49 protein-coding genes and 3 pseudogenes (2 of these 52 running past the window's edge) are annotated in these 57,454 nt (G+C 61.6%); 40 read left to right on the top strand and 12 right to left on the bottom strand.

All coding sequences use genetic code 11. The features are described 5' to 3' along the window. Both ACWNZ1_RS13935 and ACWNZ1_RS13930 read left to right on the top strand, forming a co-directional pair. On the top strand, nt 1-878 hold the 3' portion of the coding sequence (locus ACWNZ1_RS13935) for a CitMHS family transporter (RefSeq protein WP_135845962.1). It extends 427 nt beyond the left edge of the window; 878 of the gene's 1,305 nt are visible here — the last part of the coding sequence; its start codon lies beyond the left edge, outside the window; the stop codon is at nt 876-878. Between the two features lie 68 nt (nt 879-946). After that, entirely contained in the window at nt 947-2,200 is a 1,254-nt protein-coding gene (locus tag ACWNZ1_RS13930; protein WP_256453332.1) for an OprD family porin, read from the top strand. A gap of 87 nt (nt 2,201-2,287) precedes the next feature. On the opposite strand, the pseudogene ACWNZ1_RS13925 reads toward ACWNZ1_RS13930, so the two are convergent. Both ACWNZ1_RS13925 and ACWNZ1_RS13920 read right to left on the bottom strand, forming a co-directional pair. Then, nucleotides 2,288-2,863 (bottom strand): annotated as a pseudogene (locus ACWNZ1_RS13925) (methyl-accepting chemotaxis protein); the annotation flags it as partial. Nucleotides 2,864-3,145: 282 nt separating this feature from the next. Then, nucleotides 3,146-4,339, bottom strand: a pseudogene (locus tag ACWNZ1_RS13920) (PDC sensor domain-containing protein); the annotation flags it as partial. A 372-nt stretch (nt 4,340-4,711) separates the two neighbouring features. Between ACWNZ1_RS13920 and ACWNZ1_RS13915 the strand changes: the two are divergent. From ACWNZ1_RS13915 to ACWNZ1_RS13900, 4 genes are all read left to right on the top strand, one after another. Beyond that, nucleotides 4,712-6,160 (top strand): APC family permease, encoded by a 1,449-nt coding sequence (locus tag ACWNZ1_RS13915; RefSeq protein ID WP_135845959.1) that lies wholly within the window; start codon nt 4,712-4,714, stop codon nt 6,158-6,160. A gap of 87 nt (nt 6,161-6,247) precedes the next feature. Next, on the top strand, nt 6,248-7,669 hold the full coding sequence (locus ACWNZ1_RS13910; protein ID WP_135845958.1) for an aldehyde dehydrogenase family protein: 1,422 nt from the start codon (nt 6,248-6,250) through the stop codon (nt 7,667-7,669). Nucleotides 7,670-7,680: 11 nt separating this feature from the next. Further along, entirely contained in the window at nt 7,681-9,030 is a 1,350-nt protein-coding gene (locus ACWNZ1_RS13905) for an aminotransferase class III-fold pyridoxal phosphate-dependent enzyme (protein ID WP_135845957.1), read from the top strand. Between the two features lie 89 nt (nt 9,031-9,119). Then, nucleotides 9,120-10,445, top strand: a complete 1,326-nt coding sequence (locus tag ACWNZ1_RS13900; RefSeq protein WP_265072159.1) for an alginate export family protein — start codon at nt 9,120-9,122, stop codon at nt 10,443-10,445. Between the two features lie 164 nt (nt 10,446-10,609). Here the strand turns inward: ACWNZ1_RS13900 and ACWNZ1_RS13895 are convergent, their stop codons facing one another. Continuing rightward, nucleotides 10,610-11,344 carry an IclR family transcriptional regulator gene (locus ACWNZ1_RS13895; protein WP_256453328.1) on the bottom strand — a complete coding sequence of 245 codons (735 nt, stop codon included), beginning with the start codon at nt 11,342-11,344 and terminating at the stop codon, nt 10,610-10,612. A 273-nt stretch (nt 11,345-11,617) separates the two neighbouring features. Between ACWNZ1_RS13895 and ACWNZ1_RS13890 the strand changes: the two genes are divergently transcribed. The 16 genes from ACWNZ1_RS13890 (at nt 11,618) to ACWNZ1_RS13815 (ending at nt 30,075) form a co-directional block, all read left to right on the top strand. Beyond that, the gene (locus tag ACWNZ1_RS13890; RefSeq protein WP_135845954.1) at nt 11,618-13,159 is read left to right on the top strand and encodes an acetolactate synthase large subunit; all 1,542 of its coding nucleotides are present in this window, start codon (nt 11,618-11,620) and stop codon (nt 13,157-13,159) included. 10 nt (nt 13,160-13,169) lie between these two features. Further along, nucleotides 13,170-14,660, top strand: coding sequence for an aldehyde dehydrogenase family protein (locus ACWNZ1_RS13885; RefSeq protein WP_256453327.1), 1,491 nt, complete (start codon nt 13,170-13,172; stop codon nt 14,658-14,660). 26 nt (nt 14,661-14,686) lie between these two features. After that, nucleotides 14,687-15,481, top strand: coding sequence for an SDR family NAD(P)-dependent oxidoreductase (locus ACWNZ1_RS13880; protein ID WP_092445563.1), 795 nt, complete (start codon nt 14,687-14,689; stop codon nt 15,479-15,481). A gap of 12 nt (nt 15,482-15,493) precedes the next feature. Then, a complete protein-coding gene (locus ACWNZ1_RS13875) occupies nt 15,494-16,534 on the top strand; it encodes a WD40/YVTN/BNR-like repeat-containing protein (protein ID WP_256453326.1) in 1,041 nt (346 codons plus the stop codon). Between the two features lie 11 nt (nt 16,535-16,545). Then, nucleotides 16,546-16,995 (top strand): VOC family protein, encoded by a 450-nt coding sequence (locus ACWNZ1_RS13870; RefSeq protein WP_135845951.1) that lies wholly within the window; start codon nt 16,546-16,548, stop codon nt 16,993-16,995. Nucleotides 16,996-17,008: 13 nt separating this feature from the next. Next, nucleotides 17,009-17,611 carry an amino acid synthesis family protein gene (locus ACWNZ1_RS13865; protein ID WP_256453325.1) on the top strand — a complete coding sequence of 201 codons (603 nt, stop codon included), beginning with the start codon at nt 17,009-17,011 and terminating at the stop codon, nt 17,609-17,611. Nucleotides 17,612-17,638: 27 nt separating this feature from the next. Then, entirely contained in the window at nt 17,639-18,502 is an 864-nt protein-coding gene (locus ACWNZ1_RS13860; RefSeq protein WP_265072158.1) for an alpha/beta fold hydrolase, read from the top strand. Nucleotides 18,503-18,504: 2 nt separating this feature from the next. Further along, nucleotides 18,505-20,112 (top strand): bifunctional 3-(3-hydroxy-phenyl)propionate/3-hydroxycinnamic acid hydroxylase, encoded by a 1,608-nt coding sequence (locus ACWNZ1_RS13855; protein ID WP_265072157.1) that lies wholly within the window; start codon nt 18,505-18,507, stop codon nt 20,110-20,112. After that, entirely contained in the window at nt 20,109-20,873 is a 765-nt protein-coding gene (locus ACWNZ1_RS13850) for a 2-keto-4-pentenoate hydratase (protein ID WP_456027700.1), read from the top strand. The genes ACWNZ1_RS13855 and ACWNZ1_RS13850 overlap by 4 nt, the downstream gene beginning before the upstream one ends. Before the next feature lie 76 nt (nt 20,874-20,949). Next, entirely contained in the window at nt 20,950-21,894 is a 945-nt protein-coding gene (locus ACWNZ1_RS13845) for a helix-turn-helix domain-containing protein (RefSeq protein ID WP_256453321.1), read from the top strand. 214 nt (nt 21,895-22,108) lie between these two features. Next, nucleotides 22,109-22,777: a GntR family transcriptional regulator gene (locus ACWNZ1_RS13840; RefSeq protein ID WP_135845945.1), complete on the top strand. Its 669-nt coding sequence runs from the start codon at nt 22,109-22,111 to the stop codon at nt 22,775-22,777. A 76-nt stretch (nt 22,778-22,853) separates the two neighbouring features. After that, nucleotides 22,854-23,660: an ABC transporter substrate-binding protein gene (locus tag ACWNZ1_RS13835; protein ID WP_135845944.1), complete on the top strand. Its 807-nt coding sequence runs from the start codon at nt 22,854-22,856 to the stop codon at nt 23,658-23,660. A gap of 12 nt (nt 23,661-23,672) precedes the next feature. Next, nucleotides 23,673-24,449, top strand: coding sequence for an amino acid ABC transporter permease (locus ACWNZ1_RS13830; RefSeq protein WP_135845943.1), 777 nt, complete (start codon nt 23,673-23,675; stop codon nt 24,447-24,449). A gap of 2 nt (nt 24,450-24,451) precedes the next feature. Next, entirely contained in the window at nt 24,452-25,231 is a 780-nt protein-coding gene (locus ACWNZ1_RS13825; protein WP_135845942.1) for an amino acid ABC transporter ATP-binding protein, read from the top strand. Nucleotides 25,232-25,292: 61 nt separating this feature from the next. Beyond that, nucleotides 25,293-26,903, top strand: a complete 1,611-nt coding sequence (locus tag ACWNZ1_RS13820; RefSeq protein WP_256453320.1) for a gamma-glutamyltransferase family protein — start codon at nt 25,293-25,295, stop codon at nt 26,901-26,903. Nucleotides 26,904-27,138: 235 nt separating this feature from the next. Continuing rightward, nucleotides 27,139-30,075, top strand: a complete 2,937-nt coding sequence (locus ACWNZ1_RS13815; protein WP_456027699.1) for a sensor domain-containing phosphodiesterase — start codon at nt 27,139-27,141, stop codon at nt 30,073-30,075. An 8-nt stretch (nt 30,076-30,083) separates the two neighbouring features. Here the strand turns inward: ACWNZ1_RS13815 and ACWNZ1_RS13810 are convergent, their stop codons facing one another. From ACWNZ1_RS13810 to ACWNZ1_RS13795, 4 genes are all read right to left on the bottom strand, one after another. After that, nucleotides 30,084-31,196, bottom strand: coding sequence for an alkene reductase (locus ACWNZ1_RS13810; RefSeq protein WP_256453318.1), 1,113 nt, complete (start codon nt 31,194-31,196; stop codon nt 30,084-30,086). Nucleotides 31,197-31,333: 137 nt separating this feature from the next. Beyond that, entirely contained in the window at nt 31,334-33,571 is a 2,238-nt protein-coding gene (locus ACWNZ1_RS13805; protein ID WP_456027698.1) for a molybdopterin cofactor-binding domain-containing protein, read from the bottom strand. After that, on the bottom strand, nt 33,568-34,041 hold the full coding sequence (locus ACWNZ1_RS13800; protein ID WP_135845937.1) for a (2Fe-2S)-binding protein: 474 nt from the start codon (nt 34,039-34,041) through the stop codon (nt 33,568-33,570). Before ACWNZ1_RS13800 ends, ACWNZ1_RS13805 begins: the two co-directional genes overlap by 4 nt. Next, on the bottom strand, nt 34,038-35,303 hold the full coding sequence (locus ACWNZ1_RS13795; RefSeq protein ID WP_256453316.1) for a c-type cytochrome: 1,266 nt from the start codon (nt 35,301-35,303) through the stop codon (nt 34,038-34,040). The genes ACWNZ1_RS13800 and ACWNZ1_RS13795 overlap by 4 nt, the downstream gene beginning before the upstream one ends. Before the next feature lie 221 nt (nt 35,304-35,524). On the opposite strand from ACWNZ1_RS13795, the gene ACWNZ1_RS13790 reads away from it, so the two are divergent. Continuing rightward, nucleotides 35,525-36,739, top strand: coding sequence for an MFS transporter (locus ACWNZ1_RS13790; RefSeq protein WP_135845935.1), 1,215 nt, complete (start codon nt 35,525-35,527; stop codon nt 36,737-36,739). A gap of 75 nt (nt 36,740-36,814) precedes the next feature. Continuing rightward, complete coding sequence (locus ACWNZ1_RS13785; RefSeq protein WP_135845934.1) at nt 36,815-37,714, top strand: LysR family transcriptional regulator; 900 nt, start codon at nt 36,815-36,817, stop codon at nt 37,712-37,714. A 77-nt stretch (nt 37,715-37,791) separates the two neighbouring features. Here ACWNZ1_RS13785 and ACWNZ1_RS13780 read toward each other — a convergent pair whose 3' ends face one another. Further along, a complete protein-coding gene (locus tag ACWNZ1_RS13780) occupies nt 37,792-38,418 on the bottom strand; it encodes a LysE family translocator (protein ID WP_238346647.1) in 627 nt (208 codons plus the stop codon). Nucleotides 38,419-38,448: 30 nt separating this feature from the next. Continuing rightward, nucleotides 38,449-39,162 (bottom strand): autoinducer binding domain-containing protein, encoded by a 714-nt coding sequence (locus ACWNZ1_RS13775; protein WP_158296367.1) that lies wholly within the window; start codon nt 39,160-39,162, stop codon nt 38,449-38,451. A gap of 266 nt (nt 39,163-39,428) precedes the next feature. Between ACWNZ1_RS13775 and trpC the strand changes: the two genes are divergently transcribed. The 15 genes and pseudogenes from trpC (at nt 39,429) to ACWNZ1_RS13700 (ending at nt 53,725) form a co-directional block, all read left to right on the top strand. Continuing rightward, nucleotides 39,429-40,217: an indole-3-glycerol phosphate synthase TrpC gene (gene trpC / locus ACWNZ1_RS13770; protein WP_280944098.1), complete on the top strand. Its 789-nt coding sequence runs from the start codon at nt 39,429-39,431 to the stop codon at nt 40,215-40,217. Further along, nucleotides 40,214-41,269: a Gfo/Idh/MocA family oxidoreductase gene (locus ACWNZ1_RS13765; RefSeq protein WP_135845931.1), complete on the top strand. Its 1,056-nt coding sequence runs from the start codon at nt 40,214-40,216 to the stop codon at nt 41,267-41,269. Before trpC ends, ACWNZ1_RS13765 begins: the two co-directional genes overlap by 4 nt. Continuing rightward, complete coding sequence (locus ACWNZ1_RS13760; protein ID WP_158296366.1) at nt 41,266-42,399, top strand: DegT/DnrJ/EryC1/StrS family aminotransferase; 1,134 nt, start codon at nt 41,266-41,268, stop codon at nt 42,397-42,399. The genes ACWNZ1_RS13765 and ACWNZ1_RS13760 overlap by 4 nt, the downstream gene beginning before the upstream one ends. Further along, entirely contained in the window at nt 42,396-43,511 is a 1,116-nt protein-coding gene (locus ACWNZ1_RS13755; protein WP_135845929.1) for a DegT/DnrJ/EryC1/StrS family aminotransferase, read from the top strand. Before ACWNZ1_RS13760 ends, ACWNZ1_RS13755 begins: the two co-directional genes overlap by 4 nt. After that, complete coding sequence (locus ACWNZ1_RS13750; RefSeq protein ID WP_135845928.1) at nt 43,495-44,364, top strand: sugar phosphate isomerase/epimerase family protein; 870 nt, start codon at nt 43,495-43,497, stop codon at nt 44,362-44,364. Before ACWNZ1_RS13755 ends, ACWNZ1_RS13750 begins: the two co-directional genes overlap by 17 nt. Then, nucleotides 44,348-45,622, top strand: a complete 1,275-nt coding sequence (locus ACWNZ1_RS13745) for a M20/M25/M40 family metallo-hydrolase (protein ID WP_256453314.1) — start codon at nt 44,348-44,350, stop codon at nt 45,620-45,622. The genes ACWNZ1_RS13750 and ACWNZ1_RS13745 overlap by 17 nt, the downstream gene beginning before the upstream one ends. A 6-nt stretch (nt 45,623-45,628) precedes the next feature. Then, entirely contained in the window at nt 45,629-46,714 is a 1,086-nt protein-coding gene (locus tag ACWNZ1_RS13740) for an Ldh family oxidoreductase (protein WP_135845926.1), read from the top strand. Continuing rightward, nucleotides 46,711-47,628, top strand: coding sequence for a Gfo/Idh/MocA family protein (locus ACWNZ1_RS13735; protein ID WP_135845925.1), 918 nt, complete (start codon nt 46,711-46,713; stop codon nt 47,626-47,628). The genes ACWNZ1_RS13740 and ACWNZ1_RS13735 overlap by 4 nt, the downstream gene beginning before the upstream one ends. Further along, nucleotides 47,618-48,034, top strand: a complete 417-nt coding sequence (locus ACWNZ1_RS13730) for a DUF6917 domain-containing protein (protein WP_135845924.1) — start codon at nt 47,618-47,620, stop codon at nt 48,032-48,034. Before ACWNZ1_RS13735 ends, ACWNZ1_RS13730 begins: the two co-directional genes overlap by 11 nt. Beyond that, nucleotides 47,920-48,603 (top strand): annotated as a pseudogene (locus tag ACWNZ1_RS13725) (phenylalanine--tRNA ligase beta subunit-related protein); the annotation flags it as partial. The gene ACWNZ1_RS13730 and the pseudogene ACWNZ1_RS13725, both read left to right, overlap by 115 nt. Nucleotides 48,604-48,687: 84 nt before the next feature. Then, a complete protein-coding gene (gene trpB / locus ACWNZ1_RS13720; RefSeq protein ID WP_238346762.1) occupies nt 48,688-49,899 on the top strand; it encodes a tryptophan synthase subunit beta in 1,212 nt (403 codons plus the stop codon). Further along, nucleotides 49,896-50,684: a tryptophan synthase subunit alpha gene (gene trpA, locus ACWNZ1_RS13715; RefSeq protein WP_135845922.1), complete on the top strand. Its 789-nt coding sequence runs from the start codon at nt 49,896-49,898 to the stop codon at nt 50,682-50,684. Before trpB ends, trpA begins: the two co-directional genes overlap by 4 nt. Further along, complete coding sequence (locus ACWNZ1_RS13710) at nt 50,681-51,307, top strand: phosphoribosylanthranilate isomerase (protein WP_456027697.1); 627 nt, start codon at nt 50,681-50,683, stop codon at nt 51,305-51,307. Before trpA ends, ACWNZ1_RS13710 begins: the two co-directional genes overlap by 4 nt. Before the next feature lie 64 nt (nt 51,308-51,371). Further along, complete coding sequence (gene trpD / locus ACWNZ1_RS13705) at nt 51,372-52,403, top strand: anthranilate phosphoribosyltransferase (protein ID WP_135845920.1); 1,032 nt, start codon at nt 51,372-51,374, stop codon at nt 52,401-52,403. After that, complete coding sequence (locus ACWNZ1_RS13700; RefSeq protein WP_238346645.1) at nt 52,400-53,725, top strand: nucleotide sugar dehydrogenase; 1,326 nt, start codon at nt 52,400-52,402, stop codon at nt 53,723-53,725. Before trpD ends, ACWNZ1_RS13700 begins: the two co-directional genes overlap by 4 nt. Here the strand turns inward: ACWNZ1_RS13700 and ACWNZ1_RS13695 are convergent. From ACWNZ1_RS13695 to ACWNZ1_RS13685, 3 genes are all read right to left on the bottom strand, one after another. Beyond that, nucleotides 53,707-54,510 carry a helix-turn-helix transcriptional regulator gene (locus tag ACWNZ1_RS13695; RefSeq protein WP_135845919.1) on the bottom strand — a complete coding sequence of 268 codons (804 nt, stop codon included), beginning with the start codon at nt 54,508-54,510 and terminating at the stop codon, nt 53,707-53,709. The genes ACWNZ1_RS13700 and ACWNZ1_RS13695 overlap by 19 nt on opposite strands. A 78-nt stretch (nt 54,511-54,588) precedes the next feature. Beyond that, entirely contained in the window at nt 54,589-55,173 is a 585-nt protein-coding gene (locus ACWNZ1_RS13690; RefSeq protein WP_135845918.1) for an anthranilate synthase component II, read from the bottom strand. After that, nucleotides 55,170-56,651 carry an anthranilate synthase component I family protein gene (locus tag ACWNZ1_RS13685; protein WP_178084316.1) on the bottom strand — a complete coding sequence of 494 codons (1,482 nt, stop codon included), beginning with the start codon at nt 56,649-56,651 and terminating at the stop codon, nt 55,170-55,172. The genes ACWNZ1_RS13690 and ACWNZ1_RS13685 overlap by 4 nt, the downstream gene beginning before the upstream one ends. Before the next feature lie 647 nt (nt 56,652-57,298). On the opposite strand from ACWNZ1_RS13685, the gene ACWNZ1_RS13680 reads away from it, so the two are divergent. Beyond that, on the top strand, nt 57,299-57,454 hold the beginning of the coding sequence (locus ACWNZ1_RS13680; protein ID WP_135845916.1) for a phenylacetate--CoA ligase family protein. It continues 1,197 nt past the right edge of the window; the window shows 156 of its 1,353 coding nt (coding positions 1-156); the start codon lies at nt 57,299-57,301; the stop codon falls past the right edge of the window.

Genomic DNA, 57,454 nt, shown 5'->3' with positions numbered 1-57,454 from the left:
CGATGTTGTCGCTGAGCATCATGAGTGGCATGAGCCCCTGGGGAGGCCCGGCCACACGTGCTATCGCAGCCCTTGGCCTGGACGCCACCGAGTATTTCATCCCGATGCTGCCGACGGTCATCGGTGGCGCGGCGTGGGTGGTGTTCACTGCGTTTCTGCTGGGGCGCAGAGAGCGTAAGCGCATTGGCAATATCACGCTCGAGTCCGGGGGCGGCAACTGCTATATCAAGGCGATCCTGGAAGACACCCCGCACAAGCGGCCGCGCCTGGCCTACGTCAACCTGGTGCTGGTGATCGCGGTGATGACCGCGCTGGTACTGGGGGTGATGCACGCCGCGATCCTGTTCATGATCGGCTTTGTGGTCGCCCTGATGATCAACTATCCGCAACTTGATGTGCAGAAGGAACGGATCCTGGCCCATTCCGGTAACGCCATGACCGTCGTCCTGCTGGTGTTCGCCGCCGGTATTTTCGCCGGTATCTTCTCGGGCACCAAGATGGTCGATGCCCTGGCGCAGACTCTGGTCGACTGGATCCCGCAATCCTGGGGGAATTGGTTCCCGCTGGTCGTGGCCGTGACCAGCATGCCGTTGACGTTCGTACTGTCCAACGATGCCTACTACTTTGGCGTGGTGCCTATCCTGGCCAACGCCGCCGCGGCCTACGGCATCTCCCCGGTGGAGATCGCCCGTGCTTCGGTTCTCGGTCAACCGGTGCATCTGATGAGCCCGTTGGTTGCCTCCACGCTGCTGCTGGTAGGCATGGTCGACCGGGACATCGGTGATTTCCAGAGAGCCACCGTCAAATGGGCAGTGCTGACCTCCCTGGTCATCACCGGCCTTGCCCTGGCCACCGGCGCCATCTCCCTCTTCGTCTGAACCCGGCCTGCGGGCGCCACATTGGCGCCTGCCGCCAGCGATCTCAACAACAAAAAGAGTATTCGACTATGTCCCGAGTCATTCTCCGCGGCGCTGCCTGCGCCACGCTGTGTGCCTGCGTCCCTGTGGCCGGCGCTGCCGGTTTTATCGATGACAGCAAGCTCAAGCTGCAACTGCGCAACGTCTACTTCAACGAAAACTTCCGCGACGAACAGGGCCTGAGTGCACGCGCCGCCGCTACCGCGAAAAGTGAGCGGGTGGAATGGGCCCAGGGCTTTCTGCTCGACTACCAGTCCGGCTTCACTCAAGGCACCCTGGGGCTTGGCCTGGATGCGTTGGGCCTGGTCGGCATGCGCCTCGACTCGGGACGGGGGCGTAGCGGGACGGGGTTGCTCCCGGTGCATGACGACGGCCGCGCCGCAGACGAGTTCGCCAGCGCCGGCGCTACGGCCAAGGCCAGGCTGGGTAGCACCGTCGTCAAGTACGGCACCTTGCTGCCCAAGACACCGGTCCTGGTCTACAACGATGCGCGCCTGCTGCCGCAGACCTACCAGGGCACCCAGATGGTCAGCAACGACATCGACGGCCTGACCCTGACCGCTGCCCAACTGGATCGTTTCAAGCTGCGTGATTCCTCCGACAGCACCGGCCTCTACATGGACGGCTACAGCGGCAGCAAATCGGGCGACTTCAGCTATGCCGGCGCCGACTACAAGGTGAGCAAGACCCTGCGCCTGAGCTATTTTCACGGTGAACTCGACGGTTTCTACCGCCAGGACTTCGCCGGTATCCAGCACGACTTGCCCCTGGCGGGCGGGGTGCTGACCAGCGACCTGCGTTACTTCAACAGTCGCGACGGCGGTGCGGCTTATGGTGGGCGTATCGACAACGACATGCTCAGCGGGCAATTGGCGTACGCCCACAGTGGCCACACCTTCGGCGCCGGCTATCAGGTGCTGGATGGGGAGGGCGGGTTGCCCTATATCAGCGGCGCCACTGTGTACTCGTTCAGCAACGTGGGCATCGGCAAGTTCATCGAGGAAGAGGAAAAGACTTGGATGGCCAGCTACGCCTATGACTTTTCTGTTTCGGGTCTACCGGGATTGACCTTCATGACGCGTTACCTGAGCGGCGACAATGGCCGCTCCGGCAGCGACGGCCTGAGCGAGTGGGAACGGGACATCGAATTGGCCTATGTGCTGCAGTCCGGGCCGCTCAAGGGATTGGGGGCGAAGCTGCGCAATTATGTCTACCGTGCGGACTTTGCCCGGGGACGCGACAGTAACCGTCTCTATCTGACGTACGATATCGCGCTGTGGTAGCCGGATATCCCTGCTGGGCTGCGCAGCAGCCCCAGACCAGGCACTGCGGTCGTCCAGGTGAAAGCGCGTCAGCCAGCGTTACGCCCTTTAAATCTTGAAATGACCCACCAGGCGCTGCTGATGGTTGGCCATGGCATGCAGCGAGTGGCTGGCCTGCGACGCATCCTGCATCTGGCCGGTCAGTGTTTCGCTGATGCTTCGGATGTCACTGACGCGACGGCTGATGTCTTCCACGACTGAACTTTGCTCCAGGGCCGCGCTGGCGATCTGCTGGTTCATTTGTTCGATCAACTCCACGGCCTCGGTGATGTGCTGCAGCGCCCCTTGGGTTTGTTCGACTTGAACGACGCTGCCCCGGGCCAGTTCGCGGCTCAATTGGGTGCTGTGCACCACGTCCTGGCTCAGCTGTTGCAACGCTTCGATCACCGTGCGTATCTGTTCGACCGAGTTCTGGGTGTTGCTGGCCAAGTGTCTGACTTCGTCCGCCACCACCGCGAAGCCACGGCCTTGTTCACCCGCCCTGGCCGCTTCGATGGCGGCATTCAAGGCCAGCAGGTTGGTCTGCTGGGCGATGGCGCAAATGACGTCCAGTACCTGGTCGATTTGTTGACTGTTGTCAGCCAACGCCTTTACCTGGCCGAGTGTCGTTTCCAGGCGTCGGTCGAGGGTATCGATGCTATTGACGGCGTTGGCGAACAATTCCCGCCCTGATCGGCTGGCACTTTCGGCGACGGTGGCAGCGTCTGCCGCTTGGTGAGAGTGGCGGGCGACTTCCTGGGCGCTGGTGCTCATTTCATGCAATGCGGTGGCGGCCAGTTCGACTTCCTGATACTGCTTGTGCATGCCCGCACTGACCTCCCGGGCAACCCGCGCAGAGGTATCGGCGGTGTCCCGGGTATCCTGGGAAGCCTGCTGGATGTCCCGGATGATGGGCTGCAATTTGTCGAGAAAGCGATTGAACCCACTGGCCAGTTGACCGAGTTCATCGCGGCGATCGGTGGGTAGGCGCCGGGTGAGGTCACCGTCACCCTCGACAATGGCATCGAGCATATGGGCCACGCTGAGCAGCGGTCGGGTCACCCCGTAAGCGGTCAGCCAGATCAGCAATAATCCCAGGCTGCTGGCCAGCAACCCCAGACTGAGGTTGAACCAGTTGGCTTGGCGACTCTTGTCATCCAACTGTGCCTGCATGGCCAGCGCCGGTGCCTGGACCAACGCTTCGGGCACGCGTATCTGCAACTGCCAAGGGGCGCTTTGCGTGACGGTTTGCACCGCTTGCCGCACGTCGATGGAGACACCCGTCACGCTGCCGCTGTGGCCGGCAGTTTGGCCGGACGGGGACAGAATGGTGATTTCGCTGTGGCCGGGATACAGGTCCGCGGCAAGACTGCCGGCGAGTTTCTGCAGGGTATCGAGGCTGATGTCCATGCCCACGACGCCGATGGCTTTGCCCTTGTCCATCAGCGGCACCGAAATGCTGCTCATCAGGGTTTTCTGGCCTTCGACCTCAACCGCATAAGGCTCTGTCACGCAGGTGCGCTCCTGAGTCTGTGGGCAGACGTACCAGGCGTTTGCCGGTTCGCTGCCCTCTGGCGCGTCATTGGCGAAGATCTGTGCTTCGCTGAGCACTTGCTGAACCAGGTTTCCAGGCTGGCTTTGCGACCAATACAGGGAAAAGCGACCTTGTTCGTTACTGGCCAGGCCACTTTGTCCTGCGAACGTCGAATCCTTACCTGCCAGCGCGTCGGGCAGCAGCACGACGTACAGACCGAGGATCTTCTCGCGACTGAGCAGTGTTTGGCGGGTCACGCTGATCAGGTCTTGACGCAGTTGCTCGGCGGTCAACCGACCGCTCTGGGCCTGGGCGCGCAGTTGCAGGACCTGTTGGGCAAACCCCTCCCCATATAGGGCGGTTTCGCTGAAAAAACGTTCCACCCGCTGACCGTGAGCGAAGGCCTGGGCTTGTAGGCCTTCCAGGGCCGATTGCCCAAGCAATTGGCTGCTCTGCAATTTCAACAGCTTGGCACCCTGTTGATTCTGGTAGAGGGTCGCGCCAGTCAATGCGCCGACGACGGCCAGCAGGGACAGCCCACTCAAGAGAGTGATGCGCCATTGGATAGTGAGGCGAGTGAAGAGCATGTTGAGGTTCCTGCGCCTGGGGCTTCAGGCCGCGCAGGCCAAGACCTGTTCAGGCGTTGGAAAGGCGCGAGCCACTTGATTTTTATTGTTCTGCGACCGGCATCGGGGTGGAAGGGCGGGCAAGGCTATCTTGCGGGATGAAGGGCCGGCCGGTTAGCCCGAATCGGCAACGACGGCCGTATGGCCTGGCATGGCGGTGGTCCACTTTGGGGCGGCGTCGGGGACGCTGCCGATTTGGGATAGCGAAGGGTTTTGGCCAGGGCATAGGATCGAATCCAGCGTGCAACCCAAAACAATAAGTGTCTGGAAAGCGGTGAAGCTAGCCGCGGCCCGATTCTACAGCGACTGCCTCATACAATAAGGTCAAGAGAAATGAGTGTGTCTTTCCCGATCAGCAGCTCGACGGAGTTGAAGCGAGGCGCCCTGGGCGTTGGCTTCATTATTTTCTTTGTGATTTCGGCAGCGAGCCCGCTGAGCGTCATCGCCGGGGGCTTTCCCATTGGCATCATGCTGGGCAATGGCGCTGGCACACCGGCCTTGCTGATCCTGGCGCTACTGGTGCTGCTGGCGTTCTCGGTGGGCTATACCGCCATGTCTCGGCACCTGACCAACGCCGGCGGTTTCTATGCGTTCACTTCCCGTGGCCTCGGCGGCCTGGCCGGTGGTGCGGCGGGGGTGTTGGCGATGTTTGCCTACAACATTCTCCAGGTTGGCCTGTACGGCATGTTCGGCGGTGTCGTTAGCGGCACCATGGCCAGCGTCTTCGGCGTGGAACTGCCATGGTGGTGCTATTCGCTCCTGGCGATGGCGAGCGTGGCGATTCTCGGTTATCGCAAGATCGACCTGTCTGCCCGGGTGCTGTCGGTGATGGTGATTGCCGAGTACCTGGCCATCCTGGTACTGGATTTCGCCATTCTCAGAACCGGTGGCGACAGTGGCATCAATCTCGATTCCTTCGACCGCAGCCATGTGTTCAGTGGGACGCCTTCTATCGGCTTGCTGTTCTGTTTCGCCGCCTTTATCGGCTTTGAGGCCACCACCATTTATGGTGAGGAAGCCAAGAATCCGCACCGTACCATTCCGATTGCAACCTACAGCTCGGTATTGTTGATCGGCGGTTTCTACGCCTTGTCGGTCTGGTCGATGGTGGTGGGCGTGGGGGCGGACAAGATCGTTCCAATGCTGCAAGCCCTGCAGGATCCCACCACGTTCATTTATGGCATGTCCGATCATTTTGTCGGCCCGCAACTGACCCAGATCATCCGGGTGCTGTTCATGGTCAGTATCTACGCCGGGCTGTTGGCGTTTCACAATGCCGCCGCACGTTACTTCTATGCCATCGGGCGTGACGGTCTGTTGCCGCGCCAATTGGGTACTACCCATCGTGTCCACCAGAGCCCGCACATGGGCTCGGCGCTGCAAAGCCTGATCGCTGCCGTGGTGGTATTGATTTTCGCTGCGTTGGATGCCGATCCGATCCTGCAACTGTTCGCCTGGTTCTCCAACCTGGCCACGCTGTGCGTGATTCTGCTCATGGCAATGACCTCGGCAGCGGTGTTTGTCTACTTTCGGCGTCACCCGGAACTCAAGGTGGGCGTCCTGCGCGGCCAGGTCTTGCCGGGCTTCTCCTGCCTGGCGTTGGTAGTGGTCCTGCTGCTTGCGGTGATGCATTTCGATGTGCTGACCGGCGCCAGCAAACTCTTGTCGTATGCCCTCTGCGCCGTCATTCCCGCAGCACTGATCGGCGGCGTATTCCTCGCAGCCCGGCTGCGCGAGGTCTCGCCCGAGCGGTTCATGGCTCTGGGCAGCCACAAGCTCTAGGGCATCACGCGGCACTGTTCAACTCTCACGAAAATACCGATCCACGTTGTTCGGGACGGCCCGTCAGCGCGCGAAAGGGAGGCTCTTATGCACGATTATCACATGCTCATCAATGGGGTTCAGGTCAGGGGTGAAAACGGCCACTTTGATGTACTCAACCCGGCGACCGGTAGCGTATTCGCCCAATGCCCCGCCGGTTCCCTGGCTCAGTTGGACCTCGCGGTCGCAGCGGCGCAGGCAGCCTTCGGCGAGTGGCGCCACAGCACTCACGAGGATCGTCGCGAGCGCCTGCTGAGCATCGCCGCGGATATCGAGCAGCAAGCCCAGGCATTGGCCCGGCTCATCGTCCTGGAACAAGGCAAACCATTGGCGCTCGCCGTCTCCGAGGTCATGGGCGCGGCGGCTTGGACGCGCTATGCCGCCGAGCAGCAGATTCCAGTGGAACTGGTGGAAGATACCCCGACCCAGCGCATCGAGTTGCACCGCAAGCCACTGGGGGTCGTGGCCTCTATAACCCCCTGGAATTGGCCGTTCATGATCGCTGTCTGGCACATCATGCCGGCGCTGCGTGCCGGTAACTGTGTGATCAGCAAACCGTCAAGCCTGACCCCCTTGAGCACGCTGCGCCTGGTGGAGATCATCGCCCGCCATGTTCCACGGGGCGTGATCAATGTCGTGACCGGTGAGCAAGGTTTCGGCAGTGCGATCACCGCGCACGCCGGTATCCAGAAGATTGTCTTCACTGGCTCGACCGCCACGGGCCAAAGCGTGATGCGCGGCGCCGCTGGCAATCTCAAGCGCTTGACGCTGGAGCTGGGCGGCAATGATGCCGCCATCGTGCTGCCTGGCACGCCGGTCGAGGCGGTGGTCGAAGACATTTTCCAAGCGGCCTTCCTGAACATGGGGCAGACCTGCGCCGCCCTCAAGCGGTTGTACATTCACCAATCCCAATATGAAGCCTTTGCCCAAGCCCTGATGCGCATTGCCGCGCGTCAGGTCGTGGGCGACGGTTTGGAGCCCGAGGTCACTTTCGGTCCGGTGCAGAACCTGGAGCAGTTGGAGCTGGTGGAGGCGCTGGTGGCTGACGCGCGCGCCCAGGGGGCTCGCGTTTTGTGCGGGGGTGCACGTCTGGACCGACCGGGATTTTTCTATCCGCCGACCCTGGTCGCCGATGTGACGGACGGGCAGCGCCTGGTGGATGAGGAGCAGTTCGGCCCGGTGTTGCCGCTGATTGCTTATCAGAATGTCGAGGATGTCCTGCGCCGCGCCAATGCCGGCGACATGGGGTTGGGTGGGTCGGTCTGGGGCGCTGATGTCGAGCAGGCACAGGCCTTGGCCGGTCGCCTTGAAAGCGGCGTGGCCTGGGTCAACTGTCACGCACAAATCCAGCCGAATACACCCTTTGGCGGCAGCAAGATGTCCGGGTTCGGTGTCGAGTTCGGCCTTGAAGGGTTGCTGGAATTTACTGGCCAGCAACTGCTGTTTGTACGCAAGCGTGAAACTGAGTGAGGACTTGAACCATGTATGAGCAATACAAGACAGCGCAGAAAAAGTTCTGGCACCCGATGAGTTCTTCGGCGCCAGCGCAGCGCGCCAAGACGTTGGTCATCGCTCGGGGTGACGGTAACTACATCACCGATATCGAGGGCCATCGCATGCTCGATGGCGTTGGCGGTTTGTGGAACGTCAACGTGGGCCACAACCGCGCTTCGGTGAAGGCGGCCATCGCCGCGCAGCTGGATGAACTGGCCTATTACCAGACATTCGACGGCATCGCCCATCCCCGGGTGTTCGACCTGGCTGAGCGCCTGACCTCAATGTTTGCCCAAGAGAACATGACGCGGGTGCTGTTCAGTTCCGGCGGTTCCGATGCGGTGGAGACCGCGCTGAAAATGGCGCGCCAGTACTGGGTTGCCAGTGGTGAGCCGGGGCGAATCCGCTTTTTGTCGCTACGCAACGGTTACCACGGCGTACACATGGGCGGTACCTCCGTGGGGGGCAACGGTGTCTACCACTACAACCACGGGCCGCTGTTGGCGGGCTGTCATTTGCTTGATACGCCCTGGTTGTACCGCAATCCCTGGGATTGCCGGGATCCGGAAGAGCTGACCGCCCACTGCATTCGCCAGTTGGAAGAGCAGATCGCACTGCTGGGTGCCCAGACCATCGCTGCGCTGATCGCCGAGCCGGTGCAGGGCGCCGGTGGGGTGATTGTGCCGCCGAAGTATTACTGGAAGAAGCTACGCGAAGTCTGTGATCGCCATGGCATTTTGTTGATCGCTGATGAAGTCGTGACGGGTTTCGGTCGCACGGGTTGCATGCTGGGCAGTCGTGGTTGGGGTGTCGCGCCGGACGTGCTGTGCCTGGCCAAGGGCATTACCGCCGGTTACATCCCCATGGGTGCCACCGTCTTCAACCAGCGCATCGTCGATGCGATCGAGAATGGCCCGGGCTTCAGCAGTGTGATCATGCACGGCTACACCTACAGCGGGCATCCGACCGCTTGTGCGGCGGCCCTGGCGGTGCTGGACATTGTCGAGGCCGAGGATCTGCCGGGTAACGCGGGGACAGTCGGAGCCCAGTTGCTGGAGCAACTGCAACCGCTGACCGAACGTTATGCGGTGGTGGGCGAGGTGCGCGGCAAGGGCTTGATGATCGCCGTGGACCTGGTGGCGGACAAGGTCACGCGCGAGCCGCTTGACCCGGCCAACGGCCTGGCCTCGCGCATCGCCGAGCAAGCGCGTCGGGCCGGTGTACTGGTGCGCCCGATAGGTAACAAAATCGTGATGTCGCCACCGCTGACCCTCACCAGCGACGAGGCTGCCCTGATGGTCGGCGCGTTGGACAGCGCGCTCGCCGATTGCCGCTAGCCTGTTAACCTGTTTGCCGGCGCAGTGTCCTGCGCCGGCTCCTGAATATAAAGACGGCCTTCAAAGGTGCGCCACAAGGAGCTCCAGCCATGCGGTCTCTATCGCGTATGGATTTTTTCGGCAGAGGTCTTGCCTGTACGCTGGCGCTTTGTGCCACGAGTCAGGTTCAGGCCTATGAGTTGTATGCCGACGAAGACACTCACCTCAACGCCGACATGCTGGCGGTGTTCGGCCATTTCAACAGCCGCAAGAACTACGACGGCACGCCCGGCGGTTCAACCTGGCGCGAAGGTTTCATCAAGTATGGCGTCAGCGGCGACCAGGGCCTGGTCGGCCGTGGCACTGCCTATGGTGCGTTCAACCTGATCAGTTCCGCCACTTGGGGCGATGGCGATCCGGCCGGTAATTCCCTTGGGTCCGAGCGCACCACCAAGATCGAAGACGCTTACCTGGGTTGGCGCTCCGCCGATCTGTTCCCTGTGCTGGGGCAGGACGGTGTCGACATCTCCGGTGGCCGCCAGGTGGTCAAGCTGGGCCGGGGATTCTTGATCAACGATGACGGGCCGAACCTGGGCAAAGGGCCGGCCGATGGTCGCTTGAATCGTGGGGGCGCCTATTACCTGGCGGCCCGGCACGCCTTCGATCAAACCGCCGTGTTGCGCCTGGGTGGGCAGGATGGGCTGCATGGCAGTGCGGTGTGGCTCAAGTCCGACAACCGCGCCCAGGCCGAAACCGAACTCGCCGCCGGGACGCTGGATTACACCGCCAAGGCCGGTACGTTGGGGCTGACGTGGGTGCATGGCATCGACGTGAATGACCGGTGGGCCAGCGATTTCCAGAAACAGCGCAAGGGCATGGACGTCTACAGCATTCGCGGGGAAGGCGATGCGGGGATCGAGAATGCCAGCCTGGCATTTGAGTACGCCTGGCAAGACAAGGACGCCGGTCCCGAGAAAGCCTGGTACGCCGAGGCCGGATACACCTTTGCAAACGTCGCCTGGGCGCCGAAGCTGACCTATCGCTATACCCGCTATTCGCAGAAGTGGGATTCGCTGTTTACCGGTCAAAGTACCGGCTATGGCACCTGGTTTCAGGGCGAGGTCGCGGGTAACTACGCTGGGCCATTCAACACCAACACGGGTATCCACCATGTCGGCCTGAAGGCCACGCCGTTGGAAAACCTGACCCTCGGCGTGTTGTACTTTGATTTCAATACCGTGCGCAAAAGCAACGCCCTCAATCTGGACGCGCGGGAGCTGGATCTATATGCCGAGTGGGCCGTCAATCAGCATTTGATCGTCACGCCGTTGATAGGTCTCTACAAGCCGGATCGGGACGCCACGACGGGGGGCAATCAAGTGGCGGGCAATGGTACCAACGTGTACAGCCAGGTGACGGTGGCCGTGCCGTTCTGAGGCGGGGAGCTGATTGGCTAAACCCGTAGCGCTGGGGCGCACTGTAGGAGCTGCCGAAGTCTGCGATCTTTTGATCTTTCGCTTGAGATTCAAGTGTCCGGGAGAAAGATCGCAGCCTCGCTTCGCTCGACAGCTCCTACAGCGCCAGCCCGGCCCACACGGGTTCAGTGCATTCGTTCGGCGATGCGGCGGGTGGTGTCCATCACCATTTCAATCACGGTCTCCTGGCGCAGCAGCTTGAAGTTGTGGGTGCTGCCGACGGCCGAAAGGCTGCCCACCACTTCGTCGAGCTTTGGGTTGACGATCGGCGCCGCAATACCAGTGAGCCCCAGGTTGAGTTCGTCGTGCGTCAGGCAATAACCATCCTTGCGGATCTTTTTCGCTGCCTTGGAAAAGCTTGCCCAGTCATAGGCATTGTCCGGGTCATTGGCCATGTGCTCTTCGAACAAGCGTTGCAGGCGCCGTCCCTTTTGAAAGGCGATCAGTACCTTGGATTGTGCACCGCGAAAAAACGGCAGCGGCTGGCCGCGCCCGAATGCGAACTGGTAGGTGTCATTCGGTTCGGCGATGTAGGTGTTGATGATGTGTCCGTCATAGAAAACGCTGGCGAACACTGCCAGGCCAGTGGCTTCGGACAGCTCGTGCATCAACTCGCGGCCCGCCACGAGGATCGGGTCGTACTGGCGCATCATCCAGTCGAGTTCGATGATGCGCGGCCCCAGGCCATAGCTGCCGGCATCCACCCGCACCAGCAGGCCGGCATCACACAAGTCCTTGACATAGCGGTACACGGTCGCCCGTGACAGGCCCATGCGCTCGGCGATGGTCTCGGGGTCGATCTTCAGCGTTGCCGGGCCGAAGAGGTCCAGCACACTCAGCATTTTGCTCAGACTGCTCATTTCGCTCCTAGAGGGGGAATGGCGCGTAGGTGGTCGTTGGGTGAGCACTATAGGTAGCCGCGGCGGTGAAGAAAAGCCCGCAGGCTCGCTCAGGAGCGCGTTGTCACGGTAACCCAATGCCTGAGAAATACAAGCTGAATTGCAGCGAATTGCTCGCTTAAAAAATGCATTAATCTCAAGATATGATTTTAATGCAAGAAAATAGCTTGTTTTGTCGATTCTTCTGTGTGATAAATCTCAGCCACTGCAAACGCTCGATCAAGAGGGCTGGAAATGAATGGTGCGCAACTGATAGTGAAGGCGGCGGTGGCAAGCGGTATCGAATACTGCTTCGCCAATCCCGGAACGACTGAAATTCCCCTGGTGGCAGCCATGGCCAGTGCGCCAGCTCTCAAGCCAGTGTTGTCCTTGTTCGAGGGGGTATGCACCGGTGCTGCGGACGGCTATGGCCGGATTGCCGGTAAGCCGGCGATGACCCTGACTCACTTGGGGCCAGGCTTTGCCAATGGCATTGCCAACCTGCACAACGCGCGGCGCGCCAACACCCCGATTGTCAACGTCATCGGCGATCACGCGTCATGGCACGTCAATTACGATCCGCCGCTGGCCAGTGATATCCAGGCGCTGGCCGGGAGTGTTTCCGGCTGGGTGCGCACATCGCGTACCGCCTCAGGCGTAGGGGAAGATTTCCAGGAAGCGGTGCGCGCGGCCTGGCAAGCCAAGGGGCAGATTTCCAGCCTGATCCTGCCAATGGACCTGCAAGCCCATGAAGTACAGAGTGAGCGCGCCTTCACCGCGTTGCAGGCTCCGGTTCGGCGTTTTGCCGGTGACCGGATCGAAGCGGTCGCACAGGCACTGCGTGATGGCCGGCGCCTGGTTTTTATCGTTGGCGACCAAGGCTTGTCCGTGGCCGGGCTCGAAGCGGCAGGGCGCCTGGCCCAGTTGCCGGGTGTGCGCCTGTTCGCCGAAACCTTTCCGCGCTTGAGCTATCGCGGGGGTGGCCTGCCTGACCTGGATCGCCTGCCTTACTTCCCCGAAGTGGCCATTGAGATCCTTGATCAATACGACGCGGTGGTTTGTGCCGGCGTGCCGGATCCGATCAGTTATTTCGGCTATGAAGGCATCGCTTCTCGCCTGGCGGAACGTGAACGCCTGCTCTGCCTGGCGGAAGTGGGGGACGACGTTGCCGGAGCGCTCACTGCGCTTGCCGATGCGCTTGAGGCGCCGGCTTATGTGCCAACGCCAACCGGTATTGAGCTGCCGTCAGGCGATGCCACGTTGACGCCCCAATCCGTAGGGCAAGTGCTGGCCGCATCGCTGCCGGACGACTGCATCGTTTCGGTGGAAGGCGGGACATGTGGCTATCCATTCTTCACCGCCTCGGCCCACGCCGCGCGGCATCGGGTCTTGACCAACACCGGTGGGGCCATCGGCCAGGGTATTCCGGTGGGCTTTGGCGCCGCCATGGCCGAGCGTGGCAACGCGGTGTTCTGCCTGCAATCGGACGGCAGTGCCCAGTACACCATCCAGACCTTGTGGAGCATCGCCCGCGAACAACTGCCAGTGGTGATCCTGATTGCGGCCAACCATCGCTACGCCATTTTGCAGAACGAGTTGCGCCGCTTTGGCATGACCGAACTGGGCCCCGAAGCCTTGAGCCTGACCGTACTGGACCGTCCACGCATTGATTGGAAAGCCCTGGCCAAGGGCTATGGCTTGCCGGCCAGCACTGTGCACACCAATGGTGAGCTGCACCGCGCCCTGGCCAACGCCAAGGCCGACGGCGGTCCTTGCCTGATTGAAATGGCGCTGTGAGGGAGCGGATATGAACCAGATTCAATTGTTACCTGCCGTCGAGAAGTTCCTGTCGCAACCGGGCCGCCTGTTTATCGGCGGCACCTGGCAGGACGCCGCCAATGGCCGCCGGTTTGCCGTTGAGAACCCAGCCACTGAACAGACCCTGGCTGAAGTCGCCGAAGGCGGCGAACGCGACGTGGATGCCGCCGTCGCTGCCGCCCGCGCGGCCTTCACGGGGACCTGGGCACAGCAGTCACCGGCCCAGCGTGGGTTGTTGCTGTTTCGCCTGGCGGAACTGCTCGACCAGCATCGCGAAGAGCTGGCGCAACTGATCACCCTGGAAAACGGCAAGCCGATTGCCAACGCCCGCGGGGAAGCCGCGAGTGCGGCCAATATCATTCGCTACTTCGCCGGCTGGCCGACCAAGATCGAAGGCAGCACGCTGCCGGTATCGCCCTCCAGTGGCGCACCGATGCTCAACTACACCTTGCGTGAGCCGGTGGGTGTCTGCGCGTTGATCGTGCCGTGGAACTTCCCGTTGACCATGTGCGTATGGAAGCTCGGCCCGGTATTGGCGACCGGCTGTGTCGCGGTACTCAAGCCCGCCGAGCAGACCCCCCTGGTTGCCATTCGCCTGGTGCAACTGATCGAGGCCGCCGGTTTTCCGGCCGGGGTGGTCAACCTGCTCACCGGTCTTGGTGTGCATACCGGCGCACCGCTGGCCCAGCACCCGGACGTGGACAAGATCGCCTTCACCGGCTCGACCCAGGTGGGACGACTGATCGCCCAGGCCGCCACCGGCAACATGAAGAAGGTTTCGCTGGAGTTGGGTGGCAAGTCCCCCAACATCATCCTGCCGGACGCCGATATCGTCCGGGCCGCCAAAGGCGCCGCCGACGGCATTTTCTACAACCAGGGGCAAGTCTGCACCGCTGGATCGCGTCTGTACGTGCACGCCAGCGTCCTTGACCAGGTGCTTGAAGAACTCCAGCGCCACGCGGCCGCCCATGTGTTGGGGCCTGGCCTGGATCCGGCCAGCAGCATGGGCCCGCTGGTCTCGGCGCGGCAATTGGGCACGGTGCGTGGCTACCTGCAACGGGGCCAGGAAGAAGGCGCCGAACTGATCTGCGGCGGTGACCGGCCGGCCCACCTGGAACGTGGCCACTTCATCCGGCCTAGCGTGTTTCTCGACCGCGCCGAGCGTGCCTGTGTCGCCCGGGAAGAAATCTTCGGTCCGGTGCTGACCGTGATGAGTTGGACCGAGATCGATGAGTTGGTGCTGCGTGCCAACGACTCGCCCTACGGCCTGGCCGCCGGTCTCTGGACCCGTGACTTGCGTTCCGCCCATCGCGTGGCTGCGCAGTTGAAGGCCGGTTCGGTGTGGATCAACTGCTGGAACGTCGTCGACCCGGCCTCGCCATTTGGCGGCTACAAACAATCCGGCTGGGGCCGGGAAATGGGCAAGAACGTGATCGATGCCTACACCGAAACCAAAAGTGTCTTCGTCGATCTCGCCTGAGCCGAACAATCACAAGAGGAACTGCTATGGATCTGGAATTGCAAGGCCGCGTGGCGATCGTCACCGGCGGTGGTATGGGCATCGGCAAGGAAGTCGCGCGTTTTCTGTCCCAGGAAGGTTGCAAGGTGGTGATCTGTGCGCGGCGCATGGAGTTTCTCCAGCAGGCCGCCGAGGAAATCACCGCAGAGACCGGCAACGAAGTGCTGCCGCTGTTCTGTGACACCAACCAGATGTCGGCGGTGTCCGACATGGTCGAGGCTGCCCACAAGCACTTTGGCCGCATCGACATCCTGGTCAACGGCGCCGCGGCACCGTCCGGTGTGGTGCGCAACGACATCGAACATGCCGGTGACGACGAATTGCTCTCGGACCTGAACACCAAGGTGATCGGCTATTTCCGTTGCGCCAAGGCGGTGACCCCGCACATGAAGGCCGGCGGTTTCGGTCGCATCATCAACATCGGTGGCCTGACCGGGCGTGGCAGCAAGGTGCTCTCGGGCATGCGCAACCTGGCCATCGCCCACATGACCAAGACCCTCTCCGATCAACTGGGTCCATCGGGCATCACTGTCAATCTGATTCACCCCGGTGTGGTCGATACCCCGCATATCCAGGAACTGTACGAGCGCGAAGGCGTCAAGCAGGGCAAGACGCCCGAGCAGGTGGAACAGGGCTACATCGACGCGACGCCGATCCGGCGCACGTTGGCGCCCATCGAAATGGGCTGGCTGATCGGTTTCCTGGCTTCCCCCAAGGCGGGCGCCGTGACCGGGGAATCCATTGGCATCGACGGCGGCTTGACCCGTGGCATCTTCATTTGAGGAGCAGCAGTGATGAGTAATGGAACCCTTTTGGTCGCTACCGTAGGGCAAGCGGTGATCCGCAGCGCCGATGATGGCCATACCTGGCACCGCCTCGGCCTGGGCCAGGACCTGGAATTCGATGCGATCACCCGATCCCTGAGTTTCCATCCGGGGACGCCGGAGGTGATCTACGCCGGCACCGATGTCGGCCTGTGCATCAGCCACGATACCGGCGGCCATTGGCAGCGGGTGGATTCACCGTTCAACGGGCAGACCGTCTGGAAAGTGGCCGTGGACCCACAGGATGCACAGCGCATTTTCGTCGGCACCGGTGCGCCTTCGCGGGCGGTGCTGTGGCGGACCCTGGACGGCGGCCAGAGCTGGGATCGTGCCCCCGTGGAGATCCCGGAGTTCTGCGAGGGCGTCAGTCGTCCGCGCTTGCTGGCCTTCGCCTACGACCCGACGGACCGCAACCAGCTCTGGTTCGGCCTGGAGGAGGGCGGGTTGTTTCACAGCCGTGACGGTGGCGACAGCTGGACCCGCGTCGATGACCGCTTGCTGTGGGACTTCAACTCGGACGTGCACAACATCCTGGTTTTGCCCAACCATGGGCAAAAGGTCATCGTGGTGGTGTGCGTCAACGCCGTTTACCGCAGTCTCGACGAGGGGCAGACCTGGACCGGCATCGTCGCCCGGGAAACCTTCGGCTTGTACTACGTGCGTGCTATGAACGCGGCGCCGGGCAGTGAAGACACCCTTTACCTGAGCATCTCCGACGGCACCCCCGGCACGACCAGCAAGGTGCTGGTCTCCCGGGATGCCGCCCTCAGTTGGGAAGTGTTGCCACTGCCGCAACAACCCAATTCCTGTATCTGGGCGATTGCCTTCAACCCTGGCGACCCTCGCCAGATCGTCGCCGGGACCAAGTACGGACACCTGTTCACCTCCGAGAACGGCGGTAACGGCTGGCAGAAGCAGTGGCGTGAGTTCAGTGAAATCGCCGATGTGCTCTGGACGCCCGCCGTGGCACAGATCAAGTCCGGGCATCAATCCATCGTCAAGAAAAACTGAGGTATCGCACGATGAAAGTCGAGGTCGTTCGAACTCACCTGTCGCTATTCGTGAGCGATCCTGAAGCGTCGGCACGTTGGTACGCCGATGTTCTGGGCATGCACGAAAGCGCCCGGGGTGATAGCTGGGTCATGATGGCGTTTGGTGCCAAGCATCACGACATTGCCTTGATCCGCGCAGAGCCGGGGGCCCATCAGGGCGGCTTGGGCCTGCAGCACTACGGGCTGGAAATCGCCGGTGACATGACCACGCTGCGCCAGCTCTACGGCATGTTGCTCGCCAAGGGAATCGAGGTGGTGAAGATCACCGATCACGAAATCGGCAATGGCGTGTACTTCAACGACCCCGATGGCAATCGCATGGAATTCTTTCTCGAGACCGAACACGACGATGAGCGAGGCAAGGCCCGTTTCAAGGCCGCCGGAGCCCCCAGCCGAAATTTTGATCTCGATCCACTTTAAAGAGACCTGTCTTATGAAAACCGCAAACTTCGCCAGTTACCACATCCGCAAATGGTATAGCTTCGTCGAGGAAACCCTGGCCAACGAAAGTGGCCAGTTGGCCGATGGCGAACCATTGTTCAAATACGCCATTGCCGCCGTGATCGCCAATCCCTATGCCGGGCGCTACAGCGAAAGTCTGGCCGAACTGATCGAGCCATCTCCTTTGTTGGGCCAGGAATTTGGCCGGCGCATACAGGAACTGGCGGGGCAGCGTGAGGTTGTCAGTTATGGCAAGGCGTGCCTGGTGGGCAGCCAGGGCGAGTACGAGCATGGCAACGCATTGCTGACCAATCCGGCGGCGGATCCGATCCGCGTCGCATTGGGCGGTGGCAAGTCCTGGGTCCCTTCCACGGGCAAGCGTGGCGGGCCTGGCGTGACCATTGATGTGCCGCTGGCCCACAAGGACGCGCTGTATGTCCGCTCGCACTACGACAGCCTTTCGCTGTCGTTCGGTGATGGACCCTCGGCGGACGAGTTGATCATCATCTGGGCCTTCGCCACGCGCGGGCGTTTGCATGCACGCCTGGGCGGTCTCCAGGCCGCAGACATCAAGGGCAATGATGGCCTGCATTGAGGTGGGTTGATCGTGGAGAGCAAACGAATGTCTGCAAACAGCCACTTCTTCACCAATCGCTCGCAGATGCGCCTGCACTATCTGTCGTGGGGCAACCCGTCGGGCATCGCGGTGGTGTTGCTGCACGGGCTGCGCTCCTATGCCCAGACCTGGGATGGCCTGGCCAATGCGCTGGGCGAGCGGTACTGCTGCTATGCCCTTGACCAGCGCGGTCGTGGCTACAGCGACTGGGCGGATCCCTCCAGTTACCGGACCGAGGCCTATGTCCGCGACCTTGAAGATCTGGTGGCGCATTTGGCACTGCAACGTTTTGTCCTGGTGGGCCATTCCCTCGGCGGCACCAATGCATTGGAGTATGCGCGGCTCAACCCGGGGCGACTGCAAGCCTTGGTGATCGAGGACATCGGTCCCGGCTCTTCGGTCAGTGGTGATGGCGCCGAACGCATTCGGCGCGAAATGAGCCAGACGCCGCTGGTGTTTCCTGACTGGGAGAGTGCCGCTCAATTCTGGCGCCAGGCCCGACCTGGCCTGTCGCTGGAAGGGCTGGCGTCCAGGTTGATGCACTCGATGAAAGAAACGCTGGCCGGGATCGAATGGCGTCACGACCAGCAAGGCATTGCCCAGGCACGCCTGAGTATTACCCCGACTGACCTTTGGCCCGCGGTGCGGGCACTGGATTGTCCGACGCTGTTCATTCGTGGCGCGCGTTCCGATTTCCTGCCCTTGGCGACCCTTGAGGCGATCAAGCAGACCAATCCATGGGTGCGGACAGAGGAAATCGCCGACGCCAGCCATTATGTCCATGATGACCAGAGCGAAATGTTCAACCTTGTCGTCATGGATTACTTATACGACCAACGCCTACAACCACAACAACAAAGCGGTGAATAGCGATGAAGCAGGAGAAAACCCAGGTTGTCATCGTGGGTGGCGGCCCGAACGGGATCACGGCTGCTCATTACATGGGGCTGTACGGAATCGACTGCGTCGTGCTTGAGCTGGCTGACGGCGTCCTGCCGTATCCCCGCGCGGTGGGCATGGATGACGAGGCGCTGCGGGTGTTGCAGGGCATCGGCATCGCCGAGCTGGCCGCGCGCGACATGATCTGCAACGTGCCGTTGCGTTACTACAATGCGCGCGGTGTCTGTTTTGCCGAGGTCAAGCCCAGCACGGCTAACTATGGCTGGCCGATGCGCAACATCTTCATGCAACAGTTGCTTGAAACGACGTTGCGCGAGCAGCTGGGCAAACACACCGGCGTCGAGTTGCGCCAGGGCCATGAAATGCTCGACCTGGAGCAGGATGCCGAGGGCGTGACCTTGCAGGTGCGCGATGCCGGGGGTGAGCTCTATCAATTGCAGGCGCAGTACGTGATCGGCGCCGATGGCGGACGTTCCAGCGTGCGCAAGAAGCTCGGGATCGAACTGCTGGGGCTGACCCATCCGCGCAAATGGGTGGTCATCGACACAGCCAACGATACCCTGGATGCACCTTATACGGCCTTGCATGCCGATCCTCAGCGCCCCTTCGTCTGCATCTACCTGCCGTATCAGCAACGGCGCTGGGAGTTCATGCTCCTGGAGGGTGAAGACGAGACCAGGATGTGCGAGGAGGCGACGATCCGGGACTTGATCCGTGGGCATATCGGCGATGCGGTCGATCAACTGGAAATCATCCGGATCCGCGCCTACACCCATAACTCCCGGGTCGCGGCGCGCTTTGTCCAGGGCCGGGTGGCACTGGTGGGGGATGCGGCGCATATTTCCCCGCCCTGGGCCGGGCAGGGGCTCAACTCGGGCCTGCGGGATGTCGCCAACGTCACCTGGAAGCTTGCCGCGATTCTCCAAGGACGGGCGTCGCCGGCGATTCTTGCCAGTTACGATCAGGAGCGCCGTGGGCATGCGACCGATCTTATCGCGTTGGCCGACAACATGGGCGCCGTCCTGGGGCTGACCAATCCGCTGATGGCCGGTGTCCGGGACTGGTTGTTCCAGGCCGTCAATAGCGTCGACAACCTTCGCTCGCACTTGCTGGAATTCAAGTTCAAACCCAAGGCGACCATCACCAAAGGCCTGGTGTATCACGAGCGCGCCGAGCTGCATGAGGATGATCTGGTCGGGCAGTTGTTCATCCAGCCGTCTATCGAAGATGCCCAGGGCCAGCGCCGGCGTCTGGACGAGGTGTTGGGGCATTCCTATGCGGTCCTGGGGTATCGGGTCAATCCGAGCGAGCAGCTCAGCGAGCAAACCGCGGCCTGGTGGGCGCGCTGGGACACGCGCTTCATCCAGATCAATCGTTCGCGCAGTGGCGTGGGGCGTAACCAACCCTTGTCTGCCGATGGCGCCATCTGCGTCGAGGACATCGATAACCGCCTGGGCGAGTGGTTTGCCAAGGTGCGAGATTGCATCGTGGTGGTGCGGCCGGATCGATTTGTCGCCGCGATCACCACACCCGAGCGGCTCGAAGGCGTATTGCGCAAACTGGCGGAGCAACTCTCATGAGGCGCGAAGATGATCTGCTGGTCCGGCTTCACGATGCCGCGCAGGCCGTACACGCCTTGCCTTCGTTGGAGCCTCATGCCTTCGACCTATCGGCGGGCTACACCTTGCAGCGCGAGGCATTGCGCCGACGCCTGGTCGCGGGTGAGCGGTTGACCGGATGGAAGGTGGCCTTCGCTGGCCGCGCCGCCCAGGACCGTTTTGGTATTGATGAACCGGTCCTGGGCGGTTTGACCGATGCCATGACTGTGGAGCCCGGCAGTACGCTGGCGTTTGCCCGGCTGATCCAGCCCAAGCTGGAAATCGAGTTGGCGTTTGTCCTGGGACGTACGCTGGTGCCTGGTTTTTACAGCGACGAAGATATCCTGGCCGCCGTGTCAGAGGTCGCGCCGGCGTTCGAAATTGCCGATTGCCGCTGGGAGGGCTGGCGTTTCGGCGTCGGGGCGTTTCTGGCCGACAACGCCGCCGCGGGGCTTTATTGCCTTGGTTCGCGAATCAGGTTTCATCCTGAGCAATTGACCCACGTGACCTATCGCCTGGAATGCGACGGGGTGCCCTGCGGCGAAGGCAATGCCAAGGCGCGCGAGGACACACCCCAGGCAAACCTGTGCTGGCTGGTGCGACGCTTGCTGGCCGACGGGCAATGCGTTGAGGCGGGCCAGGTCGTGCTGTCTGGAGCGTTGCTGCCGCCCATGGCTGTCCAGGCGGGCGAGTACCGGTTGCACATGCTTGGCATGGAACTGGCTTTGGTTTTCCAGGCGTGAACCACGGCCATCGTCAGGGAGGATCGAGCAACTCATGAGCCGACAATAAGAACCGGACCACCGAGGAACGATGACCATGCTCGCCGAAGTCCGTACCTTCAATGATCCCCAGCAACACGCCGGCTCCATCCTGGGTTGGCAACAAGTCTATGACCAACTGGGTCGTGGCTGCCTTTCCAGTGAGCTGCGGCAGATTTGCGCTGATCGCTTCCAGATTTTCCAGGAAGTGCTGGATAAACGTGTAGTGCAACGCGGCTGCGCACCAAAAGGGCGCTTGTGCATTGCCATGTCGCTGGGCAGCGGCAGCGCGCCGGTGGTCCAGGGGCATCAGGTGGGCGCCCATAGCGTGGTGTTGCTGCGCGATGGAGAGGACTTTGTCTTGCATGCCCCGGAAGGCACGCACTTCTTCGCGGTCAACGTGGACACCGTTCGATTCGCCAAACTGGCGGCCTACGAACTGTCGAACGAACAGCTCAAGCGTTTGAAAAGCGAGTCCCAGATCAGCGTGGATGAAGCGGTGCTGCTCAGAGTCCAGCAAAGGATTCATCCGTTGTTCCGTCACCTTCTGGAACAAACGGATGCCATCACGCCAGCCTCGGAAAAAATGCTGGAGGAGGTGCTGCTCAACGCCTTCCTCGATCTGTTCAGCCACGCCTCGGACGAGGTGCGTGGCCGTCGCGGAAACGTTGCCGTCAGTGCCTACCTGGTCAAGCGCTGCCAGGAACTGGTCGTAGACAGTGGTGACACACCGCTGAGCATTCTTGATTTGTGCGAGCAATTACGGGTGAGCCGCAGGACCCTGCAAAACAGTTTCCAGGCGGTCACCGGAATGCGTCCGGTCGAGTATCTGCGTAACCTGAGGCTCAATGCCGTGCGGCGGCGCTTGATCACGACCTGTGCAAGCACGCTGAATGTCAGTGAGATCGCCGTCGCCATGGGGTTCTTCCACCTGAGTCACTTCGCGACTCATTACCGAACGCTGTTTGGTGAATCACCTTCGGACACTCCCAGGGCTGGATGATTGGGTGTTACCTGGCTACCGCTGTGCACAGTAATGGTCACCGCCTGAGCCATTTGGTAGCACGTCTACCCAATTAACGCCGGGGCTCTTGCATGCCCCACAGTAAGCCCTTTCCTTTAAATCAATCACTTGCACATCAATCCATGCAGTTGGCATGCATTCTGCTTTTTTGAATTTATGGATAATTGGATACAAAAATTCAGAAGGTGCAGCCATGCAATTCGCTCCGAGTTACGTTGAACGCCCGCCGATGACGGCCGAGGAGGAGGCTTACAACTTCCTGCTGGACGCCATTTGCGGCGGTCGATTCCGCAAGGGTGACCGACTGATCGCCGAGGACATCGCCAGCGAGATCGGCATGAGCCGGATGCCGGTGCGCGAGGCGTTTCGTCGATTGGATGCCCAAGGCCTGGTGACCCTTCGGCCCAATCGCGGGGCCATTGTCAGTGGCCTGGATATCGATGAACTGCACGAAGTCTTCGAGATGCGCAGCGTTCTCGAAGGCCTGGCGATCCGTGTCGCGGTCGCCAGGATAGGCGAGCGCCAATTGGCGGCCCTGGAGCGTCTGCTGGACGAGATGGACGATTACCGTGAGGAAAGCGCCGAGTGGGTCAGCCGGCATCGCGCTTTTCATGAATACCTGTGCAGCCTCAGCGGTCGTCCCCGGTTGCTGAAGCAGATCAGTGCCCTCTATTCCCTGATCGAGGCGCCCATGCGCCTATGGCTGCAGCACGTGGAAAAACCCCTGAGTGCGCGCCAGGAACACGCGGTGATCCTCGACGCAATTCGTACTGGCGACGCCGATAAGGCCGAGGCAGTGGTGCGCGCGCACATCGAAGGCACCGTTCCTGAGTTGATCCAATTTCTGCAATCGAAAAAATAACCAGAGCGGGCCCCGAGCCTGCCGGTGTTTTGACTTTGAGTACTGCCCGTTACTTACTGAACTGGAGTGTCTGGTCATGCATAAGCCTCGCCTGTTGGTTGTCGCCCTATCCTTGGGATTCTGTGCTCAGTGGGCGGTTGCCGCGCCCGTTGTTCCGGAGCGCTTGCTCAAGGTCGATAAACTCGTCTATTGCTCGGGCATGGATTCGCCGCCCCTGGTGTCTTTCGATGAAGCACAAAAACCCAGGGGCCTGACCGTCGACCTGGGCCTGGAAATCGCCAAGCGCCTGGGTGACAAGAAGGTCGAGTGGCGGGTCATTCCCTTTTCCGGACTGCTCCCGGCCTTGCTGGCCAAGCAGTGCGACATGATCGTCGATCAGTTGTTTGACAAGCCCGAGCGCCGCGAGGTGATCGATATCGTCAACTACATGTACTCCAGCCAGGCGGTGGTGGTGCCCAAGGGCAATCCTAAGGCCCTCAAGACGCTGCCTGACTTGTCTGGACACAAGGTTGCGGTGCTCAACGGCTCTACGATCAAGACCCTGCTCGACGCCGAGAACGAAACCCTGGCCAAGTCCGGCAAGCCGGGGATGAAACTGGTGGTCTACAACACTGACACCGATGCTTTCCAGGCCTTGCGCATCGGCCAGGTCGACGCCTACGGCACCACCGTGGAAACCGCCGGTTATTACGCCGCCATGGCTCCCGACCTGTTCGAAGAAGGGGTTCCAGCCTTCAGTCGGATTCTCACCGGCCTGGGCATTCGCAAGGATGATCCGCAATTGACCGCCGCCGTGCAGCAGGTGATCAGCGACATGCGCAGCGATGGCAGCTACAGCCAACTTCTCGGTAAATGGCATGTCGCCAGTGACACACTCGATTGAGGTGAACCACCGATGAATTTCAATTGGGATGTGTTCTGGCAGTACCTGTTACAGCCCAGCGGGGTCTACCTCACCGGGCTCTGGCTGACCTGCGTGATCAGTGTGCTGGCGATGTTGCTGGGCTGTGCACTGGGGCTGGCGGCGGCGTTGCTGCGGTTGTCGCGCAACCCGTTGCTGAACCTGCCGGTGCGCTTTTACGTGTGGCTGATGCGTGGCACGCCGCTGCTGGTGCAAATCGTCTTTCTCTACACCGCGCTGGCCGCCGGCGGGATTTTCCGCTTCGAAGACATCGACCTGTTTGGCCTGGTGATCCCCGGCAATATCCAGGCGGCGATCATTGCCCTGGGCCTCAACGAAGGCGCTTATATGGCCGAGATCATCCGGGCCGGTATCGGCGCGGTGGACAAAGGCCAATACGAGGCCGGGCGCTCCCTGGGCATGACCTTCGCCAAGCTGATGCGCCGCGTGGTCCTGCCCCAGGCGTTCCGGGTCATCGTTCCGCCGCTGGGTAACGAGTTCAACGTGATGCTCAAGAACACCACGTTGGTCAGCGTGATCGGCGTACAGGAACTGCTGCTCAGCACCCAGATGGTCACGTCGGCCACGTTCCGCGTGTTCGAGCTGTACCTGGTGGTGGCGATCTATTTCCTGTTGCTGACCACGCTGTGGGGCTTTTTCCAGCGCTGGCTGGAAGCCCGTTTCGGCCAATCGGACCGGCCCTCGTCACCACCGCCGGCGTCGACGCGGATGTTCGGTCGCAGCACCCTGAACCTGCTGAGGGCACGTTAACCATGGCGCACAAAAGTGAAGAGCTGATCATCGAAGCCCTGGATGTGCACAAGTCCTTTGGCGAGTTGCAGATCCTCAAGGGCATATCCTTGCAAGTACGGCGTGGCGAAGTGGTGGTGCTGATCGGCGCTTCCGGCTCGGGCAAGACCACCTTTATCCGCTGCATCAATCTGCTGGAAGACATCCAGGGCGGGCGCATCCGCGTCAATGGCCGGGCCATGGGGTATCGCGAGCGGGCCGACGGTAGCCTGGTGCGCGATTCGGAGCGCAACATCGCTCGCCAGCGGCGGGACATCGGCATGGTGTTTCAGCGCTTCAACCTGTTTCCTCACATGACGGCCCTGGAGAACATCATCGAGGCGCCGATCCAGGTGCTCGGGATGCCTCGCGCCGCGGCGCTGGAACAGGCCCGCAACCTGCTGGAGCGGGTCGGTCTGGCGGACAAGGCCAACCACTACCCGTCGATGCTCTCCGGCGGCCAGCAGCAACGGGTGGCGATTGCCCGTGCCCTGGCGATGAAACCCCAGGCCATGTTGTTCGACGAACCCACCAGCGCTCTTGACCCGGAAACCGTTGGCGAGGTGCTGCAAGTGATGAAAGCGTTGGCAGAGGAGGGCATGACCATGGTCGTGGTCACCCATGAAATGGGTTTTGCCCGAGAAGTGGCAGACCGTGTGGTGGTGCTGGATCAAGGCGAACTCATCGAGCAAGGCCCGCCGGAGCAGATTTTCAGTCATCCCACGCACCCTCGAACCCGGGCTTTTCTCAGTCGCGTGTTATGACCTTTGCAAGAGTGTTCCCCTAAGTTCGACCCATGAATCCTTGTGCTGAAGAGCCTTTGCCATGCTGAAATTTTCTGCTCACGAGTACCCTTATCCGTCGCAACGCCAGAGCGTTTTTGCCCGCCGGGGCATGGTCGCCGCTTCCCAGCCCCTGGCGGCTCAGGCGGGCATCGAGATCATGCAAAAAGGCGGCAATGCCATTGATGCCGCCATCGCCACGGCGGCGGCGCTGACGGTAGTCGAACCCACTGGCTGCGGCATCGGCGGCGATGCTTTTGCCTTGGTCTGGTGCAAAGGCCAATTGCACGGCCTCAACGGCAACGGCCATGCACCGGCGACCCTGAGTATCGAGGCGGTCAAGGCGGCCGGCCATGAACAGATGCCGCTCTATGGCTGGACGCCGGTGACTGTCCCGGGTTGCCCATCGGCCTGGGCCGAGTTGTCGCAACGTTTTGGCAAGCTGCCCTTTGCCGTGTTGCTGCAGCCGGCGATCAGCTTGGCGCGGGACGGTTTTGCACTGTCGCCGGTGGTTGCCCATCAATGGCAGATCGCGCTGAACGAGTTCGCGCCCCATCGTGATCAGGTCCTGGATGCCTGGTTCCAAACCTTTCTGATTGACGGTCGCGCGCCACAAGCCGGGGAGATTTTCTGCAACCCGGCCCAGGCCCGCACCCTTGAAGAACTGGCCGCCACCCGCTGCGAAAGCCTGTATCGCGGTGCCCTGGCCGCACGCCTGGATGCCCACTCCCGGGCCAGCGGCGGTTACCTTCGCGCCACGGACCTGCAGGATTATCGCGCCCAATGGGTGGCGCCGATCCACGTCAACTACCGAGGCGTCGATGTCTGGGAAATCCCGCCGAGCGGGCAGGGCCTGGTGGCCTTGATGGCGCTGAAAATACTGGAAGGCTTCAGCTTCGATCACCGCGACAGCCCGCAGACCTGGCATCGCCAGTTGGAGGCCATGAAGTTGGCCTACAGCGATGGCCTGCACTACATCACCGACCCCCTGCACATGCGCGTGGCGGTGGCTGACCTGCTGAGCGCCGAGTACAGCGCTCGCCGTCGCAGCCAGATCAGCGAACAGGCCCTGCCACCCAAGCCTGGCGACCCTCACGCCAGCGGCACGGTGTACCTGGCGACCGCTGACGGGGAAGGCAACATGGTCTCGTTCATCCAGAGCAACTACCACGGATTTGGCTCCGGCGTGGTACTGCCCGACAGCGGCATTGCCTTGCAGAACCGCGGGCAGGAATTCAGCCTCGATTCGAGCCATGCCAATTGCCTGGCCCCGGGCAAGAAGACTTTCCACACCATCATTCCCGGTTTCCTCACCCGCAATGGCCAGGCCCTTGGTCCTTTCGGCGTAATGGGCGGCTACATGCAGCCCCAAGGCCATGTGCAGATGGTGATGAATCTGGTGGACTTCGGCCTGAACCCGCAAGCGGCCCTGGACGCTCCGCGTTGGCAATGGCTGGGCGAAATGAAAGTCGGCATCGAGCACGGCGCCTCCCGCGACCTGGCCAATGCCCTGGCGCGGCGAGGTCATGACGTGCGGATCGCCAGCGACCTGACCGATTACGGGCGGGGCCAGATCATCTTGCGCGATCCGGTCAGCGGGGTACTGTGTGGTGGGACCGAGCCCAGGGCGGATTCGCATATTGCTGTGTGGTGAGGCGATTCGGCTGTCCCAAACACACGTTTCCAGAACACCACTCTCGCAAAGGACTTCCCTACCTCATCTGAACCTTCCGGCAATACAGCGCTCACTTGTTAAGTCGCCGTGCCAGTGAGCGCTGTCCCATTGCCGATAAGGAATTCGCATGGAAGCTTTACATCAAGGGCTCTCTGGCATATTTCTGGCAGTCGATAAGTAAAAATCACGCCATTTATTGGCTCAGGGAGCGCTGATGAGTGTTCGTCCATTGAGCGATTCCCCGCCGCAATCGAACAATTACGTTGTCACACCTCACAGCCAAGAACCCCCGGATCCTGTCGGCATGGCATACGCAGGCGACGAAGACACGATTGAGCAATTGTTGGAATCGGCGCGTAACTGGGCCCATACCACCCAATGGGTGGTATATCGCGCCGGTGAGCAGATGCATCTGGTCGGGCAAGGCGATCCTCGGGGGCAATGGCCATCAAGCATTGCCAATACAGAGTTTGAGGCTTTCTGCCAGACCGGACAGTTGCACCGTTGGCCGACCGGTAGAGGCGAAAGCGTGCTGGGATGGCTACTGGCGCCAGCCACCGATGCCGAGGAGCCGGCGCTCGCCGAGTTTGCCCGGCGCTTGGGCATTGAGGTTCAGACCAATACCCTTGCCCGTGCCCAGGTCACTCAACGTGTGCTGTACGAGATTACCTACCTGGCCAGTTCGACCCGCGACCGCTCCGTATTCCTGGTTGGGGTTCACCAGTTGCTCGCCAGCCTGATCGACGCCGAGAACTTCTATCTCGCGTTGTATGACCCGCGCACAGGCAAGATCGACTACCCGTATTACGTCGACATCATCGACGTTGATGCCGTGGAGTCCCAGCATTACGAATACCTTGACCCTGCGCATCTGTCGCTGACCGGCCAGGTGTTGACCACGGGCCAGCCGTTGCTGATCGACGCTGCCGGCATTTGCGAGGCTCAGGCCGAGGGCCGTTTCTACTGCGTGGGTGATCGTCCCGAGTTCTGGATGGGGGCGCCGTTGAAAAATGCCTCGGATGAGGTATTTGGCATGCTTGCCATGCAGGTCTACGACGTTGCGCGTACCTACAGCGCTGAGGACCGCGCGCTGTTTCTGGTGGTTGCCCGTCACGTGGCCATGGCCCTGGACCGGATTCTGAACCGAGAGGGCATGGAGGAGACGGTGATGCGTCGTACGCTGGAGCTTTCGGTACTCAACGACGCATTGCGCCAGGAAGTGGCAGACCGAGAGCGCGCCGAACATTTGCAGAGCGCGCTGTTCCAGATTGCAGAGCTGTCGAGCCAGCCCGGGGACATGGCTGAGCTATTTCAAACCTTGCATGGCATCGTCGGTGATCTGCTGTTCGCGCAGAACTTCTACATCGCGCTGTTCGACGACGCGATCGGTGAAGTGACCTTTCCGTACTATGTCGATGAGCGGAAAACGACCCTCCCGGCGGCACGACGTGGGTGCCGGGGCTTGACCGAGTACGTTATCCGCCAGCGTCGCCCTTGCCTGATTGATCCCTTTGATGCTGATCGGTTGTCTGCGCAAGGTGAACTCGAAGTCACCTACGAGTCGGTCCGATTTCATTCCTGGCTGGGCATCCCGTTGTTCGATGGCGATGTCGTGCGTGGCGTGCTGGCGGTGCAAAGCTATACCTCGCAGGTGGGCTACACCCTGCGCGACCAGGAGCTGCTGACGTTCGTGTCCCGGCACATTGACACGGCGTTGTCGCGCCGCACCGCAGCCGAGGCGATCCATGCCGCCAACCTCAAGCTGGAAGCCCGGGTGCAGGACCGCACCCGCGAACTCGATCACGCCAACGCCAAGTTGCAGCACGAAAATGCCCACGATGCGCTGACTGGGCTACCGAATCGTACTTATCTGCAACAGCGCCTCAATCTGGCCTGGTCGCGGTTCGAGAGCGAAGGCGGGCAACTGACGGTGATGTTCATCGACCTCGACCGCTTCAAGAGGGTCAACGACAGCTTCGGCCATCACTTTGGCGACCTGCTGTTGATGCAGGCTGCCCACCGTTTGCGCAGTTGCTTGCGTGACACCGACATGCTGGCGCGCCTGGGGGGCGATGAGTTTTCGGTGCTGGCGCCGGAAGCGACGCTGGAGGTGGCGATCGAAATCGCCGAACGGATCCTGGCGGTGTTCGATTTGCCATTTTTCATCAATGGCCACGAAATTTTTTCCTCCTGCAGCATCGGTATTGTCAGCGCCGACCGTCAGTTCCATCACGAGCCCGCCGACTTGCTGCGCGATGCCGATGTGGCGATGTATCGGGTTAAAAGTGCCGGGCGCGACAGCTACGGGGTGTTCAACCAGGAAGTGCGTCGGCAAGTCTCCGATCAGGTCGAGCGTGAAGGGGCGTTGCGCAATGCGCTCAAGCGTACCGACGAACTGCTGCCGTATTTCCAGCCGATTGTCAGCGTTGAAAACGGCGAGCTGGTGGCTCTTGAAGCGCTGATTCGCTGGCATCAGCCGGGCGGTCGCATCATCGCGCCGGGCGAGTTTTTGCCGGATGTCGAGGGTTTGCGCCTGATCGGTCGATTGGACCTGTATATGCTCACCCGCATCGCCGTGATCCTCGCACAGCCCGAGCACGCTAATTGGCCGCCGGTGCATGTCAATTGCTCCAGCTACAGCATGACGCGCCCGGACTTCGCCGATGATGTGCTTGCCCTGTTGGCGCGGTACCAGGTCGAGCCGTCGCGGATCTGCCTGGAATTGACCGAAGGCGCGCTGGTGGCCGAGCCTGCTATTGCCCGCTTGACCATGCAGCAATTGGCCGACAACGGTATGTCGGTGGTGCTCGATGACTTCGGCGCGGGATTTTCATCCCTGAGCTATGTGCATCAATACCGTTTCAGCGGCTTGAAGATCGACAAGTCGTTCATCTTCGAACTGACCAGCAGCCCCCGCAGCCGCGCCATCGTCCGGGCGATCGTGCGGATGGCCGAGTCTCTGGACCTCAGCGTGGTGGCCGAAGGTGTCGAGGATGAAGAGACGCTGCTCTTGTTGCGCGAAATGGGGGCAGGGCAGGCCCAAGGTTATTATTTTGCCAAGCCGATGGGGCTGGACGCCTTGTTGGCGACTTCGCTGCTCGGTCGCCAGGCGCCTGAGGACAGCGCACCGGGCAGACCGAGCCTGGGATAATGTTTGCCTTATGGATGGGCGGGATAGTCGATGTATCCGCGCTGGTCACCGCCAAAGAAGGTACTCGGGTCTGGGGTGTTGAGCGCTAGCCCGTCGCGGATCCGTCGTGGCAAGTCAGGGTTGGCCAGGAAAGGTCTGCCAAAGGCAATGATGTCCGCACGGTTGGCGGCCAGGGCTTGCTCCGCTGTTTGCGGGTCGTAGCCTCCGGCGATCATCAATACGCCGTTCCATTGCGTACGCAACTGACTGATGATCGCGTCCCAGCGCGGATCGAAGTTTTCGTCCTTGACGGTGCCTACCACGGCCGGTTCTACGAGATGCAGGTAGGCCAGGGGCCAGCGGTTCAACGAGCGGACGATGTAGCCGAATGTGGCCTCGGGTGTCGCATCACCCATGCCCATGAAGCGTCCCATGGGCGTCAGCCGTACGCCCACGCGTTCTGCCCCCACCTCATCGGCAACCGCTTCCACGACGTCCAGCAAGAGCCGGGCGCGATTCGCCACGCTACCGCCGTAATTGTCCTCACGCTGGTTACTGTTGCTATTGATGAATTGGTCGAGCAGATAACCGTTGCCGGCGTGAATCTCGACGCCGTCCATGCCGGCTCTCAAGGCATTGCGCGCTGCGCGACTGTAGTCGCTGATGATGTCGGCGATCTCAAATGCTTCCAGGGCGCGGGGCGTGGGTACATCCTCCCAAACGCCGTTGCCCTGATCATCGACAATGAACGTCTTGCCTGGAACGGGCAGTGCGCTGGGGGCAACCGGCAGGGCGTTATCGGGTTGGAAACTGGGGTGAGAAACACGCCCCACATGCCACAGCTGCATGAATATCCGCCCACCGGCTTCATGCACGTGTGTGCTCACCTGACGCCAGGCGTCGACCTGCTCGTCGCTGTAGATGCCTGGCGTCCAGGCGTAGCCCTGACCTTGGCGGGAAATCTGCGTGGCTTCGGTAATGATCAGCGCGGCGCTCGCGCGTTGCCGATAATATTCAGCGTTCATGGCGGTTGGCAGGTCGCCCGGCTGCCCGGCCCGGGAGCGCGTCAGGGGCGCCATGGCCATGCGATGAGCAAGTGTGTAGGGGCCAACCTTAATGGGTTCAAGCAGGTGCTGAGTCATGGGTGTTCCTCGTGACGACATGGCAGGGTGCAGCGGTTGGTCACTAACTTAATCCTCCCGGCGTCGAGTGATAATCCAGTCGAAGCTCTACGCTGCATTGCGTCAAACGCAACGCTTTGGGGCGGCGTGAGGCCGGGCTATTGCGGCTGCGCTGACCGGGTCAGGGGAAGGTTCAGCCAACGCCGGCCCGTGGCATTCGCCACGGCATTGCCGAGGGCGGCGGCCATGGGGCCCTGGACGATCTCGGCGGCACCGAGAAATGGCTGCCCCGGTTGATCGAGCAAATGCACATCGACCTGCCTGGGCAATTGTGTAAAGCGCAGGATCGGATAACCGCTCCAGTCGTAGCTGCGTACGCCACCGGGGTCGTAACCGACTTTTTCAAACAGCGTCCAACTGGCGGACTGCACAATGCCGCCCTCCACCTGGTTGCGCAGGCCATCGGGGTTGACGATTTGGCCCACGTCCACCGCTGTCACCACGTGATCGAGTTGTACCTCGCCTGTCAGCGGATGCACCTGTAGACGGACAGCCAGGGCGCAGTAACCCATGATGTTTTTGTAGCGGGCAAACGCGAACCCTATGCCTGAACCTGGTTCGTTGCTTTTGTGCGGCCAGCCCATAGCGTCCCGGACACGCTCGATCACCGCACGTGCCCGTGGGTCTGTGAGATGGGCGAGGCGAAAGGCGACTGGATCGGCGCCGACCTGGACGGCCAGTTCATCGATGCAGGCTTCGATGGCGAAGATATTGATGTGCGCCCCCAGCGAGCGCATCGCTGAGGTGCGAAACGGCATTTGGGTCACGAAGTTCATGTCGATGCGGGTGGACGCCAGGCTGTACAGCGGCACGGCATTTCGATCGCCATCCCCTTCGGGCTGGGCGATCGGCACCGACGGCGCGGAAACGAACGGGCGAGCCAACAACCGGGCGGGAATCAACCTGCCGGCGTTTACGATGCGTTCGTTGTGCGGCGTCGTCCACAGTTCATAGGTCCAGTCCTGCAATTTGCCCTGCGGATCGAGGCTGGCCCGGACCTCGGTGAGCATGGCGCAACTGTAGGGCTCCCAGAGATTTTCCTGTTCGCGCATCCATTGCACGCGCACCGGCGTGCCGGCGACGCGCATTGCGATCAATGCGGCATCGGCTGCCGCGTCGTCCGCACCATTGTGGCCGTAACAGCCGGAGCCCTCGACATGGATGCAGCGCACTCGTTCGACTGTCAGCCCCAGCATTTCGGCGATTCCCGCGCGAAGAGGGAAGACCCCCTGGGTATGAGTCCAAACGGTGAGCAGGCCATCCTTGAACCAGGCCACGGCGCAGGAAGGGCCGATGGAACCGTGCATGAGGTACTGCTTGGTGACCCGGGCGCGATAGCTCGCGCTGGCTGTGGCCGCTGGTGTGCCTTCATGGCTGATCGGGTAGCGGCGGGCGGGCAGGCGTGTCAGTAATCCGTGGATGTCCTGAGGGTCGGGGAGCGGCTCTGCGCCGCTCCAGCGCGCCAGCTCATAGCCGCTGCGCATCGCCTTGATGGCCTGCCACTCATCTCGGGCAACCACCGCCAGGTAGTTGCCGTCGCGCACCACCTGTACGACGCCGGGCAGGCGTTTTATCGATTCGGTATCGAAGTCTTCAAGAGCGCAACCAGGACGTGGCGGGCGGATGACCCGCGCATGCAGCATGCCTGGCAGGCGCATGTCCTGGACAAAAGCGGCGCCGCCACTGACCTTGGCCGGGATATCCAGGCGTGGAAGCGAATGGCCGATCAGCTTGAAGGCGGACGGTGGCAGCGATGGCGATTGCGCCTTCGCGTAAAGGTGCAAGTCGACGCCCTTGACGGCCTCGGCGTAGGACATTCGCTGGCCAGCCGGGCCCTGGATGACGCCCTCGTCAGTCACCAGCAATGCGGCTTCCACACCCCAGTTGCGTGCTGCCGATTCCAGCAGCAATTGCCGCACCTGAGCGGCGGCATTGAACAAGGCGGTGCCACTGTCGAAGATGCTGTGGCTGCCGGCGGTATAGCCTTCGTTCGGTGTCAGGGCGGTGTCGGCGGTGAGCAGGGTGATCGCCCCTGGCGAGACGTGCAGGCGCTCCGCGGCAATCTGCAGGAGGGCTGTTTTTACCCCGGTCCCCAATTCGACTTTACCGGTGTAGACCGTGATGCCTTCGGCACTGACGCGGATCCACGCATCGAGGTAGGGATTGGTGCGCAGGCTTCCTGGAAGATCGGGCGCCAGCACGACCGTGCCAAGGGTATCGACCTCGCTATCGGCCAGCGCATGACGCGCCGCCGGTACCAAGGTGAACGCCAGCACCAGCGCGCCCCCGCGCAGGAACGCGCGGCGCCCTTGGTCGACTTCATCGCGAAGGGTCATGTGGCACTCCTGTCTGGCCTGGCAACGCGGCTGATGGCGTCGATGATGCGCAAATGGGTTCCGCAACGGCACAAGTTGGTTGCCATGTGCTCGCGTAGGGTCTGTTCGTCCGGATGGGGATCGCGCTCAAGCAACGCCTGGGCGCGCATCAGCATGCCGGCGATGCAGTAACCGCACTGTGCGGCCTGGGTCTCGATAAAGGCCCGTTGCAACGGGCCAGGACGATCCGCCGTGCCCAGGCTTTCGACCGTACGGATGTGCTTGTTTTCCAGGCCGGAGCAGGGCGTCAGGCAGGAGAACACGGGCTGGTCATCGACCAGCACGGTGCAGGCTCCGCACTGACCCAGGCCGCATCCGTATTTGGCGCCGTTGAGCCCCAGGTGATTGCGCAGCGCGTACAGCAGCGGCATGTCCGGCTCCAGTTCCAGCGAATGGGGCGAGCCGTTGACGTTGAGGGTCACTTGGGTCATTGCGCCTCCTGACGTAACTCATCAATAGTGGAAGAAAGATCCGCCCACGGTTGGCCAGGCTTGGCCTGCTCGCGCAGGAACCCGGCCAGGGCGGCGAGCTGGTGGTTGTCGAGGCTGGCAGCGAAAGGTGGCATGCTCGGTCCGGGGCGCCCCGGGGTGGCGGGCACACCTTCAAGCACGGTCTTGAGAAAGTTGCGCGCGCTCGTCGCATGCAGCGCCGATGTGCGGTCCAGTGCAGGGCGCCCATCGATCTGGCGCATGGGCGCGGCCGGGCCATGGCAGCCTGCACAGGCGCTCTGGAACAGTAGAGGGCCAGGCGTTTGCCCGATCACCTCGCTGGGAGGTTTGATCGAGGGCGCGACCGGGCTGGGCGCGGGGGCCTTGAGGCTCAGGAGATATTCGGCGATCGCGTCGGCGTCGCTGGCCGGCATGTTGGTCAGGCTGAGGCTGACCGGTCGCATCGGTCCCGCGGCGGTGCCATGGCCCTCGACCACCTCCGCCCGCAGGTAGCGCGCCAGTTGCGCGCTGCTCCAGGGGAATGTCCGGCTGGCCATACCCAGCAGGGAAGGGGCCTCCCATCCGTCTACATGCCCTCCAGCAAGATGCTGGTTGGATTTCTCCGCGCCCAACGGATTGAGCGGCGAATGGCAGCCGCCACAGTGGCCAGGGCCTTCGACCAGATAACGTCCACGATTCCAGGTTGCAGATTGTTGGGCCACGGGCGTCAAGGGTTGCTGATGCAGAAACAGCAGGTTCCAGAACGACACCAATGGCCGGATGTTCATCGGGAAGTTCATCCGGTTTTGCACGGCTGGTGCGTGTACGGCGGGGCCACTCATCAAGTAGGCGTAGACGTCCGCGATATCCTCGTCGGTCATGCGCCGGTAGTACGCGTAAGGGAAAGCGGGATACAGCAAATGCCCATCCCGGGAAACGCCCTCGCGCATCGCCCGCTGGAACGCTGGCAATGACCACTGGCCAATCCCGGTCTCGATATCCGGCGTGATGTTGGTGCTATAGAGCGTGCCGAACGGTGTGACCAGCGCCAATCCTCCGGCCAGGTACTGACCGCCGGGACGGGTATGGCAGACCGCGCAGTCGCCGGCTTCGGCTACCCGCGCACCGCGGTGCACTTGGCTGGAATCGAATGGTGATTGCGCGTCGGCGGGAGCGATCGCCGGGCGCCACATCAACAACGCGGCACCTATTCCACCCACCAAGGCGAGTACGACGGCGCCCACCCACAGCGGCTTGGTTTTCATGATTCGCCCCTTCATTCGCCGGTTCTCCGTAGCCCGTGCCCAAGCGTAGCGAAGGGGTATGGGTTGCGGTATTGCCAACCCGCGCAATGACGTTTTGCGTCATTGGCAACGCTGGGGTCGTTGCGTCATGCGCATCGCTGCATTGCCCCAGCGACGGATTCTCCTGGGCGAGCGTCGCGCCTAGCCTTGGCGACACTCTCTCCATCGAATGAGGTTCCATCATGGCCATCGGCAACTTTGCAACTCCGGCAAATACGGCGCAGGCAGGCGAACGACCGGCTCCAATCTCCAGCACCCTGGTCGCCTTGCTGGCTTTCTGTTGTGGGGCCGTCGTCGCCAACCTCTACTACGCCCAGCCGATCGTCGAGCTGATCGCCCCGCAAATCGGCCTGTCCAGCGCCAACGCCAGCCTGATCGTTTCGCTGACCCAATTAGGCTATGCCGTGGGCCTGCTGCTGTTGGTGCCTTTGGCTGACTTGATGGAAAATCGCCGCCTGGTGGTGGGCTTCACGCTCGTCGCCAGCCTGTGCCTGGTAGCGGCAGGCTTCACCGACTCGCCTTCGTTGTTCCTGTTGTTCTCATTGCTGATAGGCCTCACTTCCGTGGCCGTGCAGATTCTCGTACCGCTGGCGGCGCACATGGCCCCTGAAGCAAGCCGTGGCCGTGTCGTTGGCAATATCATGAGCGGCTTGCTGCTGGGGATTCTGCTCTCACGCCCACTGTCGAGCCTGCTGGCACAGGCGGTCGGTTGGCGTGGTGTGTTCTTCAGCGCCGCAGCCCTGATGGCGTTGATTGCCTTGGTCATGGCCGTTGCCCTGCCACGGCGCATGCCAACCCATCAGTCCTCTTACGGCGAGTTGATCCGCTCGGTATTTGCCCTTGCGCGACGCCACCCAAGCCTGCGAGAGCGTTCCTTGTATCAAGGGTTGCTGTTCGCCAGCTTCAGCCTGTTCTGGACCATCGTGCCCATTGAACTGATTCGCCAACACGGTTTCAGCCAGGCGCAGGTCGCGATGTTTGCCTTGGTAGGGGCCGTTGGTGCGATCGCGGCCCCGATTGCCGGTCGATTGGCGGACGCCGGGCATGGCCAGCGTGGCACCCTCGCTGCGTTGATACTGGCCCCTGTTGCGTTGTGGTTGGGGGCCCTGCCAGGCAGTGGTTATCTCTGGCTGGTGGTGTGCGCGGTGCTGCTGGATTTTGCCGTGCAGCTCAACATGGTCCTCGGCCAGCGTGAGGTGTACGCCATCGATCCCCATAGCCGGGCGCGTCTGAATGCCGTGTACATGACCAGCATCTTTGTCGGCGGGGCCCTGGGTTCGTTGATCGCCAGCCCCCTGTATGAGCAGGTCGGGTGGAACCTGTCGGCGGCTGCGATCGCCTGTGTTCCAGGCTTGGCGTTGGTGCTGTTCCTAAGCCGTCGCCATCGCAAGGCTTGAGCACAGTCATACAAGACAGCTCTTGCGTGCTCAGGCATAGTCGTCGAGGTGATTTTTCGCTCTCGGAATCGGCTTATGGACAAGTTGCTGGCGCTGAAGATGTTTGTTGAAACCGTGCGTTGTGGCGGCTATTCATCGGCGGCGCGCAAGCTGGGTATTTCCACGTCTTCGGTGACCCGGCAGGTGGCGGCGTTGGAAGGGGAACTGGGCGCCAGCCTGCTTAATCGCACCACGCGCAACACCAGCGTCACGGTCGCCGGGCAAGCCTATTTCGAGAAGGCCCTGGCGATTATCGAGTCCATCGACGAAGCCGATGCCATTGTCGCCGACCGTGGCACTGAGCCCCAAGGGCATCTGCGTGTCAGTGTCCCGGTGGAGTTCGGCCGGCGCATCATCGCTCCCCACCTGGGCCGTCTGCTTGATCGTCATCCCGGCCTGGAAATCAGCCTGTCGTTGAGCGATCGGGTCAGTGACCTGATCAGCGAGCGAATCGATGTGTCGGTGCGTCTCGGTTCGTCGGTGGTCAGCGATGACATCGTCAGTAAAAGGATCGGCCATTTCCAGCGTTGGGTCGTGGCCAGCCCCGAGTACCTGGCACGGACCGGTTTGCCACGCCACCCCAATGACCTGCTCAAACACCAGTGCCTGCGTTTTGATTATGGCGCAGCGCACCATGCCTGGACTTTCCAGGGCGACGAAGCTGTCTTGAGCCTGAATGTGCAGGGGCGCTTGCAGAGCAATAACGCCGACATCCTGCGAGAGGCGGCGCTGGCCGGTGGCGGCGTGGCGCTGCTGGCCGACTGGTTGGTGCGCGACGATGTCGGCCAGGGCCGCCTTAGCCGCGTCCTGGAACACTACGAAGTCAATCCCGGGGCCGCCAGCTCCTGCATCAACGCGCTGTATCTGCCCAACCACCGCGGCTCCAGTCGCATCAATGTGTTCATTGAGTTCCTCGAGGAAATCCTCGTCGCCTGAACACTCTTGAAGAAAAGCCGCGACCGCTGAAGGCGGATCGCGGCTTTTTTTGATTGCATCGGCCAAACCTGTGAGTGTTATTTCTGGCTGAGCGCGGCGATGGAAAGTCCTGACACGATGAAGGTCAACCCCGCGCCGAGGTTGAGCCCGTTGGCGAGGCGCGGGCGTTTGTAAATGTATTGCGACAGGCGCGTGGCGAAGATACCCATCAACGAAAATCCCACGGCCGTCAGCAGAGCGAACCAGAACCCGTAGACCAGCATCTGCACAGTGACCGAGCCAAGTGCGGGGTTGATGAATTGAGGGATGAACGCCAGCACGAACAACCCTGGCTTGGGATTGAGCGCCGCTGAAAGGAAGCCTGTCAGCAAGATGCTGCGCAGGGGCTGTCGCGCGGCGGGCGCGAAGGTGATCAAGCTTTTGGCACGCAGCACCTTGATCCCGAGCCAGAGCAGGTAGGCGGCCCCCACCAACTTGACCACCCAGAAGGCGACGGTCGAGGTCTGGATCAACAACGTGAGCCCCAGCGACGCGGTGGTGACGTGAAACAGGATACCCAGGCCAGACGACAGGCCCGACACGAGGGCTGCCAGGCGACCCTGGCTGAGCCCGCGTCCTATCGCCAGCAAATTGTCAGGGCCTGGAGAGAGGACCAGCAGCACGCAAGCTGTGGTGTAGGTGAACCAGATATCCATTGGAAACACGGTGACGCTCCCTGCGAGGTAGGTGTGGGGTCAACTGATGATGCCCAGGACGGCTGCCCTGACCACCGCTGCGGTTTTGTTAGTGGCGCCGAGCTTGCCCACGGCGTTCTTCACATGGAATTTGACGGTGTCGAAGGAGATGGCCAGGATCTGCGCGATCTCTTCCTGTGTCTTGCCATCGGCCGTCCAACGTAGCACCTCGATTTCCCGTGCGGTCAGCCGGTAATGCTGGGCCTGATGTGACGGGGTGATCAGCAGCCTTTCCATCACTGGCGCGATAGTCTCGGCAAGCCAGCGCATCTTGAGTTCCTTGGCATTGAGTTCGGTCACATCCAGCGTAGAGCCGCTGCGGGCGAGCGTCAGCATGCTTTGGTGGCGCGAGGCATTGGTGCGCGAGCAGGCCCAGCCGTATCGCAGGCCTGCGGCGCGAGCTTCTTCCCAGAATTGCGGCATCTTGCGCATGAGTTCTCCCTGCCACAAAAAGGGTGTGGTGCAGGCGCGCGCTCGCTGTACCGAAGGGTCGACAAGCAGGAAATCGGCGTCGCTGTAGCGGCGCTGCCAGGTGCTCGAGAAATTGCAGCGCATCTGCATGATGGGGTTGGAAAAAGGCAGGGCTGTGCAGACACCGAACGAAAACCATTCGAAATCCAACTCCCAGGCAACGCGTTGAACGCCGTTCACCAAGTCCTGCTCATCTTTGACCGAGCTTGTCCATGCCAGCAGGTTTGCGAGCCAAGTACGCATCGAATCTCCATTTCCGGATGCCGTTTCCCAGCGTTTGTTATACCCCAGCGAAATCCCCTTGGAAAGCCTGCAGGGCCAGTGCCATCGCATGCTGGTGCAGCCCATCGCCGATGGCATCCTGCCGCCTGCCTACCCCATTGGGTAGGTGGTTTTAAACCTTCACGGCCATTAGGTTTGCTCCTCGCCGGCTGGCAGAGGAACCGCTCGCTGTTTCTCTGCAGCCTTGTTACCGGCGTTATCCCAAACTCATTGATGGTGGTCGTTCCATGCTCGAAGAGATTGTCAGATACAAAGTCCAGGAAACGGCTCAACGCAAGCAGGCGCACGGTATCGATGCCCTGCTCAAGCGGATTCGTGACGCACGGGCGCCCCGTCACTTTGCCGGTGCCTTGGCAGGCGAGGGAATCTCGCTCATTGCCGAAGCCAAGTACCGCTCGCCGTCCAAGGGCGTGCTGCGTGCTGACTATGATCCACTCCAGTTGGCGATGGCTTACCAGGCCGGGGGCGCCAGTGCCTTGTCGGTCATCGCCGACAGTCGGTTCTTTGGTAATGCGCCCCATGTCGTTGGCATGCTGGCCAACCATCCTCAAATAACCTTGCCGGTGATGTACAAGGACTTCATCGTCGATGAGTATCAAGTCTACGAGGCGCGGGCTCTGGGCGCCGACGCGATATTGATGATCGTCCGCTGCCTGCCGCCCGGCAGCCTTGCGAGGTTGCATGCCTTGGCGAACCAGCTGGGGCTGGATGTATTGGTGGAGACTTTTGACGAGGCGGACATCGACCAGGCGCTATCGGTCGACGCGTCGATAGTGGGTATCAACAATCGCGACCTCGATACCTTCAAGGTCGACTTCGACCGTTCCGCCCAATTGTTCGAGTGTCTGCCTGCTTCGGTAATCGCCGTGGCGGAAAGCGGTGTTGCCGGTCATCAGGACATGCAATTGGTAGAACGCATCGGCTTTGCCGCCGCGTTGGTGGGGGAACGTCTGCTAACAGCTGCTGACCCTTGCCTGGAGAGCCGTCGGCTGCTGGACGCGGATGAGGCTGTATGACGATGCTGCGCTCAATCATCCTAGGCTTCGGTCACTGCGGGAGAAACCTGCATCTGGCCAGCCTGCGCTCATTGCATCGGCAGGGCTGCCTGCCCGACGTCGACACCACCATCACGGTCGTGGACCCTGAGCTGGGCAGTGGGTTGGTCGATGGCCTGGTGATGCAGCGCTGCCTACCCGAGGCGTCGGCACTGCAGGGCAGGGTAGGTGTCGTGCATATCTGTACGCCACCGGCCCTGCACTTGCGTCATGTGCACGAAGCGCTTATGGCCGGTTTCCGATACATCATCATTGAGAAACCCATGGTGATGAACCTGGCCGAGGCCCAGGCGCTGCGTTCCATGGAGCAACAATATGGTGCGCAGATCCTGGTGGTTTCGGTGTGGGGCCACAGTCAGTTGGTCCCACGGCTCACCCGGTGGCTGGAAGCTAGTGAACAGCCGCTTCGCAGTGTGCACATCGTCCATGACAAGCCTCGCTTTTCGCGCTCTTTCACCCGCCATGGCGAACACCTGTTCGACATTGAAATGCCGCATCAGGTCAGCCTGGCGTTGCTGTTCGCGGGTGCTCCGGCGTCCGGGTTCCGCGCGCACACCGAAGATCTGCGCGTCGAAGGCAAGCTGCGCCAGGCCATGAAGGCCGGCAGCATCGGCTGGCGCGATGAGCAAGGCATCGAGGTGCTGCTCGAATCGGATCTTGCCAGCCCGATCCGCCAACGCAGTGTGCGCCTGCAACTGGAGAGTGGCGAATGCTGCGAAGGCTTTTTCCCCGTAGGCGCCGACGACAGCTACGCACAGCTCAGATGCGACACCGAGCACAGTGGCAGTACTGCTCACCAGATCTTCGCTGACGAGCCCCTGACCACATGTGTGGGCGAGTACTACCGCTATTTCAGGAACCACCTGCAGGGTCACGGCGCCGATATGCCTCGCAGCGGCACAGTGGCGTTCAACCAGCAGGTTGTCGAGTTGCTGGAGCAGGCCCGCGGCGTTGCATCTGCCAGCGCATTGGCGTCGATCAATATGCATATGGCCAAGGAGGCCGTTCGATGAGTGTTCCGTTTTTCCAGATCACCGAAGGATTCACCCGCGCCTTGCCGCTGCTGGAGGAGGGGCTGGCGGAGTTTCATCGACAGTCCGGTTGGGTCAATGACCAACAGGTGCGGGCGTTTGAGCAGGCTATCGCCACTTATACCGGCGCGCCCCATGCTATCGCCACCGGCAACGCTACCGATTCGCTGATCATCTGTCTGATGGCGCTGGGCATCGGCCCGGGTGATGAAGTCATCGTGCCTTGCTACAGCTTCTTCGCTTCGGTCTCCTGCATCCTGCAAGTGGGGGCGACGCCGGTGTTCGTCGATATCGAACCTGGCAGCTACGCAATTGACTGCTCCCTGATCGAAGCCTGCATCACCCCGCGTACCCGAGCCATCATGCCGGTCCATCTGTTCAGGCAAATGGCCGAAATGGACGCGTTGATGGACATCGCCCGTCGACATGGTTTGAAGGTTGTCGAGGACAGCGCCGAAGGTATCGGAATGCGCTGGAACGACAGGCATGCCGGGCTGATCGGGGACCTTGGCGTACTGTCGTTCTTTCCCACCAAGACCCTGGGTGCGCTCGGCGATGCCGGAATGGTCCTGACCCGCGATGCGGATCTGGCCAGGCGGGTGCGACAGATCCTCGACAATGGCCGTGATGCCAGCGGCCTGGCGCAGTGCCTGGGCTACAACAGCCGAATGGACGACCTGCAGGCCCTATGGCTGAGGGCACGATTGCCCGAGCTGGACCAGGAGATCGAACGACGTGCCGCGCTTCGCGATGCCTACGACTTGCACCTGGGGCCCTTGGGTGAATACCTGCAGGTGCCGGTCACGTTGCCTCGGGCAGCGCGCCAGCGATGCGTCGACTATGTCTACCTGATCGAGGCGCAGAACCGTGACGGTCTGGCCGAGCATCTCGCTGCGCGCGGGATTGGCGTCGAGGCCTACTACCCGCTGCCGCTGCACCTGCAGCCGGTGTGCGCCGGGCCAACCCATGCCGAGGGTCGTTTTCCGGTCGCCGAGCGGGCCGCCACCCGGGCGTTGGGCCTTCCTCTCTATGCCGATCTGACTGCGTCAGATGTTGCCAGCGTGTGCCAGGCGATCACCGAGTTCTATGCCGCTGCCGGAGCCCAGTCATGATCAAGTACCAGGATTTCCAACGCCGTTATCCCAATGCGCAGACACAGATACTCGAGATTCTCGCTGCCCGGGTCCAACAAGGCGATTTCATTCTCAAGCAGCAGGTTCAGAATTTCGAGCAAGTCCTGGCGACCAAGGTCGGTGCGCGCCACGCTGTCTGTGTAAGTTCTGCGACCTCTGGCCTGACCCTGTCGCTGATTGCATCCGGTATTGGACCGGGAGATGAGGTCATAACACCTGCTTTTTGCTATGTATCGGCCGCCTCATCCATTGTGCAGGCGGGTGCTACACCGATATTCGTGGACGTCGCCCCCCACAGCGGCGTGCTCGAGGCCGAGGCCGTCGTCCGCGCCTTGACCCCCCGGACGCGGGCGGTATTGGTCGCCCACCTGTTCAGCGGCCTGGCTGACGTCGACGCGTTGCGTGAGGCATTGCCCGACGATGTCCTGATTCTCGAGGACAGTGCCACCGCATTCGGTGCGCGCCTGCGCGGCCGTCATGCCGGCACACTCGGTGACATTGGCGTGTATTCCTTCTTTCCGGCCAAACCCTTGGGCGGTATCGGCGACGGTGGCGCGGTGATTACTGACGACGACCAGGTGGCGGGAGCCGTCCGGATGCTGCGCAATCATGGGCAGGACGGCCGTCGGCGTTTCTACCACCAGCGCTTGGGATACAACAGCCGCATGGATGAGACCAATGCCGCCTGGCTGCAGGCCCGGTTGCGGGAAAACGACTTGCACCTGGCCCGCAAGCAGGCCATTGCAAAGGCCTACGACGAAGCCATCGAAGCCAGCGACGGCGTGTTGCTCGGCCAGCATCGCGGTACCCCGGATTTCTCCCCTCACGCTTATGTCGTGCGCAGTGCCGAGCGTGAGCGGCTGACCAGGCATCTCACCGCGCGCGGTATCCAGACCCGCGTGCATTTTCCTGTGCCGTTGCCTGAGCAGCCGGCGTTTGTCCAATGGTCCGCAGGGCCGGCGCACTACCCCAATGCGCGTCTGCTGGGCAAGCAATGCCTGGCATTGCCCCTGTGCTCCGGCATGAGCGATGGGCAGGTATCGCGCGTCATCGAGGCGTTGAAGGAGTTCAGCCATGCCGAGGTCATTTAAGCTCACGGGGATCGCCGATGAAGGCTGCGCGTCCTTGGCCGAGCAGTTGGCGTGCCACGCTGAACTGGGCTGGCGGCATCTCGAGCTGCGCAGTGTCGACAGCGTGCCGCTGGCCAACCTGTCGGAACGATCACGCGTATCGATGTGCGATTCGCTGCTCGCACAGTCCGTGGACGTGGTGGTCCTGGCCTCGCAGATCGGCAATTGGGGCAGCAGGATCGATACCGACTGGCAGACTGACTGGGCCGAGTTGCAATGCCTGTTGCAGATGGCCGGGCGTCTGGGGACGCGGATGATCCGTGTCATGTCCTACCCCAATTGTGGCTGGGACGAGGCCCGCTGGCGGCATGCGGTCATTGAGCGATTCAAGCGTCTGGTCGAGGTGGCCGAAGACGCCGATGTCGTGCTGATACACGAGAACTGTGCCGGTTGGGCCGGCCAGGGCGCCGAGCAGACCTTGCAGTTGCTCGATGCCGTTGGCTCGGATCACTTGAAGCTGTTGTTCGATATCGGCAATGGCCTGAGTTATGGCTATGACGCCTTGGCGTTCCTGCGCCAGGTTCTCCCGCACGTGGCGCATGTGCATCTGAAGGATGGCTGCCGGGAAGCGGACGAAGTGCACTACACCTTCCCCGGGGAAGGCCAGGTGCGGGCCAAAGACTGCATCAATCTGCTGCTGGACAAGGGTTACAACGGCTGGTTTTCGATCGAGCCGCACCTGTGCCTGATTCCGCACCTCAAACAGTCGGCCACGGATCCGCATCGACAACGGCAGACCTATCAGGCCTATGCCGGGCATGCACGGGACTTGCTGCAATCCTGCCAGGAGGCGAAACATGCTGTTCACGGATAAATACGTAGACCGGCTTGAGCAACTGCTGTGCATCGACACGGTGACCCCGATGGAGACCGGCCAGCCCTCGTGCATCGCACAGGCCAATATGCTCTTCGCCCAGTGGGCGCAGGCAGTGGGCATGCGCGAGGTGTTCAACGGTCCTGGTGCCTTGCCCGATGAGGCGCGAGTGCCGGTGTCGGTACAGCGCCGGATGAACGAGGCGCCGCAGTTCCTGGCTTGGCAGCCCCATAGCGTGCTGGAGATCGGCAACGGGCCACGGGAACGTACGGTCATGTTCAATTTCCACATGGACACCGTGTCACCTCATCTGCCTGTGCAGGTAGTCGACGGCTGCGTACAGGGCCGCGGCGCGGTGGACAATAAGGGGCCAGGCCTGGCGGTGCTGGCAGCGCTGGAGGCCTTGCAGATGCAAGAGCCGCAGGTGCTGGACGATATCCGGGTGCTGATCCAAGTGGTCGCCGGTGAAGAAGGGGGCGCCATGGGCGTCTATGGTACCCGCTACCTGTGCGAGCAAGGCTACCTGGGCTGTCTGAACATCTTCGTGGAGCCTACCGGCCCCGGTTACTTCGATGCCTCTACCACCTCGATGACATACGAAGTACGGATGGACGGCAGGGATTCGACCGACGACTTTCCGCAACAGGGCGACAATGCTTCGCTGGTTCTGGGTTTCATCGCCCAGGCCATGGCTGCCCAGTTGGCAGAGCCGTTGCACGCGCTGCAGGTGAAAATGACCCTGGCCGGCCTGCATACCGGCATGCACCACAACCGGGTTTACGGTAGCGGGCACTGTCTCTTCAATTTTGCCTATCGCAGCGCCGCTCAGGCGAGGGATGCCGAGGTGTTGGTCGAGCAGGCGTTCGACCAGGCGTTGCAGCAGTGCGGCTCACGTTTCGCCCAAAGCCCGCCATTCCTCATGACTGTCGAACGCCTGCGCACGACCTGCAGCGCTCGTTGGCTCAAGCGCGGCTTGCCGGTCCTGAACAACCGCCATGTGGCCTTGCAGCGCCTGTTGGGCGAGGCCGGCATCGTGCCGAACCCGGATGCCGAACAGGCCTTCACCTGCGATGCGATGTGGGCTCAGGGCAACGGCGCCTACAGCGTCGTCTGGGGGCCGGGCTCACTGGCCGACAACGGAGCGCACACCTCCCGTGAATACGTTTCGATCAATGACCTGGACACCTTTGCAGTCGCTGTAAAGGGGCTGCTACGTCGCTTTGCCGAGCCGATCGAAAACACTCTCAAGCAAGGATAAAACGCTATGGATTTCTTCTGCATTGCAGCCAACGAGCTGCATGGGTTCACTGTGGCTGCCCTTAAGGCAGCAGGCTTCACCGCATCCCAGGCCCAGAAGGCGGCGCCCGTGTTACTGCATGCCGATCTGAACGGCCACGATACCCATGGCATCGCCAACCTGGTCAATGTCTATATCGCCGGTGCCCGGAGTGGTGAAATCAACCTGGCCGCCACCGGCCAGTGGATCAGCGACCAAGGGGCCTGCGCCACCCTTGATGCCGACGGCGGGCTGGGACTGTTGGCGGGACAGCAGGCCATGGAACGGGCCATCGACAAGGCCCGGGACTTTGGGATCGGCTGTGTGGTGGTGCGTAACAGTTCGCACTTTGGCGCGGCAGGTTTCTACGCCAGCATGGCACTGGAACACGGCATGATCGGCATGGCCATGACCAACCTGGGTCGTGAGCCTGTCGCTCATCCGCTGGGCAGTATGGCGCCCTTGATGGGGACGAACCCGATCAGCCTGGCGGCTCCGGTGGCGGCTATGCCAGCGCCATTCCTGTTGGACATGAGCACGACGGTCTGCGCCAGCGGCAAGATCAAACAGGCCATTCGACGCCAGCAAACCATTCCCACCGGCTGGCTTCACGATGCCGAAGGCCGCGAGGTTAGCGATCCTGGCGCGTACCTGGACGGCAGCGCGATGCTGCCGATGCTCGGCGGGGCTTACGCGGAGCAGGGCGGACACAAGGGCTTGGGCCTTGGAATGATGGTCGAGATCCTGTGCGGGGTGCTCAGTGGTGCCCAGACCGGTGCGGACTTTGGCAACCCAGGGCGCAATAGCATCGGCCACTTCTTCCTGGCCCTGTCCCCCGAAGCCTTTGGTGCTGGCGAAGGTTTCCGCTCGTCGATGGACCGATTGCTCCAGTACATCACGCAGGCGCCCGTGCATCCGGCGTTCGACCCACTGAGCTATCCCGGCGCGCCTGACCTGGGGGTGCGTACCGAACGCCTGGCACAGGGCATTCCCGTCGATGCCGCACTGTTGGAGCAGCTCGACAGCATCGCGGGACAACTCGGTATTTCCCGAATCACGAGGACAGCGGCATGACCATAAGGCTTGGCATCATCGGCATGGGAGTGATTTCCCACTACTACCTCAAGGCGCTGCAAGACAGCACCCTGTGCCAACTGGTGGCAGTGTGCGACAAGGCGCCCGAACGGCTGGCGCCATTCGCGGCGACGGATGTGCGTTGCCATACCGATTACACCACCTTGCTTGCCGACCCGGACCTCGACGCGGTGATCATCAACCTGCCCAACCATCTTCACTTCACCGCTTGCATGGCCGCCCTGGAGGCGGGCAAGCATGTGTGCTGCGAGAAACCATTGACCCTCGAACTGGACCAGGCCGAGCAATTGCGCGACATGGCCCGCCGCTTGAACCTGACGCTGCTCACGGCCTTTCACCGACGCTACAACATCCACTTGCTCAATGCCGTGAAGCAAGGCCTGTTCAATGACGCGGTGCATGTCCGGGCGCGTTACCACGAGCGCATCGAGGATCATGCCGGCCATGACACCTGGTATTTGGACAGTGCCGCCTGTGGTGGCGGCTGCATTGCCGACAATGGCCCGAATGTCTACGACACGCTGAGCTTTGTGCTTGGCCGATTCGAGGTCACCGGGGCGCAGGTTCGTCGAAATGCGTTGGGGATCGACATGGGGGCGTTGGTCACGCTGACCAACGCGGTCGGGCTGGAGGCGAGCGTTGAACTGAGCTGGGACTATGCCCACGGCGAACAGAAGGACCTGGTGATCGACTACGCCGACGGACGCCAGGTCATCGTCGACCTGCTCAAGGACAGCGTGGGTTTCAAGACGTCCCTCTATCACGAATACGAGGGCGTCATCGCCCATCTCGCCCGGAGCATCCAAGGCATGGTCGAAGACGGTTCGATCGGTGTCGATGCGGTGCGGCTGGTACGCGCTACCTATGCGATGGAGGCCCGCGATGCTCGCTGAACAGCCCCGTCGGCCGTCCAAGGCCAGGCTCGAGGCGAGGCTGGTGAAGCTGCTCTATCACACTCAGCAAGCACGTGGCATGACGCTGATCGAGCACCGCTCCCGATGTGTGCGGCGCGGTGAGTTGCACGAAGTGGTGACGACCGACCAGGCAGGGGCCGAGCCGGGCGACCGGGTTGAGCGGGTCGGTTTCATCGGCTTCGTCGAAATCCAGCAGGCCGGGGTCATCGAGCGCGGTGACCGGGTGCTGCTGGGCGACACCTGCATTGGTCAGGTCATTGGCTTTGACGAATGCCACTTTCCCAACCACTACAACATCCTGATAGCGGCGGACGACCTGCTGACCGGTGGCACCCTCCGGGATTGCGGCTTAGGCAGTTACCTGCACTTCGAGGAAGAGCAATGAACGAGATATTCGAGATCGATGTATCGGCAGCGGCGCGTGTGCAGTTTCCAGGCGCCAGGGTCCTGGCGATGCGCTTGCCTGGCGTGGGAAGCGTCGATGGGGCGGGGCTTGACTGGTCGGCCAACCGCGCGGCATGGACTGGCGTGGACAAGGATGCCTTGCTGGCCCACCCATCGATTGCGCCGTATGCGAACTACTACCAACGTGCGGGCATTAATCCGCGCAAGCACCTGCCTTCGGTCGCCAACTTCATCCACCGTGCATTCGGCCGAGCCCAGGCACGGTTGCCGCGCATAAATGGGGTGGTCGATACGGTCAATTGGGTGGCGGTTTCCACCATGACTTCGCTGGGAGCATTTGATGCCGCGGGGATCGAGGGACCGGTGCTGCTGGACCTCTCTGGCGAGGACGAGTCGTACGAGCCCGTTGGCGGCCAAGGACGCGAGCCGCTGCCGGCCGGCCTGCTGGTGCTGCGTGACTCAAAGAAAGTCTTGTCGCTGTTTTCCATTCGAGACACGGTCCATACCGCTACCCGCGACAGCACCTCTGACCTGCTGTTGCTAGGGTGCGTATTGCCGCCACTCGACAGCACACCAGTCAGGGCAGCCCTGCAACTTGTCGCGCAACGCCTGGGAGGTGGGCGTTCGCCAGCGCTGGAAACCCTGGCAGGGCAAGGTCCTTGGTTCGATGACCATGGTGGGTGTTTCATCGCTGAAACACTCTCGCCTCCGGTCAGCGAACTGACCGAGCGTTATCAGCAAATCATCGCCAGTGCAGCTTTCCAGCAACGTTATCGCAGCTTGCTCAAACACTATGTCGGGCGGGCTACTCCCTTGACGTTGGTGGAGAACTTCTCCCGGGAAATCGGGGTGAAAACCTACCTCAAACGCGAAGACCTGGCCCATACCGGCGCCCACAAGATCAACAATGCCCTGGGTCAGGCGTTGCTGGCGCAGATGATGGGTAAACGCCGCGTGATCGCAGAAACAGGCGCAGGCCAACATGGCGTGGCGACTGCAGCGGCCTGTGCCTTGCTGGGGATCGAATGCGTGATCTACATGGGCTTGCGTGACATGCAACGCCAGGCGCTAAACGTACAACGCATACGGTTGATGGGCGCGCGGGTAGTGGCGGCCACCGGCGGGACCCAGACCCTCAAGGACGCGATCAACGACGCCCTGCGCGACTGGGTGGCCAATGCCGACACGACCTATTACCTGCTGGGATCGGCGTTGGGCCCGCACCCTTACCCGGCCATCGTCCGCTATTTCCAGAGCGTCATCGGCGACGAGGCCAGGCAGCAGTTCGCCGCGCTTGAGGACGGAGCACTCCCGGATGCGCTGGTGGCATGTGTCGGAGGGGGATCGAACGCCATCGGGTTGTTTTCGGCCTTCATCGAGGAGCCTGACGTGCAGTTGTTCGGTGTCGAGGCCGCCGGCCAGGGCGAGAGCAGTGGCAATCATTCGATCCGTTTCGGCCAGGGCGGACAGAGCCGTTCCGGGGTCTTGCAAGGGTGTCGCTCCTACGTCCTGCAGGACGCCAATGGGCAGATAGGTGAAACCCACAGCATCGCGCCCGGGCTGGATTACCCGATGGTCGGGCCTGAGCATGCCCAGTTGCGTGACAGCGGCCGCGCCAATTATCTCTGGGCCAGCGATGACGAGGCGCTGCAAGCACTCCAACTGCTATCGCGCTGTGAAGGCATCATCCCGGCCCTGGAAAGCGCCCATGCGTTGGCCGGCGCCATCAAGGTCGCGCGGCAACTGCCCCCGGGCGCGCGAATCATCGTCAACCTCAGCGGGCGTGGCGACAAGGACATGCAAACCATTGCCCAGCTCACGAGTGCGGAGGAAAACCCCCAATGAACCGTATCGACAGCTGTTTCGCCGATCTCGCACGGCGGGGCGAGAAGGCTCTGATGCCTTACCTGACGGTCGGCTATCCGGCACTGGACAGCCTGCCGGAGCTGGTACAGGCCGCACGCAATGCTGGTGCGGATGTCATCGAGCTGGGTGTGCCTTTCTCCGATCCGGTCGCCGATGGTCCGGTGATCCAGCAGACCAGCCATGCAGCGATTGCCAATGGCATGACCATGACGTTGGCATTGAAGCAGATCGCCGAACTTCCCCAGGACGACCAGGCGCCCGCGCTGGTGGTGATGACCTACACGAATCTTCTGCTTAACCATGGATACGAGCGGTTCGCCGCGCAGGCGGCCGAGGCGGGCATCAGTGCAGTGATTGTCCCGGACATGCCGGTCGAGGCCAGTGGCGAGTTGCGTGCCGCCCTGGAGGCGCAAGGTTTGTATCAGATTTTTCTGATGACACCGAACCTCAGCGATGAGCGCCTGCGCACGATTGCCAAACACGCCAAGGGGTTCATCTATCTGGTGTCGGTGCTGGGCACGACCGGTGAGCGCGACCAATTGGCCGACATCGGTCCGTTCGTGGAGCGGGTACGGCGATTTACTGACTTGCCTTTGGCGGTTGGTTTCGGCATCGGCACGCCCGAACAGGCCCGAGTCATGTGGCAGCAGGCAGAGGGCGTGATCATTGGCAGCGCTTTGGCACGCCGGCTGGCCGACCCAGTCGAAGCCGCTACGCAGGCCCACCACTATCTCGCTGGTTTCAAGGCCGGGGGCCGGCGATGAATGGCTGGAAGCAGGGAACGATCAAAGTGTGCGGGGTACGGACACCGGAAGACATCCAGGCATGCCTGCAAGCCCGTGTCGATTTGATCGGTCTGGTACTGGTGCCAGGTTCGAAGCGCGAACTGTCGCTCAAACAGGCAACGGTCTTGCGTGACCTGATCGGTGACCAGGCCAGGGTCGTGGGCGTGTTCATGAATCAGCCGTACAGCCAGGTCTACGAAACCACCCAGGCCCTGGACCTGGATCTGGTGCAGTTGCATGGCCAGGAGCAGGGGCGTTGTTGGGAGCAGCTGGGACGGCCTTTGATCCGTCGTGTGATGCCGTCGGATTACCGCCGCGATCGAAGGGCCTCGGCGCTGCCACTGGTCGATGCAGGGGCAGGCCATGGGATTGCGCATCCTTGGCCGGCCGCGCGCTACCTGGAGGCGATGATCGCGGGCGGTTTGACGGTCAACAGTGTCGCCGCGTTGATCGAAGCACTCGAACCCGCGGCCGTGGATGTGTCCTCGGGGGTGGAGTCGTCGCCAGGTTGCAAGTCGCCCCAGGCTATTGACGAGTTCTGTCGAAATGCCCGGATCGCCTTCGGGCAAGTGCGACGCGCGCAACGCAGCAGCAATCAGTAATGACGGCAGCCGCCGTGGCCTGCCAACAGGCGGGATAAGCCCAGCTAACAAGTGAGGGAAAACAATGCCGCAGAACGTGCGTGGAGTGGTTGCACGGTACAGCCAGGGGGAGCCGGTCGAGGCGCATCAGTTGCAAAGCGCCTTTCGAGCATTGATGCAGGGACAGCTGCCGGACTCGTTGATCGCTGCGCTGCTGGTGGCTTTGCAAGTGAAGGGCTTGGAGGCCCAGGCGATCGAGTGTGTCGCCCGCGTGGTGCGTGAATTTCTGATTCCGGTCCGGCATTCGGTGGCGGGGCCGCTGGTGGACCTGTGCGGAACAGGAGGGGATGCGCGGGCCACGTTCAACGTGTCGACCACCGCCAGCTTTGTGGTGGCCGCGGCGGGTGTGCGGGTGGCCAAGCATGGCAACCGCAGTGTCAGCTCGACCTGTGGCAGCGCCGATGTACTGGAAGCGCTGGGCCTGGATTTGCAATTGACGCCCGCACAGATCGCTACGTGCCTGGAACGGGTGGGAATTGGCTTCATGTTCTCGCCAGCCCATCGACCGGCTCTGCCGGGCTTGACGCGGGTCCGCAGTGAACTGGCCATCCGCACGATTTTCAATGTCATCGGCCCGCTGACCAACCCCGCCGCGGCGAGCAGGCAATTGCTGGGTGTGTTCAGCGCCGAGCTGGTGCCGATCATGGCGCAGGTACTCAGGGCACTGGGCAGCGAGCGGGCGCTGGTGGTCCACGGCGAGGATGGCTTGGACGAGATTTCCCTATCCGGTAGCACGCTGGTCGCTGAACTCTGGGATGGCGACATACGCCAGTACCACCTCCACCCCAGCGATTTCGGAATGAAGGTGTGTGATCTGGCAAGCCTCCAGGTCAGCAACATCGACCAGGCCCGGGCGTTATGCCTGGAAGTGCTCGCGGGTCGGGAAGGTGCTCCACGCGACATTGTCCTGCTCAACAGTGCCGCGGCGCTCTACCTGGGCGACAGGGTCGAGAGTATCGCCCAGGGGCTGGAGCTGGCGACCGGCATTCTGGACAGCGGAAAGGCCATGCAAACCTATGAATCGTTGTTGTCATTTACCCGTGGATTGCGAAATTGAAGGCACAGCCGGGTTTCAAGGAGCGAAGGATGGAACAGGTTTTTGGGACTGTCGCGGTGGTGGGGCTGGGCTATGTCGGGCTTCCTCTGGCAGTTGAGTTCGGCAAGCGCATGCCGACCATAGGCTTCGATATCTGCCAGCACAGTATCGATCAATTACGCGATGCAATAGATCCCTCCGGGGAGCTTGGCGAGGAGCAGATGCAGCAGGCGCACTTGCTCACCTATACGAGCGATCCGGCGGCGTTGCGCGGCGCGGACATTATCATCGTCGCGGTCCCCACACCCGTGGATGCGGCGAATCAACCTGATTTGTCACCCTTGATACGAGCCAGTGAAACGGTGGGGCGGAACATGAAGCCCGGGGCATTGGTCATCTACGAGTCGACCGTTTACCCGGGCGCGACCGAGGAACGGTGCATTCCCGCTTTGCAGGAGGCTTCGGGGCTGGTGTGGAAAGAGGGCTTCACTGTCGGCTACTCGCCTGAGCGAATCAATCCCGGCGATCGTACCCACACGCTTTGCGACATTGTCAAAGTCGTGTCCGGCGACAGTCCGCAGAGCTTGCAGACCGTGGCCGCGTTGTACGAGGTGATTGTCCGGCCGGGGGTGCATCGTGCTCCTTCGATCAAGGTGGCCGAAGCGGCCAAGGTCATCGAGAATACCCAGCGCGACCTGAACATCGCCCTGATGAATGAGTTATCGCTGATCTTCTCGGAACTGAAGATCGACACCTGCCAGGTGCTGGAAGCGGCGAACACCAAGTGGAACTTCCTTGATTTCAAGCCAGGGCTGGTAGGCGGTCACTGCATTGGCGTAGATCCCTATTACCTCACCTACAAGGCCGAGTCCCATGGCTACCATCCCCAGGTGATCCTTGCCGGGCGACGGATCAACGATGGCATGGGCAAGTGGATCGTCGAGAAAACCATCAAGCTGCTGATCGCCGCCAACCGTGTGGTGAAGGGCTCGACGATCAATGTGCTGGGGATCACGTTCAAGGAAAACTGCGCGGATGTACGCAATTCGAAGGTTCACGACATCATCGTCGAATTGCGAGCCTATGGCGTCAACGTCCATGTGCATGACCCGCTGGCCGACGCAGCGACGGTCATGCGTGAGTACGACTGCGCATTGAGCAGTTGGGAACAGCTGCCCGCAGGCGATGCGATGATCGTGGCTGTGCCGCATGAGGCCTATCGGCGCACCTCATTGCAGCAAATGCGCACCAAGTTATTGCCCGGGGCCTGTGTGATTGATGTCAAGGCTGTTCTGGATCGGGAGTCCTACGAGGCCGAGGGTTATCATTTCTGGCGTCTGTAGACCGCTGGTTCAACCGTCGGCGTGACGAGCCCGCAGGCCACCGCAGCACTGACGGCCTGCTGGCGACTCACCGAACCGAGTTTGCGTCGGGCATTGAGCAGGTGGAAGTCGATGGTGCGTTCGGAACAGGTCAGGATGTGGCTGATCTCCCAGGTGGTCTTGCCGGCGCTGGCCCAATACAGGCAGTCCAATTCTTTGGGCGTGAGGTTCTGGCGGGGCTGGGTTGCTGGACTCTGCAACTGATGGCGCATCCCGGCGAGCAGGTAGGGGATGAGCATGAATAATTGATAGACGGCGGGGTTGGAAAGCCCTTCTCGCTCGGTGATCTGGGTGTCATCGAACGCCACACTCAGTGTTCCCCTGAGCATCTCGTAGCGCAGCGGGATGCTCAGGCCGCTGCGCAGGCCGTGTTGCTCGCGTTGCTGCCAGAAGTGCCGGGAGCGTCCACGGGCGCGCCTGCGCTCGTTGTCCCAGAAAAAAGGCAGCAGTTCGCGCCGACAGTGCCTGAGTATCGGGTCGATCTCGATCAGCCCGTCACCGCGATAGTGTTCCAGCCAGCGTTTGGGAAAGGTGGTGATAAGGCCGGCGAGAGGGTCGGTGTCCCTTGGCGCTGCCGGTCCCAGACTGATGAGGTAGCTGCCAAAGCCGAGTTGGCGCAGCACTTTGTTGACCAGGCGCTCCCAATCGCAACGGTTGGCATCCTTGGCCAGACTCATGAAGGCGGTCAGCGGTGCGGTACGCCCGGCCTGGGTCCGGCCGCAGACGGGAGAGTTGAGTTTGTCCATAAACGAGTCGCTCTTGTTATAGCGGGAATGAAACAGCCGGAGCACGGAAAAGAAGGGGCGTGCGCCCCTCCTGGTGGGTCACTGGTGCACGTAACACTTGATGAAACTGCGGAACAGGTCCAAGCCGTTTTCGGTCAGGATGCTCTCAGGGTGAAACTGCACCCCCTCCACTGGCAGGTGGCGATGCCGCACGCCCATCACATAGCCGTCGTCGGTGGATCGCGAGGTGACTTCCAGACAGTCGGGTAATTGCTGGTCGCTGACCATCAACGAGTGGTAGCGGGTGGCTTGTATGGCACGTGCTTGCGTATGGTCGTAGACGCCCTTGCCATCATTCTCGATCTTGCTCACCTTGCCGTGCATCACGTGCGGGGCGCGGCAAACCTGGGCGCCGAAGGCCAGGCCGATGGCCTGATGACCCAGGCAAACGCCCAACAGCGGCAAACGCCCCTGAAAGTGCTTGATGACTTCGATGTAGCCAACGTCGGCCGGATGCCCAGGCCCAGGGCCCAGCACGCAGAAGTCCGGTGAAAAATCCTCGATGCGTTGCAGGAGGTCTGGCACGTCGTGACGCTCGACGCGGGTTTCCAGCCCCAGTTGTTCCAGGTACTGGCTGATGATAAAGACGAAGCTGTCGTAGGCATCGATCAGGAATACTTTCACAGTGCGATCTCCTTGCCGGTCACTGCCCGGTAGACAGAACCCATTTTGTACAACGTCTCTTTCCACTCCATCTCGGGAACCGAGTCGGCAACCACCCCGGCGGATGCCCGCAAGTGGTAGGTGCCCTCGTCGAAGACGGTCGAGCGAATGCACAGGGCGGTATTGACGCTGCCATCAAAACCTACCAGACCTAGGGCTCCGGCGTAGATGCCGCGGCGGTTGCTCTCCATTCCCTCGATCAACTCCATCGCCCTGACCTTGGGCGCGCCGGACATGGTTCCGGCGGGGAACGAGGCCTTGATCACGTCGTAGGCATCCAGGCCTGGGCGCAGCAGACCGCGAACGTTCGACACCATGTGATAGAGGTGCGAGTACTCCTCCACCAGCATGAACTCGTCGACTTCCAGCGAGCCGGCCTGGCAAACGCGACCGATATCATTGCGACACAGATCGATGAGCATCAGGTGCTCGGCGCGTTCCTTCTCCGAGCGGGTCAACTCCAGCACCAGCTGGGTCGGATCGACGCCAGGCTTCTTGCCGACAGTGCCGGCGATAGGACGCATCTCTATCAAATCGTCCTTGATCCTGACGAACAGTTCAGGACTGGCTCCGATCAGGTCGATACCGCCTACATGGGCCAGGTACATGTAAGGAGAGGGGTTGCGCAGGCGCAGGTTCTGGTACACATCGAACGGCGCAACCTGCGAGCGAATGCGGATCTCATGGCCGAGCTGGATCTGGTAGACGTCGCCCGCGCGGATGTGCTCCATCGCGACTTCGACACGTTCGCAAAATTGCTCCGGGGTGACCGTGCGGCTTTCCTCGAATGTCTCTGGATACGGTGGCAGATCCACTGCCTCGCACGCCGGGGGCGCGCTCAGGAAGGGGTAATCCTCCACTGTACGGGGCGCCCACAGAGGGTGGTTGTTGATCAGGGTTTCGACAATGCCGTTGCTGTGGAAATAAACCAGTGTCTGATAGACCGACAGGGCGATGAGCGGGTAGCTGTAGGTCTGTTCGGCGACATCGGGAAGGCGCTCGATCAGGCGAACGCAGTCGTAGGAGAAATAGCCGAAGAACGCCAGGCTGGAAGGGGCATTGGGTGCAGGCTGGAACGTAGCCTGGATGGCCCGGAGCAGGTTCCACGCTGCCTCGCTGTCCGGTAGATGGATCTTGTGCTCGGGATCGACCTGTACCCCCCCTTGTCGCAGGCTGGCGGACAAGTGTTCACACAGCGCAGGACAGCCTCGCAGTTGTGCCTGGCCCTCATCGATACACACTTCGAAAAGGGGCTCGAGCCCGATGATCGTCGCCCGGCGATCACGGCTTGGACCGGACAGTGATTCAAGAATGAAGACAGACTCGCGACCCAGTTGCTCCAGTGCATTTTCATATATGCCAAGTGCATCTGTAGGTCGACGTTCTTCGCGGCGAAGAACATTGACGCCAATTAAATGTTTGTTCACGGTTAATACCATTTTCAAGGTGCAACGATTCAGGCACTCGATTAAGAGAGCGCCACGGGAATATAAAGTGCACAGGCACTTTAAATAGGTGTTGACGGATATCCTGAATATTCGGGGCGGACGCTGTTCATGTCGCGCGCAATACCAGGCTTGCAACGGATTGCAGCCAGCGATGCGCAGGGCACAAGGCGCGAGCGCCTTAGAATTTCATTGGGGAGAGAGCAGGACGTTGCTGGCAGGCAGCAGACAGACGCTGGTCTTCGCTAGATTATTAGCGACGCCAGATATTGCTTTTGAAGATGGCCAGAATGGCCCGGGAACAGCTGTCGGGGTAGCTGTGGGAAGAGCTGATAGCAGAAAGGTGATAGTACATTTTAGACATCCCAGTCTTGGCTAGGCACTGCGGGAACGAGCGGCAGTGCGGCGAAATTACCAGTGTGCCCCGGGGCTGTCAACTGTTGGGCGGATATTAATATTTCATTCATTTCTTAGTGTCGTCAGGCACAACAACTATTCCTGCGCATATGTAATCGCGCGTGCTTTTAACAAGAAACTCGTGCGCGCACAACTGCGGGATAACGCAGCTGGGTATTTGTAACTTCTGTCACTAACGTAGCGGCCGTTGAGTTCCAGTAACCCATCAAACCTGAGCGGCTGAAATGAAAGAGCATTTAGACACATTCAAGAAGCGGTACGATCCGATTCATCATGCCTATTGGACCGACGTCCTCAGCGACACCGCGTTGGCGGCATGGCATCAGGAACAGTTGCGGGAAGTGATCGGCCACGTGAAGCGTTCTTCGCCGTTCTATTCC

The organism is Pseudomonas sp. CFBP 5748, from assembly GCF_053850495.1.
This window is presented reverse-complemented; position numbering and strand designations above follow the sequence as displayed.

Bases quoted from the DNA above. Each gene is read 5' to 3' on its own strand.
- ACWNZ1_RS13930 (WP_256453332.1), top strand. From the start codon at position 947: ATGTCCCGAGTCATTCTCCGCGGCGCTGCCTGCGCCACGCTGTGTGCC.
- ACWNZ1_RS13915 (WP_135845959.1), top strand. From the start codon at position 4,712: ATGAGTGTGTCTTTCCCGATCAGCAGCTCGACGGAGTTGAAGCGAGGC.
- ACWNZ1_RS13910 (WP_135845958.1), top strand. From the start codon at position 6,248: ATGCACGATTATCACATGCTCATCAATGGGGTTCAGGTCAGGGGTGAA.
- ACWNZ1_RS13905 (WP_135845957.1), top strand. From the start codon at position 7,681: ATGTATGAGCAATACAAGACAGCGCAGAAAAAGTTCTGGCACCCGATG.
- ACWNZ1_RS13900 (WP_265072159.1), top strand. From the start codon at position 9,120: ATGCGGTCTCTATCGCGTATGGATTTTTTCGGCAGAGGTCTTGCCTGT.
- ACWNZ1_RS13895 (WP_256453328.1), bottom strand. From the start codon at position 11,344: ATGAGCAGTCTGAGCAAAATGCTGAGTGTGCTGGACCTCTTCGGCCCG.
- ACWNZ1_RS13890 (WP_135845954.1), top strand. From the start codon at position 11,618: ATGAATGGTGCGCAACTGATAGTGAAGGCGGCGGTGGCAAGCGGTATC.
- ACWNZ1_RS13885 (WP_256453327.1), top strand. From the start codon at position 13,170: ATGAACCAGATTCAATTGTTACCTGCCGTCGAGAAGTTCCTGTCGCAA.
- ACWNZ1_RS13880 (WP_092445563.1), top strand. From the start codon at position 14,687: ATGGATCTGGAATTGCAAGGCCGCGTGGCGATCGTCACCGGCGGTGGT.
- ACWNZ1_RS13875 (WP_256453326.1), top strand. From the start codon at position 15,494: ATGAGTAATGGAACCCTTTTGGTCGCTACCGTAGGGCAAGCGGTGATC.
- ACWNZ1_RS13870 (WP_135845951.1), top strand. From the start codon at position 16,546: ATGAAAGTCGAGGTCGTTCGAACTCACCTGTCGCTATTCGTGAGCGAT.
- ACWNZ1_RS13865 (WP_256453325.1), top strand. From the start codon at position 17,009: ATGAAAACCGCAAACTTCGCCAGTTACCACATCCGCAAATGGTATAGC.
- ACWNZ1_RS13860 (WP_265072158.1), top strand. From the start codon at position 17,639: ATGTCTGCAAACAGCCACTTCTTCACCAATCGCTCGCAGATGCGCCTG.
- ACWNZ1_RS13855 (WP_265072157.1), top strand. From the start codon at position 18,505: ATGAAGCAGGAGAAAACCCAGGTTGTCATCGTGGGTGGCGGCCCGAAC.
- ACWNZ1_RS13850 (WP_456027700.1), top strand. From the start codon at position 20,109: ATGAGGCGCGAAGATGATCTGCTGGTCCGGCTTCACGATGCCGCGCAG.
- ACWNZ1_RS13845 (WP_256453321.1), top strand. From the start codon at position 20,950: ATGCTCGCCGAAGTCCGTACCTTCAATGATCCCCAGCAACACGCCGGC.
- ACWNZ1_RS13840 (WP_135845945.1), top strand. From the start codon at position 22,109: ATGCAATTCGCTCCGAGTTACGTTGAACGCCCGCCGATGACGGCCGAG.
- ACWNZ1_RS13835 (WP_135845944.1), top strand. From the start codon at position 22,854: ATGCATAAGCCTCGCCTGTTGGTTGTCGCCCTATCCTTGGGATTCTGT.
- ACWNZ1_RS13830 (WP_135845943.1), top strand. From the start codon at position 23,673: ATGAATTTCAATTGGGATGTGTTCTGGCAGTACCTGTTACAGCCCAGC.
- ACWNZ1_RS13825 (WP_135845942.1), top strand. From the start codon at position 24,452: ATGGCGCACAAAAGTGAAGAGCTGATCATCGAAGCCCTGGATGTGCAC.
- ACWNZ1_RS13820 (WP_256453320.1), top strand. From the start codon at position 25,293: ATGCTGAAATTTTCTGCTCACGAGTACCCTTATCCGTCGCAACGCCAG.
- ACWNZ1_RS13815 (WP_456027699.1), top strand. From the start codon at position 27,139: ATGAGTGTTCGTCCATTGAGCGATTCCCCGCCGCAATCGAACAATTAC.
- ACWNZ1_RS13810 (WP_256453318.1), bottom strand. From the start codon at position 31,196: ATGACTCAGCACCTGCTTGAACCCATTAAGGTTGGCCCCTACACACTT.
- ACWNZ1_RS13805 (WP_456027698.1), bottom strand. From the start codon at position 33,571: ATGACCCTTCGCGATGAAGTCGACCAAGGGCGCCGCGCGTTCCTGCGC.
- ACWNZ1_RS13800 (WP_135845937.1), bottom strand. From the start codon at position 34,041: ATGACCCAAGTGACCCTCAACGTCAACGGCTCGCCCCATTCGCTGGAA.
- ACWNZ1_RS13795 (WP_256453316.1), bottom strand. From the start codon at position 35,303: ATGAAAACCAAGCCGCTGTGGGTGGGCGCCGTCGTACTCGCCTTGGTG.
- ACWNZ1_RS13790 (WP_135845935.1), top strand. From the start codon at position 35,525: ATGGCCATCGGCAACTTTGCAACTCCGGCAAATACGGCGCAGGCAGGC.
- ACWNZ1_RS13785 (WP_135845934.1), top strand. From the start codon at position 36,815: ATGGACAAGTTGCTGGCGCTGAAGATGTTTGTTGAAACCGTGCGTTGT.
- ACWNZ1_RS13775 (WP_158296367.1), bottom strand. From the start codon at position 39,162: ATGCGTACTTGGCTCGCAAACCTGCTGGCATGGACAAGCTCGGTCAAA.
- trpC (WP_280944098.1), top strand. From the start codon at position 39,429: ATGCTCGAAGAGATTGTCAGATACAAAGTCCAGGAAACGGCTCAACGC.
- ACWNZ1_RS13765 (WP_135845931.1), top strand. From the start codon at position 40,214: ATGACGATGCTGCGCTCAATCATCCTAGGCTTCGGTCACTGCGGGAGA.
- ACWNZ1_RS13760 (WP_158296366.1), top strand. From the start codon at position 41,266: ATGAGTGTTCCGTTTTTCCAGATCACCGAAGGATTCACCCGCGCCTTG.
- ACWNZ1_RS13755 (WP_135845929.1), top strand. From the start codon at position 42,396: ATGATCAAGTACCAGGATTTCCAACGCCGTTATCCCAATGCGCAGACA.
- ACWNZ1_RS13750 (WP_135845928.1), top strand. From the start codon at position 43,495: ATGCCGAGGTCATTTAAGCTCACGGGGATCGCCGATGAAGGCTGCGCG.
- ACWNZ1_RS13745 (WP_256453314.1), top strand. From the start codon at position 44,348: ATGCTGTTCACGGATAAATACGTAGACCGGCTTGAGCAACTGCTGTGC.
- ACWNZ1_RS13740 (WP_135845926.1), top strand. From the start codon at position 45,629: ATGGATTTCTTCTGCATTGCAGCCAACGAGCTGCATGGGTTCACTGTG.
- ACWNZ1_RS13735 (WP_135845925.1), top strand. From the start codon at position 46,711: ATGACCATAAGGCTTGGCATCATCGGCATGGGAGTGATTTCCCACTAC.
- ACWNZ1_RS13730 (WP_135845924.1), top strand. From the start codon at position 47,618: ATGCTCGCTGAACAGCCCCGTCGGCCGTCCAAGGCCAGGCTCGAGGCG.
- trpA (WP_135845922.1), top strand. From the start codon at position 49,896: ATGAACCGTATCGACAGCTGTTTCGCCGATCTCGCACGGCGGGGCGAG.
- ACWNZ1_RS13710 (WP_456027697.1), top strand. From the start codon at position 50,681: ATGAATGGCTGGAAGCAGGGAACGATCAAAGTGTGCGGGGTACGGACA.
- trpD (WP_135845920.1), top strand. From the start codon at position 51,372: ATGCCGCAGAACGTGCGTGGAGTGGTTGCACGGTACAGCCAGGGGGAG.
- ACWNZ1_RS13695 (WP_135845919.1), bottom strand. From the start codon at position 54,510: ATGGACAAACTCAACTCTCCCGTCTGCGGCCGGACCCAGGCCGGGCGT.
- ACWNZ1_RS13685 (WP_178084316.1), bottom strand. From the start codon at position 56,651: ATGGTATTAACCGTGAACAAACATTTAATTGGCGTCAATGTTCTTCGC.